The sequence below is a fragment of the Desulfobacter sp. genome, from assembly GCA_028768525.1.
Classification (GTDB): Bacteria; Desulfobacterota; Desulfobacteria; order Desulfobacterales; family Desulfobacteraceae; genus Desulfobacter.
This window is the reverse complement of the sequence record CP054837.1, coordinates 4,891,834-4,949,504: the sequence shown is the minus strand read 5'-3', so window position 1 is coordinate 4,949,504 and position 57,671 is coordinate 4,891,834. Positions and strand designations below refer to the sequence as shown.

Sequence of the window (57,671 nt, the reverse complement as noted above, 5' to 3'; positions counted from 1 at the left end):
CTCAAGGTAAAGGAAATCATTGGCATGATCCCCATTACCCCGGTGCCCCGAACTCCTGAATTTGTCAAAGGGGTGATCAACCTGAGGGGCAAGGTGCTGCCGGTGGTGGACCTGAGACTGAAATTCAGCATGGGAGAAATCCCATATACGGAACGGACCTGCATCATCGTAGTGGAAATAGACAACAACGACGAAACGGTCCTCATCGGCATCGTGGTGGACGCTGTTTCCGAAGTACTCAGCATCACCGCAGAATCCATTGAACCGCCACCGGCCTTCGGCGGCAGGCTGTCAACGGAATATATCCTGGGCATGGCCAAGACAGAGACCGGAGTTAAAATACTGCTGAACATCGACCAGGTACTCAACCAGGCGGATATTTCCGCCCTGAAACAGGAAGCCAGCCTATAATAAACCCAAGGAGGCAACATGAACTGGAAAGAGATGACCATCGGCAAAAAAATCGGGCTTGGATTCGGCATCGTCCTGGTCCTTCTGATCATTGTGGGCATCATGTCCTATACCGGCACCAGAGGGATCGTAGGCAATGCAGAAGAAGTCATCGCAGGCAACAAGCTGGACGGCAACCTGGCCCAGAAGGAAGTGGACCACCTGAACTGGGCGAACAAGCTTAACGCCCTGCTCACCGACGACAAGATCACCACCCTCCAGGTGGAAACCGACCATACCAAATGCGCCTTCGGCAAATGGCTATACGGAGAAGGCCGCAAGGATGCCGAACATCTGGTCCCCTCCCTGGCCCCTCTGTTCAAGGATATTGAAGCTCCACACAAACAACTCCACGACACGGCCATCGCCATCGGCAAGGTATTTAAACAGGCCGACCCCAAACTGCCCGCCATGTTCATCCAGCGGGAGGTGGATCACCTGAAATGGGCCGCCAAAATCCGGGACGCCTTTATCGAAAATAAAGACACCCTTGGGGTGGAAACCGATGCCGCCCGCTGCGGCCTTGGAAAATGGCTGAATTCCCAAGGGGCCAGAACGGCATACCAGAATGGAGACGAGGATTTCAGGCGGATATGGGATGAGATGGTTGATGCCCACAAAGCCCTCCATAGTTCCGCTGTCGGTATAGAAAGTCTGCTCAAGGCCGGCAGCAGACAGGAAGCCGTTAACATGTTCCGAACCACAACGGTCCCTTTGCTGGAAACCACCATGGGCCACCTGGGTAAACTCAGGCAAGAGGCCGAGCATGAACTTGCCGGCATGCAGGAAGGCAACCGGATTTATGCAGAGGAGACCATGCCCTCCCTGGAAAGGGTCCAGTCCCTTCTATACGACCTGCGCAGGGAAGCCAAGGCCAATATCATGACCGATGAAATCATGCTCAATGCGGCCCAGAGGACTAAGCTTTCAGTAATTATCCTGGTTTCCGCGGCGGTGGTCATCGGGCTTTTCATGGCCTTTTTCATTTCCAGGGGGATTATCAAGGTGCTGACACGGATTTCCGCCGGCCTTGGGGAAGGGGCCAGCCAGGTGGCATCCGCCGCCGGACAGGTATCCTCATCCAGCCAGGCCATGGCCGAAGGGGCCTCCCAGCAGGCCGCCTCCATTGAGGAGACCTCCTCCTCCATGGAAGAGATGTCCTCCATGACCAAAAAGAATGCGGAAAACGCCACCCATGCCGACGGTCTCATGAAGGAGACCAACGGGGTGGTCGATACCGCCCGGAACACCATGTCAGACCTTACCACCTCCATGGAAGAGATCACCAAGGCCAGCGAGGAAACCTCCAAAATCATCAAAACCATCGACGAAATCGCCTTCCAGACCAACCTGTTGGCCCTGAACGCGGCCGTGGAGGCGGCCCGTGCCGGAGAAGCCGGTGCCGGCTTTGCCGTGGTTGCAGACGAGGTCCGGAACCTGGCCATGCGGGCAGCGGATGCGGCCCGGGATACCTCGGAACTCATTGAGGGTACGGTAAAAAAGGTGGAAAATGGTTCCCAGCTTGTCTCTTCAACCAACGACGCCTTCACCCAGGTGGCTGAAAGCGCGGCCAAGGTCGGTGAACTGGTGGCCGAGATATCAGAAGCCTCCCGGGAACAATCCGAGGGCATCGGCCAGGTGAATACAGCCATCTCAGAGATGGACCGGGTGGTCCAGCAGAATGCCGCCAATGCCGAAGAATCCGCCTCAGCCTCGGAAGAGATGAATGCCCAGGCAGAACAGCTCAGGGATTATGTGGGGGATCTGGTGATGATGGTCACCGGGAAAAGGGAACTGGACGGGAACCGGGGCGGCCGCACCAGGGCCAAAGCCCTCCCCCCCCAGCCTGCGGCCAAATCACGGTCTAAAAAACAGATCGCGACAGCCAAACAGGAAGTCAGGCCCGACCAGGTCATCCCCTTTGATGATGAGGAGGGTGATTTCAAAGATTTCTAAATGTGAACGGCGATGGGAGATCGTTTTAGGAAGATGTGCCGGCACCGGCTGATTTCAGCCGGTGCCGGACTTTTTTTTCAAGGGAATCAATGACCAGCGACAGGGCCCGGGTCTTTGTCACAGGACCGGACTCATTCCACCCCGCCTCAAGGGCGGCGGCCGTCTTTTCCCGGAAAAGGCCCAGGGAATCGCATAAGGATGCCCAGGCCATGAGCTTCTGGATAATATGTCGCTCTTCCGGGCTCAGCCGGGCAGTATCCACCTGCCCGGCCCCACCGCAGTCAATAATCATTTTTATACCTATAAAATTGCCTTTTGGCCCGGTTGGTTCGTTGCAGGAAAATTTTAATCCGATACATACTTATTGTATGCCTCCGGTCAACATTTTCCCAGGTCTGACCTTTAGGCTACGCCTTGAACTCGAACCAAAATACTAATTTTAAACCTCTGTCTTAATTAGTACTTGAATTCTTTTCTGAAGAATTCGGCCAGTTCGTCGATTTTCATCCGTTTCTGGTCCATGGTATCCCGCTCCCGCACGGTGACGGCACCGTCTTCCAGGGAATCAAAGTCAAAGGTCACACAATAGGGGGTGCCGGCCTCGTCCTGGCGGCGGTAACGCTTGCCGATGCTGCCCTGCACATCGAAATCAATGTTCAGGCCCAGCTCCTGCACCAATTCGGTGAATACCTTCTGGGCGCCTTCGCTCAGCTTCTTGGACAGAGGCATTACCGCAACCTTGACAGGTGCCAGCTGATTGTGAAGTCTCAGCACCACACGGATATCGCCTTCTTTGACCTCTTCTTCGTCATAGGCGTCACAGAGAAATACCAGGGCGGAACGCTGGACACCCAAGGAGGGTTCAATGACAAAGGGAATGTATTTTTCCTTGGCCGCCTCGTCAAAGTACTGGAGATCCTTGGAGGAATGCTCCATGTGCTGGGAAAGATCATAGTTGGTCCGGGAGGCAATGCCGCTCAATTCCCCCCAACCGAAGGGATAGCGGTATTCAATATCCGAGGTGGCATTGGAGTAATGGGAAAGTTCTGCGCTGTCATGGTCTCTCAGGCGCAGGTTCTCGGGATTGACCCCCAGCCCTTTATACCAATCCATGCAGAAATTTTTCCAGTATTCGTGATGCTCCAGTTCCGTGCCCGGCTTGCAGAAAAACTCAATTTCCATCTGCTCGAACTCACGGGTCCTGAAGACAAAGTTGCCGGGGGTAATCTCATTTCTAAAGGCCTTGCCGATCTGGGCAATACCGAAGGGAACCTTTTTCCGGGAGGTGGTCTGGACATTTTTGAAATTGACAAAAATCCCCTGGGCGGTTTCAGGCCTCAGGTAGATATCCTTGCCTTCCCCTTCCACAACCCCCTGCTGGGTCTTAAACATAAGGTTGAAGGCCTTGGGCAGGGTCCAGTCCAGGGCACCGCACTGGGGACAGGTGATATTCTTTTCGCCGATGAAATCCAGCATGTCCTGGGGCGGGGTCTTTTCGCCGGCCCAGTTGGCAGGTGCCTCTTCGGAGGCGTTGTCATGCTGCCAGCCTTCCACCAGCTTGTCCGCCCGTTCCCTGGACTTGCATTTTTTGCAGTCCATGAGGGGATCGGAAAAACTGCCCACATGGCCGGAGGCCACCCAGGTATCCGGATTCATGAGGATGGCGGCGTCCAGGCCCACCATATCGGTCCGCTCGGTGACGAATTTCTTCCACCAGGCCGCCTTGAGGTTGTTTAGAAGTTCCACGCCCAAAGGACCGAAATCCCAGGCATTGGCCAGCCCGCCGTAAATCTCGGATCCCGGGTAAACAAAACCCCTGCGTTTAGAAAGGGAGACAACCTTGTCCATCAATGTGGTTTCTTTTTTCTTCTTTGCCATTGTTTATACTCCATGGTTTGGAAAGCCCTGGGTGGTTTCCCAGGGTCAATCACTTGAGGTTGATTCAACTGCAATAATTGCAGCGCATGGTATAATATTCCGAATAAAAATGATAGCCCGGTTAAAAGAGAATTCGTATCCGAATCCGCCTCCCCTGTCAAGCCTCATATGGAAAACCGCAATTTAGCCACCACATTTTTTAACTTTTCACAAATCAAAAGGCGTTGACACCTGAAATACGGCCATTGGAAGAAATTTGTATTTTTTTTGCAATACCCGCCGGACTTGCAAAGACTTGAGAAAACGGTTAATCTCAAGAACTCTTAAACCCAGGAAGAAAGGACTTAACCGGTGTTTACGGAAACCATAACCTTCCCGGCCGCCTTTGCCGCCGGACTGCTGTCATTTTTATCCCCCTGCGTGCTGCCCCTGATCCCGGCCTATTTTTCCTTTATCACCGGCCTGTCCGTGGATGAACTCACCGCTGACAACAGGGAAATCCGGAAAAAGGTCATTCTCTCCACCCTGGCCTATGTGGCCGGTTTTTCAACCATCTTTATCCTGTTCGGGGCCTCGGCCTCCTTCATAGGGGGACTGGCATCGGAATACTCCTGGGCGGTGCGATATGTGGGCGGGGGCATCATCCTGGTCTTCGGGCTGCATTTACTGGGTATCATCAACATCAAAAGCTTCCAGTTTGAAAAGCGGTTTCATGTGAAGGAAACCCCTTTCCACCTCCTGGGGACCTTTGTCATCGGCATGGCCTTCGGCGCCGGCTGGAGCCCCTGCATCGGCCCCATGCTGGGCAGTATCCTCATTGTGGCCGGCAGCCGGGAAACCGTGATGGAGGGTGTCTGGCTCCTGGCGGTCTACTCCGGCGGCATGGCCCTGCCCTTTATCCTGATTTCGGTGTTCATCAACTCCATGCTCAATTTCATGAAGCGGGCCACCCGGCTAATGGGCATCATCAATAAATGCGCCGGCGGCCTGCTCATCATCATCGGCCTTCTGCTCATATTTGACAAGTTCCGGATCCTGGCCCCGGCCTCCTGAATCCCCGCCGCCATATGAAAAACAACCCAAGGGCCTTTTACGGCATCATCGGCATTGCCACCTTTACCAAGCTGCTCATGAACATGACCCGGCGTCTGGTCTATCCCTTTGCCCCGGAGTTTGCCCGGGGGCTGAACGTGGACCTGGCGGCCATTACTTCGCTGATCGCCCTGAACCAGGCCACCGCCATACTGGGGCCGGTGGGCGCCTCCTTTGCCGACCGGTACGGGTTCAAGCTGCTCATGCTCACCGCCGTTGCCCTGCTCACCATCGGCACCTTTGCCGCCGGTTTCATCCCCATTTACACAGTGATCCTGGTCAGCCTGTTTCTGGCCGGGATGACAAAAAGCCTGTTCGACCCCAGCCTCCAGGCCTATATCGGCAACTGGGTCCCCTTCCAGCACCGGGGCAAGGTCATCGGCATCACCGAAACGGCCTGGGCCGGCTCCACCCTCATCGGCATCCCTGCGGCCGGCCTGCTCATTGAGAAATACTCCTGGCAGACCCCTTTCTGGATTCTGGGCATCCTCTCCCTGGTCTGTTTTTTCCTGCTGCTGAAATTCATGCCCTCAGACCCTGAAAAGGCTGAAAAAAAGAAGGCCTCCGGCCAAAGCATCCTTAAAAACTGGAAAACCATTGCCGGAGACCGTCAGGTGGCGGGTATCCTGGGATATGCATTTTTCGTGGCCCTGGCCAATGATAATCTATTTGTGGTCTACGGGGCATGGCTGGAACAGTCCTATGGCCTCTCCCTGGCTGCCATCGGATTTGGCACCGTCTTCATCGGGCTGTCGGAAATCTTAGGAGAAGGGGGCACGGCCCTGTTCGCGGACCGCATCGGCCTGAAACGGGCCGTGGTCGCCGGCACAGCCCTCACGGCATGCGCCTACCTCTCGCTGCCCGTTCTGGATATGGGCCTGTACTATGTCCTGGCCGGCCTGTTCATGGTATTTTTCTGTTTTGAGTTCACCTATGTTACGTCCATGAGCCTTGGGACGGAACTGGTACCGGAACTGCGGGCCTCCACCATGTCGGCCTTTTACGCCGTTGCCGGCATGGGCCGGGTCATCGGCGCCTTTGCCGGGGGGCTGCTCTGGACCGGATTCGGCATCCAGGGCGTCAGCCTGGTGTCGGGTATCTGCACCTTCTTGGGCCTGGCGGCCCTCCTTCTGGGATTTTCAGCCGGGAACCCCCATGGAGCAAACCAAGGCCCTCAGGTGTGAACCAGGGTCCGGCAGACCAGATAGAAAGCTGAAACAAAAACCAAAGATAATTTAAAAATGCTTTGCATTTATAATCTGATGGAACCCTGTTGTTGATAGGTTGATAAAGGCGGATTATGACTCTGATTCCAGGGGGAGCCGGATGATAAATGAGGTCCCCTTTCCCGGAGTTGATGCCACTTCCATTGTTCCGCCGTGGTCATCCACAATAATGAAATAGGAAACAGAGAGTCCCAGCCCGGTTCCTTTGCCCAGCCCCTTGGTGGTGAAAAAAGGCTCGAACACCTTTTTCCGGATCTTCTCATCCATGCCTGGACCATTGTCCCGTATCTGGATCCTGGCCATGTTTTTCTCCATTGACAGGCTGAGGATAATCTTTAATTTTTCAGGCATGTTTTCCATGGAGAACATAGCCTGGGAGGCATTTTTCAGGATATTGAATATCACCTGCTGTATCTTGGATTTTTCGCAGGAAACCCATGGCATATCCGGGGTATATTCCCTTATGATCTCAATATTCTTAAAGTCATATTTTTTTTTAAGGTCATAGTCGTTTCGGGCAAGCTCAATGGAGGTATCAAGAATTTCATCCAGGGAATAGCTCTGCTTGACAGAGTTGCTTTTCCTTGCAAACCCCAGCATATTTTCTATGATCTTTGCCGCCCGCTGACCTGCCTGGCTGATATTGTCCAGGTGGGACAAAAGACCCCGTTTTTTGATAAATCCGGTGATGACATCCATGGAAACGCCCATCTCATCGAGTACTTTTTTATTGGCCGGCATGGGTTTGGTCAGACGATTCTTTATAACCTGACTGCTCTGGATTATTCCGGAGAGGGGGTTGTTGATCTCATGGGCCATTCCGGCTGCCATCCCGGCCACGGACATCATTTTCTCGGTCTGGATCATCAGGGCTTCGGTTTTTTTTCTTTCGGTCATATCCACCAATACCCCCCGCCACCCCACGGATCTGCTCCCCGAAAGGATCATGTTGCTGTATAGCAGCACCGGGGCAAGTGAGCCGTCCTTTTTTCTGAGCATAAATTCTGCCTGCCCCACCTTCTTTTCGGAGAGGGGCAGGGCCATGCCCTCCCTGATCCGATCACGATCTTCCGGATCCACCAGTTCAGAGAAATGTATACCCTGCTCAAATTCATCCATTGAATACCCGGTAATTTTAAGTCCATGCCTGTTTGTATAGGTGAACCGGCCGTCCATATCCAGTTCAAACACTGTCTGGGGAAGGAGTTCGGTCATCTCCCGGAACCGCTTTTCACTCATTTCAAAGGCAGCACAGCTTTTTCTTAATTCTTCGGTTCTTTTCCGGACTTTTTCTTCGAGCTCTTGTTGATGCTGTAAAATTATATTTTGGGACCGCTTTCGATCAATGGCCAGGGCCACCTGATCAGAAACAGATACAAAAAGATCCATGTCTTCAGGGATGAAATAACTGGAATCGGTGTAATGCTGGACCACCATTACGCCGATGACTTTTCCACGGATGATCAGGGGAACCCCCATCCAGACGGCCGGAGCATGGCCAAGCATTCTTTTTGTTCTATGTCTCTCATTGAGTTCGGCCTGGTTTAAAAATAATGGTTTTTTTTGTTTGATAACATCAAGGGTCATGGAGGGGCTGTTTTCATCATAGGGAATCTCCCTTTGAAGAGGGACTTTGTCAGATTCATCGATAAACAGGGGGAAGCTTACGGTTCCCCTATTTTCATGGACAATGGAAATAATAAAGTTTGGCAGGGGTTTAAGCTGATTCAGGGTGCGGTGGATGGCCTGATACAGTTCATCAAGGTTCTCAGTGGTGTTCACGGCATTGGAAATTTTAAAAAGAGCCCGGGTGAGGGCTTCGTTTTTCAGGGCACTTTCCTGGGCCTTTTTCCGGTCGATTGCCATGGCGATCTGGTCAGATATGGACAATAGAATGTCTGCATCCTTTTGCTGATATCGCTCAGGGTCTTCATAGCTTTGGACGAAAATTACACCGATCACTTCATCCTTTATTTTCAGGGGCACTCCCAGCCATTGCTCAGGATTCCGGGCAGCCAGTTTCTTGTCTTTTTTGCCAGCCCGTTTTTTTATTCCCTCCTTTGTGATAAAAATGGGGGCCTTTTGTGTGATGACCGCCCCAGCCAGAATGCTGGATTTTCGGACATCTTTGATCTCATGATACACATCCCCGGTTTCATCTATATAATAGGGGTAGGACATAAGATCCCTGTCTTTGTCATAGATACCAATGGCAAAATTGGTGACATCCATTACCTCCTTTAGGGCCTGATGGATGGACTTGTAAAGGGCTTTTAAGTCGTGGGTTGTATTCACGGCATTTGAAATGGTAAGCAGGGAATGGGTGAGTTTTTCACTCTGTTTCAGTTCTTCATGGGACTTTTTCCTGTCTATGGCCAGGGCCACCTGATCGGAAACTGCAATCAATAGATCCATATCCTTTTGGTGATAGATATCAGGATCATTATAGCTTTGGACAACAATGGCCCCAATGATATCTCCCTTTGTTTTCAGGGGAACCCCAAGCCATAATTCAGCCGGTGTTCCAACCGCATCCAGATTGGAGTGGTGGATCTGGGCGAGCACATCCTCCTTCTTGAAAAAATGGGGTCTGCCTGTCTGAATGACTTTACTGGTCAATGAGCCTGAACTGCTGGCAGAATTGATATCTTCCAGAAAGCCGTCGGCTAAGTCCACGCAATAGGGAAATGAAATTAGGTCCTGCTGCCTGTCATAGAGGGCAATATAAAAATTACTCGCATCAATGATAGCGTTCAGTGAATCATGAATGGATGCGAAAAGGTCATTAAGATTTTCAGTGGTGTTGACGGCATTGGCGATTTTGTAAAGTGTCAGGGCCAGCTTTTCATAGCCTTGCATTCATGGCCTCCTCATAATTGTTTTTTAGGGGCGAAAAAACATATGGGTTCGGTCTTATTTTTAAGGATTAAGGACCAAAATACCATTCTCATAAATGTTTGTACACCCAATTTCAAAGGGATCCTTCAACGAGTGTTAGTGGTAAACAATAGTGTTCTGCCCAATCAACTTTCCAGAAAGGTGAAATTTTAATGCGCCGTATCTCTCTCTGCTGTTTGTTATAATAAAGCCTATTAAAATAAAGATTTGTTCCCTATATTTGCCTGTGGGTTCCGGGCCATATGGTAACAGGGCAGTGCACATTGTCCCATCGGCAATGGCGGGCCATGATATTGGAGAAAAACAGGCTGCAATGCTGAACACAAGGCCGTTTTTTAGCGGCCTTAACAGGAGATGCGCAAATGAGTTTGCTTTATGAGGAATTGGATTATCGGAAGCCCCCTTTGGGGGATCTGATGTTACGGCGGCGGCAATCTGTGCAGCTGCAGGGCCTTGATATTTATGAGGTAAAACTCGGGGATTCTTTTCTCATGTCGAATTTATTCCATGAGTCGGAGGTTCAGCTGGCGGGTATCCTGGGATATGCATTTTTCGTGGCCCTGGCCAATGATAATCTATTTGTGGTCTAGGGGGCATGGCTGGAACAGTCCTATGGCCTCTCCCTGGCTGCCATCGGATTTGGCACCGTCTTCATCGGGTTGTCGGAAATCTTAGGAGAAGGGGGCACGGCCCTGTTCGCGGACCGCATCGGCCTGAAACGGGCCGTGGTCGCCGGCACAGCTCTCACGGCATGCGCCTACCTCTCGCTGCCCGTTCTGGATATGGGCCTGTCTTTTGTTCTGGCCGGCCTGTTCATGGTATTTTTCTGTTTTGAGTTCACCTATGTCACCGCCATGAGCCTTGGGACGGAGCTGGTTCCGGAACTTCGGGCGTCCACCATGTCGGCGTTCTATGCCGTTGCCGGCATGGGGCGGGTCATCGGCGCCTTTGCCGGCGGCCTGCTCTGGACCGGATTCGGCATACAGGGGGGCAGCCTGGTGTCAGGCATTTTTACCCTCATGGGCCTGGCCGCCCTCCTTGCAGGGTTCTCAGCCGGGAAACCCCATACAGGTGACTGATCCCCTTTGCCCGGTCTGAACAAGGGGGCGGCAGTGTGGCAAAAATTAAAAATTAAATTTGTTAAAGATTTAAGTTTATTTCCCAGGGCCGGCACACGCCTTCCAATTTCCGGGAATTATCAGGTAACAGACGCGTTTTTCCTTGCCGGCCCTTGCCGGCGATTCTCAAGTTAACCACCTTAGTCTGCCAAAGGCGTTAATTTCCCCTTGGCAAGATCCTCCTTGCTGACAGGCCGTTCACTCCCGCCATTCCCCTTGCAGGCAAGGCCAATCATGTTCGCCCACATTTTGCTGCCGCTTTCATCTTTCACCAGCACAAAGACACTGTTGCCCTGTTCCTTGTACTTAACATACTCCACCCGGTTATCATATTTTTGACTATCGATGATAATAACCCTAGAATCCCGCACCAGCTGTTCAGCCATGGCTGTATCCCCTTTTTCCAGGTATGTGGTCTCCTTTTGAATATCCTCGAACTCTCTGGCCACTGGCGTCCCGTCCACAATCAGAATATTCGGCTCAAACGAAAACCACCCTCCCCATGCAGTTCCCCCAATTGCCATCAGTACCGCAGAAACGAAAACCGACTTTTTGATCATTCCAATCATACTTACTGTCCTCCTCATTCCCCCTAAGGTTAAAATCATTTCCGATTTAAAGCATGTATGTATATAAAAATCAATGAATATAATTCATTAAATTACGATAATTCATATGGACCGTTGGTTTTATACGCGCCTGGCCCAAAGCGCCTTCATTGCTTCTTCTGACACAAGGTAAAAATGATAAATTTAATCTGAAACCTTAAAAATATTTGTCGGGATATTGACTTAACCGAGGAGGGATATATATTCTTTTATACCCTACGGGGGTATTGTATAACCAAGGAGGATGAATGATAAACGAACAGGTCAAAAAAGAGGCTTCGGCAAGGCTGAAACGGATTGAAGGCCAGGTCAGGGGCATTGCCAAGATGGTGGATAATGAAAAGTACTGCATTGATATCATCAACCAGATCACGGCGGCGGAAAAGGCCCTGAACGGCGTGGCAAAAATCATCATGAAGCGCCATGTGGAATCCTGTGTCACCACGGCAATACAACAGGGCCAGGGCCAGGAAAAAATCAACGAACTCATAGAAACGGTGTACAAGTACAGCAAAAAATAAAGGAGAGATACCATGGAGAAAAAACTGAACATTGAAGGCATGTCATGCATGCATTGTGTGGGCCGGGTCAAAAAATACCTGGAAACCATTGCCACCAATGTAGATGTGGATCTGGACGCCAAAGAGGCCAGGTTCACCCCGGGCGATCGGTTTGACATGGACACGGCCATAAAAGCAATCAAGGATTTCGGCTTTACGGCCACTGAAAAATAATTCCCCGCAGGATTTTTTGGAGAAAAGCAAATGAGCACCCCCTATGAATTAAAGGTGTACGGAATGATGTGCCCCCACTGCGAACGCGCCGTATCCACGGCCCTGGAAAAACTTCCAGGGGTATCCGGTGTTAACGCCTCCTTTGAACAGGAACAGGTGTCAATGACTCTGGATGCAGGGGAAACCGGTACCGAAGAAATCAATGCCGTTATACTTGAGGAAGGATATTTTCTGACGCCCCAGACAGCGGAAGGTGAGGCGGAAGATGAAGAACCCGTAGAATCGACGCCCAAAATCGACGGAAAAAAACACTGTGACATCTCCTTCAGCATCCAGGGCATGAGCTGCGCCAATTGCTCGCTGGCCATTGAAAAGGCATTCAAAAAAGCCGACGGGGTGACAGCCACCACCATCAATCTGCCCCTTGAAAAAGGGTTTGTCACCTATGACCCGGATGTCCTGGATGAGGAGGGGGTTCTTGATATTGTCCGCCGGGCAGGCTATTCGGCCACCCTGGGGCAGGACAACGGGACCGCAACGGCGGCAAAGGAAAAATTCAGATTTTTCTTTGCCCTGGGGCTTACCCTGCCCATGATGGGGATCATGCACCTTAAACTCTTTGATATGGCGACCACCCATTATATCATGTTCGCCATGGCTTCCCTGGTCCAGTTTGTCTCGGGCCTGGCCTTTTATGAAGGGGCCTGGTATTCGTTGAAAAACCGCACGGCCAACATGGATGTCCTGATCTCCCTGGGGATATCGGCCGCCTATTTCTACAGCCTATTTTCCCTGTTTTTCATTGACCCGGACAGGCCGGTGTTCTTTGACAGCTCTGCCATGCTCATCACCTTTATCATGGTGGGAAAAATGCTGGAGGCCAACGCCAAAGGGAGGACCGGCCAGGCTCTAAAAGAACTGCTGGCCCTGAATGCGGATACAGCCCGGGTGATTAAAAACAATAAAGAACACATCCTGCCTTCCTCCATGGTGGAGGTCGGCGATACCGTCAGGGTGCTGGCAGGAGAGAAAATTCCGGTGGACGGGGAAATCCTTGAAGGGGAAACCCAGGTGGATGAATCCATGCTCACCGGAGAATCCTTTCCCGTCCATAAATCCCCCGGACAGTCCGTTACCGGTGCCACCATCAACCAGTCGGGCACCATTTTGGTAAAAACCGCCAAGACCGGGAATGATACGGTACTGGCCGGTATCATTAAAATGGTTGAAGATGCCCAGGCGGACAAGGCCCCGATCCAGCGCCTGGCAGACGCCGCCTCAAACGTCTTTGTCCCGGTGGTGGTGGCTGTGGCCCTGGCCACTTTCGGGTATTGGTATCTCATGGCCGGCCTGCCCGGCGGCGGGGACACCTCCCCCTTTCTCTTTGCCTTTGAACGGATGATCGCCGTACTGGTCATTGCCTGCCCCTGCGCCCTGGGCCTGGCCACCCCCACGGCCATTATGGTGGGCTCCGGCGTGGGCCTGACCCGGGGGATTCTGTTCAAAAAGGGATCGGTGCTGGAACATATTTCCACACTGGACATGGTTCTCTTTGATAAAACCGGGACCCTCACCCAGGGCAAGCCCGAGGTCACGGATATTTTCCCGGCTGAAGGGGTGTCCCGCTCCGACCTCCTGGCCATGGCCGCCGGTGCTGAAACCCATTCCACCCACCCCCTTGCCCTTCCGGTCATTCATCTTGCCCAGAAGGAAGAAACGCCCATCCGGCCGGTCACAGAGGCCAAAGAGATATCCGGCCACGGTGTCCAGGGCATATTAGACGGCGCCCTTCTGAAAGCCGGCAACATTAAGCTGATGGACGGAGATCGCATGTCCGCCCCCCTGAAAGCAAAGGGCAAAGAACTGTCCCAGGAGGGTAAGACCACCATTTATATCTCCCTGGACCGGGAGGTGAAGGGCATCATCGGCCTGGCCGATGTGGTCAAGCCGGACTCAAGGCAGGCCATTGAGCGGCTCCACCGGTCCGGCATCAAAACCGGGCTCATTTCAGGGGACAACCGTGCTGCGGCCCTGGCCACGGCAAAGGCCGTGGGCATTGAGCGGGTGGCCGCCGAAGTCCTGCCCGAGGACAAAATAAACACCGTGAAAGAATGGCAACAAAAAGGCCTTAAAGTTGCCATGGTGGGGGACGGGATCAACGATGCCCCGGCCCTGGCCTGCGCGGACATCGGCATTGCCATCGGATCGGGCACGGACGTGGCCAAGGAAACCGGAGATGTGGTACTGGTGAAAAACAGCCTTCTGGATGTGGAACGGGCCATCCGCCTGGGCCGGCAGACCCTGAAAACCATCAAGCGCAATTTTTTCTGGGCCTTTTTCTATAATCTGGCCATGATTCCGGTGGCGGCCGGCGCCTTTTATTTCAGCGTCGGGCTGACCCTGAAGCCGGAACTTGCAGGGATCGCCATGTGGATGTCCTCCCTGTCCGTGGTGGGCAACTCTTTGCTGCTCAAACGGTTTGAAAAAAAGCTGATGGACTGAATCCCATCCCCCCAGCATCCTCCCCCAGCGCCCCTCCCGGCGCTGGGGATGCCGGGAGGGCCGACCTCGGCCAACTCCGGACTTGCTTTTGACAATGGTATGGGGATATACTGTTGTTAAATATTTTCAAATCATTAGACAATTATTGTTTAGGACGGTCTCACATGAAACTTGTCAAGATTTCAGTGACAATGACATGGGGCATCCTGCTGCTACTGAATCTGTCAGGTTTCGCCACCTGCCTGGCAGACGAATTCGTCATCGGGACGGATGGGTGGCCCCCGTTTAGAATTATCCAGAACGGCGAATTTTCAGGCATTGACGTGGATCTGTGCAAAGAGATAGAAAAACGGCTCCCCATAAAATTCAAATTCAAAAAAGTGCCATGGATAAGGGCCCTTCGCTTAATGAAGGAAGGTGAAATTGACATTATCACCGGAGTGGCCAAAAGAGAGGAACGGGAGGTTTATATTCTGTACACCGACCCGCCCTATTACTCAGGGTGCTCATCAGTATTTTACGCCCAAAAAGGGAAGGGCCACCTGGTCCGGACCTATGATGATCTTTACAATTTTAAAATTGGCTACGTGGTTGATTCTGCCTATTTTCTTCCATTTGATACAGATGAAAGACTGGATAAGCACAAAGTCACCCGTGAACTCCAGCTGCTCAAAATGCTGGACAGCGGCCGCCTGGATCTGATCATCGGAACCGATTGCCAGGTGGACTACCATATCAAGACCGCAGGGATTCAAAATAAATTTGAAAAGGCGATTTACAGGCCCTCAAATGCCGTGGACCTTTATATCGGCCTGTCGAAGCGGTCTCCCGCCACCCGGATCAAGCCTGATCTGGACCGGGTGATCCGCCAGATTAAAGAAGAAGGGGTTATCCAGAGAATACTCTTCAAATATTTCCATTAGCGGATGATATCCGAATAGACCATTGTTGCGTTCCGCCCGGCATCTTTAGCCGCATACAGAGCGCGGTCCGCCCGCCGGTAAACGTCTGCAAACCTTTCACCGGCGTTGTAAACGGCTACGCCCGTGCTCACCGTAAACCGGATGTCCTTTCCCTTGAACACTTTGCAGGTCCGGCTCACCGCCTGCCTGAACCGTTCCGCAGCCTTAAAGGCCTCCTTCTCGTCGGTAGCCGGCAGCAGGGCGGTAAACTCCTCCCCCCCGACCCTGGCAATGGTATCAATCTCCCGGAACGATTCTGTCAGCAGCGCCCCGATTGTTTCCAACACCATATCTCCGGCGTCATGGCCGTAGGTATCGTTCACCGATTTAAAATAATCTATATCCATTAACAGCATGGCAAGGGGCTGTTGAAACCGTTGCGCCCGCTTTATTTCAATTTCAAAGGCCGTTTCAAATCCCGCACGGTTGAACAGCCCGGTCAGGTAATCGGTAACGGACAAGCGCTTCAAGTCTGTTTCATAGGCTTTTTGCTTTGAAATATCATCTATGATCCATATCACCCCCCGGGCCAGATCCGCAGGCCGATGCCTGTCCACGGCCTTGCCCGAAATCATGCACCAGACCGGTTCTCCATTTTTCCGGGCCAGTTGGTATTCTATATGGATCTGGATCCCATGGGCCAGGGCATTGAAATACTTTTCCCCGAACTCCCTGAAGGTCTCCTCGGATGTATGGAGCTTTCTCATACTGATCCCGGCCATCTCCGCCGGATTCTGCCATCCCAGAATGTCTGCCAGGCGCTGGTTCCCCTTTGCCAGATACCGTCCCCCCTGCAGGTACATAATCCCCACCTGGCTGTTCTCAAATATGGTGGCCAGTTCATCAACGGTATTTTCCAATTCCCCCTCAATGCGTTTCTGCCTGGCATAGGAGGCATCCACAAGTGCTTTGCTCTCTTGGAGCACCAGCTTATCGTGCATCAGGGCCATGACGGATTCTGTGATGGGCTTGATCCGCCGAATCTCGCAATCCAGGGCCTCCCGGGTCATCACCGGGATCTTGGCCCCCGTTTTTTGCAGCGGATGGCCCAAGGCGTCGGCAATATAAATGGGGCCGATGACAATCCAGGCGATCACGGTTTCGTTAACCTCCAGGGGAAAAGGAACGATCTTCAAATTCTGGCTGCAGGTGTGGATATTTACCCCATGTTCACGCCGGGCGTCCCGGATGCATCTCTCTATTTCCTCTCTTGCCCCGGGCGCCCTCCCCTCTCCCCCGCCGCTTTGGGAGGCTTCATAAAGGATATCCCCGGCCGCTTCGCCCACAAGAAAAACAGAGGTTTTCAAGGAAAAGGCAATATAGTCCAGCACCGGCTTCAGCCGATCGAAATCCATTTGGTTTAAAAACGCCGCCACATTCATTGGTGCATCCACCTGGGTCATATTTATTTTCTCTTTAATTCCGGGCAGATAAATATCATTTAAACCATTATAATACAATCATTTTGCAACGCATTCTTCCACAGCCGCTTTCAATCGCAAATAATCGGCCTTCCGAACACCGCAGACCCCGGGAGGCCGTTGCGATGCATCATGGCAGTCCGAACCGCCTGTCACCAGGAGATCATACTTCCGGGCCCAGGCGGTGAGCAGAGCCTGGTGTTCCAGGGTGTGGCCGGGATAATAGACCTCCAGCCCCTGGACGCCGGCCGCCAGAAATTCGGGCAGCAGCCGTTCCACGGTTTCCACCGGGGGCAGTACCTCTTTGTAGTGGCCGTCCCCGGGAAAGGACCCGGCCGCCGGATGGGCAAGAACCGCCACCACCGGTTCGCTTTTGATGAAATCCCCCACGGCTTCCAGTTCCACCCCGGAAGGCAGGTAGGCCGGACTGTCGTTGCCGATGATCCGGTTGACAGCCGCCCTGTCCCGGATCCCGAAACGCTCTGACAACGCCAGGGCAAAATGCCGGCGGGAGGCATTGGAAGCATATGCGGCAATGTCGTCGAACACCAGGTTTCGGCCAAGGACCGGGGAGCGCCCCCCCGGTCCGAAGATTTCGTTTATCCTCTGGATTCTGGCCCGGACCAGCCCTTCCCCCCGGCCTCCGGCCAACAGGGTGCGAAACCGCCGGCAAAAGGCCGTATCAGCAAGCCAGTGACGTGCAAAATAGGCGAGCACATGGAGGGTGCCCGTAAAAAAACGCCGTTTAAACCGAACGGAAATTTCCACCCCGGGCATCACCTCCATGCCGGCCCTCTCTGCGGCAGCGCCCCCTGCCCCGAGGCCATCCAGGGTATCATGGTCCGTAATCCCCAGTGCGCTCAGTCCTTTTTCCTTTGCCCGTTCCACCAGGTCTTCCGGAGAGAAATCCCCGTCCGAGGCCGTGGTATGATTGTGCAAATCCGCAAATATAGTTTTATCCATTGTTTCTTTTCCTTTTTTAGGCCGTAATTTTCGCCATTTCTCATCTTAGAATAAAAAAAAGCGCCATTATAGAATAGTCAGGCGCTTTTTAGGCAAATCAAGGTTTTTTCACTTTTTTCCAAGATTCCATTTGATTTTTACAGATTAAATGTTAGAAGAAAATTTTATAATTAATCGTGTTAATAATCAACAATATTAAGGTAAACCCAATATAAATCTTGGAAAATAAAATGGACGTATTGAACACCCTCGGAAAAATCGATTCTCCAGCCCAAGCCCTTGACCTGTTCAAAGAGAAACTGGACGAACCCCATTTAGAAAGGATCGCCCAGATCAAAAACCCGGATATCCTGGTACGGATTGCCAACGCCGTTTCACTCTGCGGCCCGGACAGGGTCTATATCAACACCGGGTCGGCCGAGGACAAAGCCTTTATTAAACGCCTGGCCCTGGAAAAGGGAGAAGAGCGCTCCCTTGCCATGGACAACCATACCATCCATTTTGACCTGGCCGACGAGCAGGGCCGGATCGTTGACCGGACCTTTTATATTGCCAACCCCGAAGACCATGTATCCTCCCTTGCCAACCGCATGGACAGGGAAACGGCCCTGGAAGATATCCGGTCCAGCATGGCCGGAATCATGGAAGGGATGACCATGATCGTGGGCTTTTACATGAGGGGCCCTGTGGGGGCACCGGTATCAAACCCTGCCCTGGAGATCACCTCCTCAGCCTATGTGGCCCACAGCGCAGAACTGCTTTACAGAAACGCCTTTGCCGATTTCAACGCCGAGGTGGAAGCCAAGGGGCATTTTTTCACCAATGTCCATTCCGAAGGCCTGAACCGCACCGAAGACCTGCCCGATGCCCGGGTGTTCATGGACCGGCAGTACCAGACCACCTATTCCTATAAATGCACCTATGCCGGGAACACCCTGCTGTTGAAAAAGGGCAACCACCGCTTTGCAGTGGACAAGGCCGTATACACCGGCCGGGGAACCGAACTTTCCGAACACATGTTTATCACCGGCATCCACGGCCCGGGCGGCCGGACCACATGGTGCGCAGGTGCCGCTCCCTCGGGCTGCGGCAAAACCACCACGGCCATGGCCGGCAACGTATTCGTTGGCGACGACCTGGCCCAGATGTGGATCGCAGAAGACGGCAGCATCCGGTCCGTTAATCCTGAAAACGGCATTTTCGGCATTGTGGAGGACGTCAACCAGGAAGGGGATCCCCTGCTCATGAAGGTGCTGCGCCGGCCCGGCCACGAAGTGATCTGGTCCAATGTGCTTGTGGATGAAGACCTGACCCCCCACTGGGTGGGCAACATGGAACCCCACCCCCCAAAGGGTGTCAACTTCCAGGGTGACTGGTTTGAAGGCAAAAAAGATGGTAATGGCAAAGCCGTACCCATGTCCCATCCCAATTCAAGATGCACCCTGGTCTCCTCCTCCCTGGACAACTATTCCCCGGAAGCGGAAAATCCCGACGGGGTGCTGACCCGTGTATTTACCTATTCCGGCCGGGACGCCGACACCATGCCGCCCGTCTGGGTGGCCAAAACCTCAGACGCCGGCGTGGTCATCGGCGCCTGCATCGTGTCTGCCGCCACGGCCACTGAAGTCGGCGTCTCAGGCGTCAAGCGCGCCCCCTGGGCCAATGCCCCCTTTATCCCCGGCGCCCTTGGGGACTACATGGACGCCCAGTTCAAATTTTTCGGCAACCCCGCCATTGCCGGGGAACACAAACCGGTGATGGCCGGTCTCAACTATTTCCTCACCGACCGGGCCCGGGGCGGGGACACGGACAAACTTCTGGGAGAGAAAAAAGATGTTAAGGTCTGGCTGGCCTGGCTGGAAAGATACGCCCACGGAGAAATGAAATCCCTGTGCACCCCCATCGGCAACCTGCCCAGATTCGAGGACCTCAAGCTGCTTTTCAAGCAAATCATTGACAAGGAATACCCCAGAAGCCTTTACGACAAGCAGTTTGCCCTGTACACGGAAAATATCATCAGCCGTATCGAACTCCAGGAAAAGGCCTATGCCAAAGAAGAGGGGATCCCGGGAACCATCTTCGATATCCTGGCCGGGCAGAAGCAGGACCTTATGGGGCTCAAGGAAACAGAGGGCGCCGTGGTAGCGCCGGCGTATTTTGAAAAATAATCCATAAAAGAAAAGCGCAGAGAGGACGGGGCCATGAGCATCATATCCCAGGTTGAATTATTCCATGTGAGAATCCCTTTGGACCATACCTTTTACCCCAGCTGGATTCCGGGGTATCCGGCAACGGACAACAGGTTTGACCTCATACGGATCACCACCAAAGACGGGATCCAGGGATATTCCGCCGGCCCGGCCATTGCATCGGAACGGCAGGGTTTAGGGAACCTGCTCGCCCCCTACCTCATCGGCCACGACGCCACGGACATTGATCTCATGCTCCAGCGCATCCGGGAGGTTTCCTATCTGGGGGTGCGGGCAGGCTGGATTGAGCCGGCCTTCTGGGACATCAAGGGAAAAAAGGAAAACCAGCCCGTATACAAGCTGCTGGGGGGCTGGAGTCAGCCCGTGGCGCTTTACGCCTCCACCGGTGAAATAAAGGATCCGGAAGCCCGGGTGGCCGAGGCCAGAAACCGTCTGGCAGAAGGATTTAAAACCATTAAACTCCGGGTCCATGATTTTGACGTGAAGACAGATATCGACCATGTCAAGGCCGTGGTGGACGCCGTGGGCGACAAAATGACCATTGGCGTGGATGCCAACCAGGGGTGGCGGGTCACCATTGTCAACGACGCCCCCCTCTGGGACCTGGACCGGGCCAAATACTTTGCCGACGCCTGTGCGGACATGGGGGTGGCCTGGCTGGAAGAGCCGCTGCCCATGGATGATTATGATGCCCTGGCCGCCCTGAGGAAGTACAGCAAGGTCCCCATTTCAGGAGGGGAGATCCACACCAACGGAAAGGCCGAGCTAAAGTACATGATCGAAAAGGGGTGCTACGACATTTTCCAACCCGATGTCACCATGACCGGCGGCATTGCCCATGCCATGGAGGTGGCTGCCCACTGCCGGAAATACAACCTGAAATTCACCCCGCACACCTGGACCAACGGCATCGGTTTTGCCGCCAACCTCCACGCCTACCTGGGCTCGGAGTTTGCCGGGACCAAGCCCCTGGAATACCCGTTCAACCCGCCCTCATGGACCGTTGAAAAACGGGACGGCATCCTGCGCCACCCCTTTCACCATGAAAACGGGGTCTACCAGCCCACCCACGATCCTGGCCTGGGCTTTGAGATTGATGAGGATGCGCTCAAAAAATACGGAGAGCAGACCTTTTCCATGACCAAGCGGCAGCTCACCTTTTATACCATCAGGGACAAGGGCCTGTTCACCGCCATGAAAATCAATTCCAACCGGAAAAAATTCGGGGTGGATGCCAAAAAGAAGAAAAAGGCTTAGGGTTCAAGAATTCCCAGCAGTTCCACTTCAAACACCAGGGTCTGGCCGGGCTGGATCTTCTCCCCGGCCCCCTCATCCCCGTAGGCCAGTTCCGGCGGGATGAACAACTCCCATTTTGATCCCACGGGCATCCGGATCAGGGCCTGGGTCCAGCCCTGTATCACCTTGGACACCTGGAACACCGCCGGCCGCCCCCGGGAATAGGAAGAATCGAATTCAGTGCCGTCCAGCAACCGGCCGCGGTAATGGCACTCCACACTGTCGTCGCTGCCGGGGACCTTTCCCTTCCCCTCCCTGAGAACCCGGTACTGAAGTCCCGATGAGAGCACCACCACCCCCTCTTTCAGCTTATTGCCCTCCAGAAAAACATTGCCCCGGGCCAGGTTCTGCTGCCGCATTGCCTCAAATTTTTCTGCCGCTGCCTTCCGGGCCAGGCGCTGGTAGGCGGCCAGCATCTGGCTCATCTGCTCTGCATCCATTTTGGGCTGCGCCTTTTGCGCGTCAGCCACGCCCTTGATAAAGGCCTCCATATCCAGGCTGACCTGGCCGCTGATATGGGAAAACACATCATACCCCAGGGCATAGGACATTTTATCCTTAAAATCGGATTGTTTTTCCACCCGGACCGTTTTCGCCCTTTTTTCCGTTGCCGGTTCATTGGTTTGACCAGCAAAGGCCGCCCCGGCCAGCGCAGTCCAGACAAGGATACCTGCAAGTATTTTGATTCTCATTTTCACCCCTAGCTCATCTGTTATCTGGTGACGGAGACTACCAGAATCCACCTTTATTTACAATTTCCAAATAGATATGGGCCGGCAGCCAGGAAAGCCCGCCCGGTGCATTCCTTAAAATTGTGTATTCCCGCAACAAAAGAACCTTGATTTTATAAGAAGATCTGAATATTATCGATGTTTTGGAATATGGATTAAAAGGACGGCTATCCTTGATTTAATAATGAACAGGAGGAAGGAATGGCAAAACTAATACGTCGTGAGGAAATGGCCCAGGGGACCATTATCCTCAACGAGATAGAAGCACCGCGCATCGCAAAAAAAGCCAAACCCGGCCAGTTTGTAATTCTCCAGGCCGATGAAACAGGCGAACGGATTCCGCTGACCATGGCGAATACCGACCCTGAAAAGGGCACAATCACCATCATTTACATGGTCATCGGCAAATCCACGGCCCGGTTCAGGGACCTTAAGGTCGGTGAAGAATACTATGCACTCATCGGCCCCCTGGGCGCCCCCACCCACATTGAAAAAGTAGGCAAAGTGGTCTGCGTGGGCGGCGGCACAGGGATCGCCGTACTCCATCCCATCACCCGGGCTTTGAAAGCCGCCGGCAACGAGGTTACCACCATCCTGGGTTCAAGAAGCTACGACCTGCTCATCATGGAAGAAGAGATGCGGGCCGCCTCCACTAATTTTCATATCTGCACCGATGACGGTTCCAAAGGCCACCACGGATTTGTCACAGACGTCCTCAAAGACGTTCTGGAAAAAGACGACATCGACCTGGTGGTTGCCATCGGCCCCATCCCCATGATGAAGTTCTGCAGCCTCATCACCAAGGAAAAAGACGTCAAGACCCTGGTCAGTCTCAACCCCATCATGGTGGACGGCACGGGCATGTGCGGCTGCTGCCGCGTTTCCGTGGGCGGAGACACCAAGTTCGCCTGCGTGGACGGCCCGGAATTCGACGGCCACAAGGTGGATTTCGACGAGCTGGCCAAACGGCTGGCATCCTATCTTGATGATGAAAAAGCTTCCATGGAAGCCTACGAAAACTGCAAAGCAAAATAGACCGCTTACGGCGTCTATATATGGAGGAATAAATGTCTGGTAAAAAAGTAAAAGCAGACCGCGTGGTCATGCCGGAGCAGGATCCTGATGTTAGACGGAGAAACTTTGAAGAAGTGCCCCTGGGACTGACCGAAGAAATGGCAATTGCTGAAGCCAAACGCTGCCTTCAGTGCAAAAAACCCGCCTGCATGGAGGGGTGCCCGGTGTCCGTTCTCATCCCCGATTTCATCAAATGCATTGCCGAGGGTGATTTTTCCGGCGCTGCCAACAAGCTGTGGGAAAGGAATGCGCTTCCCGCCGTATGCGGACGGGTTTGCCCCCAGGAAGAGCAGTGCGAAGGCAAATGTATCCTGGGTAAAAAAGGAAAGCCCGTTGCCATCGGCTACCTTGAAAGATTTGCCGCGGACTGGGAAAGAAAGAACGGCGCCGGAGAAGTGCCTGAAGTAGCTGAAAAAACCGGCAAAAAAGTGGCGGTTATCGGTTCCGGCCCCTCGGGCCTCACCGTTGCCGGCGACCTGCTGCTCAAGGGCCACGATGTGACCATCTTTGAAGCCTTCCATAAACCCGGCGGGGTTCTCGTATACGGCATCCCCGAATTCCGTCTGCCCAAGGAAATCGTGGCCTCGGAAGTGGCCACCCTTGAAAAAATGGGGGCCAACATCGAGTGCAACACCGTTGTGGGCGCGTCGGTCACCATTGACGAACTCTTTGAAGAAGAAGGATACGACGCCGCATATATCGGCGTGGGCGCTGGGCTCCCAAGGTTCATGAACCTGCCCGGCGAAAATGCCATCGGCATTTACTCCGCCAACGAATACCTCACCCGGACCAACCTCATGAAGGGCTACCTTTTCCCCGAATACGACACCCCCATTGCCAGGGGTAAAAACGTGGTGGTCCTGGGGGCCGGAAATGTGGCCATGGATTCGGCCCGTACCGCCATGCGCCTGGGTGCGGACTCCGTAAAAGTGGTCTACCGCCGTTCCCGGGATGAGATGCCGGCCAGGGAGGAAGAACTCCACCATGCCGAGCAGGAAGGCATTGAGTTTGTCCTGCTGACCAACCCCACCCAGTTCTTCGCCGATGATGACGGACGGCTTACCGGTATGGAATGCCTGAAAATGGAGCTGGGCGAGCCCGATGCCTCGGGCCGCCGCCGCCCCGTGCCCGTTGAAGGCAGCGAATTCAAGATTGACACGGACCTGGTGGTGGTCTCCGTGGGCTCCAACGCCAACCCCCTGCTCACCAACACCACTCCGGACCTTGCGCTGAACCGCTGGGGCAATATCGAAGCCCATGAGGCCACCGGCAAGACCTCCAAACGGGGCGTATGGGCCGGCGGCGACATCGTCACCGGTGCCGCCACCGTAATCCTGGCCATGGGTGCCGGCCGAGCGGCCGCCGACTCCATGCATGATTTCCTGACCCTGGGATGGTAATCCGTTTCAGGATCCAGGATTAGATCCCCAAAGGCCGGCTGAAAATTCAGCCGGCCTTTTGCATTTTCCGGAGAAGGCCGGCAATCTGGCACCGGTCGGCTCAAACCCCTTTACTACCGCCTCCAATACTGGTAAATTTTCTCTCATACCGTTCAGCCTGCATACATCTTTTGTAAAATACGGTCCTGCTTCTCAGCCTGAATGTGCACCCAAAGCAATAAGAAATGGACCAAACCATGGCAGACATTTTCATCAGCTACGCCAGCCAGGACCGGAAGATTGCCAACGCCCTGGCCGATATCCTGAGCCAACAGGGCTGGTCGGTCTGGTGGGACCGCAAAATCCCTGCCGGGAAACGATTTGCCCAGACCATTGAAAAAGCCATTGCCGATGCCCGGTGCCTCATCGTCCTATGGTCCCTGTCATCGGTGGGATCGGACTGGGTGGGAGACGAGGCTGATGAGGGGCGCTCCCGGGGCATACTCATCCCGGTATTGATAGAGGACATCAGGCCCCCCATGGGTTTTCGCAGAATCCACACGGCAGATCTTTCGGGATGGAAGGGCGGCGCCCATGACCATGAATTAAAAAAACTGCTGGCAGACATCGCCGCCATGACCGGTTCTCCAGGGGACGGGAACAAAACCCCCGGGACAAAACCGGTCACCCCGCCTGCACTCCAGGGCATTCTGGGCTTAGTTAAACCCCTCCCGTCACCAGGCCAGACAACAGCGACGCTTCGGCCGGCGGTCCCGGCAACCCTCCAGCCCACCGGTGAGTATGTTGCCCTTTGCATCCGGGCGTATTTAATAGGGGAGTTCCGCAAAGAAGAGGGCATCGACCTCAACAATGATTCCTTTGCCCTTTACCGCCTAAATGAAGCAGCGGACAAAGCCCAAAAAGAGCTGTCCCGCTTAAAACAAACCCGGCTCTATCGGCCCTTTATCACGGCAGAAACCTCAGGGCCGAAGCATTTGGATATGGTGCTCACCCGGTCCAAACTGTGGCCCCTGGTCATTGTTTCACTTCATTTAACAGAAGAATTCCGGAAAGACAGCGGCATTGATCTCCAAAAAGATGCCATGGCAGTCATGCGCCTGGTTGAAGCGGCCGGCAAAGCCTTGGATGCATTATCGGCCTCAAAAACAACAACCGTGGTGTTGCCCTTTGTCACGGCGGATGCCTCTGGCCCCCTGCATCTGAAGGTTGAGCTGACCCGCTCACAAATAAGGCAGTTGACCTCCCGCATCAATTGGCCAAAGGATTAAAAAAGCCGGTAATGAACGGCCGGCCGACGATTCAGCCGGCCCGTTCAACATTCTTTTTCCATGGCGGTTTTCATTTATCCTGGACCAATGCCTTTGGGGCCATGGGATGATGGATGGGTTCATCTTCAACGGGCACCGTATGGCAGGCAGAACAGCGCTGGTATCCCATGGGGAACCGGTTCTTCTGGTACTGAAGGGGCTGGATATTGTCAAGGTCCGCGCCCAGTTTGTTCTTTGCCGGATACACGGCATGGGTGGCGCCGTGGCAGGCCATACACATGATGCTGTAGGTCTCGTCGTGGCGCATCCTGAAAAGTGCATCCGGCCCTTCAGTCCATTTGTTAAAGGCATCTGCGGTTTTCGGGTCGGGGCGGGTAAATTCCACATGGCATCCCAGGCAGTCCGGTTCATTGATCCACGGAGTCCTGGCATTAATCTCATCCAGGGCGGCAACCTTCCTGGGCTCAAGGTGGGCCATGAGACGTTGGGCGCCGGCCTTGTTCGCCTGGTCCTCTTTTTTGAGCAAGCTCAGGGCATGGTCCTCCAGATACCCATGGCAGGCCGTGCAGTCCAGTTTCCCGGCGTGAACGCCCCTCAGGCACTGGGTGGGTCCCTCGGGCCTGGCAGGGTGGCATTTGTAGCAGGCATCCGCCCCCCGTTTTGACAGGTAATTGGCATGCCAGCCGTGGATGGCCGCCGGAAAATTGAGCAGCCCGGGTTTGCCTTCGGTGCCCAGCACGGGATCCCCGTGGCAGGACTGGCAAAGCTGCGGGTTGCCCTGTTCTGCCCGTTCAAGCAGATTGGTGCCTGAACGCCTGTCATGGACCGCCAGGATATTGGCCGCGGTTTCATCGGTGAACCCGGCCTTGCCATCCACCCGCCACTGGCCGCCGTGGCAATTTTTGCACCCCATCTCCGTGGAAGTCGGTGCCACGGTACGGGTCACGGCCAGGGTGTTGCCGGTGGCTTTATCCACGGCCTTCACCGTGAACAAGGGATAGGGGTCGTAACGGCCCTCTTTCCTATAGGGCACCACCGGAATCAGGGTGGCCTCATAGGCATTCCGCTCTTCTGAAAAATGCATTTTCCCGCTAAGTCCGTTGCCTGAAAGACCGATATTCTTCTCAAGTTTTTTTCCGAAAACCGATTGGGCATGATCCCAGAATTTCACATGGGCGGAAGGGTCTTTAAACGCCTCATCGGCCTCATAGGTGATCTCAATATCCTCGGTCACGATTTCAGGGGTTTCCCCCCGCCGCACGAGCAGGGCAAACAGATCGTTGGCCGGGGGCAGAAGCACCCAGAAAGGATCGCTGTCCGAGATGCAGTGCATGCCCAGGTTATTCCAGGCCAGGAGCACATATTCGTCATTGTCCGGGTCAAAGGGGGGAATCTTCACTTCCCTGTCTTGTGCCGGAAAAACCTGGACGGGTTCCTGCTTTCGGGCATGGAGCCCCTCCAGGATATATGCGGCAAGGGCCCTGCGTTCTTCAGGGGTTCCCATGAAGGGGGGCATATAGGCCGAGAGCTTACCGTTGCCGTCCAGCCGTGATTCAATGCCGGTTATTTCCAGGCCCTTTGTCAATTCAAGGATATCCTTCATGGGACCGCCCACGGAATGGCAGGCCGCGCACTGGTGGCGCCACAGCTCACGCCCGGCGGCCAGTTTGGTTTCCGGGGTGATTTTTTTGTTGAATATCCATGTGGCCGATGCCAGGAACCCGTCCCGGTTAATCTTTTCAACCTGGGCTTTTTGGACGGCATTGGCGTAGGTATGGCCGTAAATGGCCCAGGGACGCCGCCCCCCTTCCCTGATGAATTCAAACCCGCCCATATAGACCAGCCCCATGGCCAGGATCAAAAATGCCAGGACCTTTTTCACCGGCAGGGGCAGGGAGAGCGCAAGGAGAACCGCTCCGGTAAAAAGCAGTCCGGTGCCCAGGAAAAATGCCTGAAAATAGGGGGCAAACTCAGGAGAAATTTTTAGTACCATGGCCTGCACCTGCAGGGGCAGGCTGTTAAAATACCAGTACCCGGACACCAGCATCAGCGCCATGGGAATAATCATCCACAGGGCACAGCTTTGGTTCATGGATGTCCGGGCCTTGTCATCCGTGATAAACATGCTGGTCAGAAATCCGAAAATTCCGGCAAACATAAAGGCAATAAAGGTTCTGAAACATAGGGCCGGCCACATGGTCGGATTGAAAAAACCGGACCAGAAACTGCCGTTTTCCGCCCATTGGCCCGGGGTGAGCATGAAATCGATAATCCCGTTGATCAGAAACAGGGAAAGCCAGGCAAAAATGAAATAAAGCCATCCGATTTTAAGGTGGGCCTTTTCTGAAATGGTGCCAAAGGTATAAAAATAGATGAAAAGGGCGATGATCTCCCCCAGAAAACAGACCCACTCAGTGGCCCAGCCAAAGACAAAGGTGTGAATCAAGGTGGAGGTGGCAGAGGGATTCAGCAGCGCTATCGTAAACCAGATGCCCACCCCGGTGATCCCGCCGAAGACCATGGTCAGCAAAAGGAAAAACTTGGCATGGGCCTTTACATAGTCCAGAAGCAGGGGGGAGCTTTCCCTGTACGCTTTCATTTCCGCCCATACCAGAAAGAGCCCCCCGCCCACGGCAAAATGGGCCACATAGACATGGACCACGGCCATGCACGCGATTAAAAGGCCGCCGCCCGCCGTATGGAGTTCCCACACCGGATAATTCATATCAGGCCTCCTTTCCCGCCGACGCGGCAATCTTGAGCATATAGGCGATCAGGGCCAGCCCGAGGGCAAACGACACCAGAAAGAGTACCATGGGGGAGTATTCCGGCACCACTGTCAAATCCTCCGGCGAAAAGTACGGCGCCAGAAAGGCCCGGCGCAACAGGTCCCTGACCAGCACCATGTCCAGGACCAGGGCAAGGGTGAGCCCCGCCGCCCCCCAAACATTGCCCCGCACCGCCGCAAAAAGGGCTGCGCCAGCCATAAGGATGCCGCAGCCAAGCAGCGCCGTATGCAGGAGGCTGCCGCCCAGAAACAGCATCATCTTTCCATGGGGCAGTGAAAGAAGAAACCAGATTCCTATAGCAAACTGGAGGCAGGTGGCCCAGGCAAACCATTTCAGCCCTGAGCGGACCGCCCCGTCATCCTTGTTTTTCATCTTCCATACAATGGCCTGGAACAAACCTGCAACCGCCACAGAGGCCGCCACAAAATGCAGGTAGCGCGGCACCAGCATGGGGTCGGACAGGCTCAGCACCGTGCCGAAAGGATTGCGGAAATAGGCCTGCCAGGCCTCCGGCCGGATCATCATCACCATATTGTTGGAAAAGACAAACGCGATCCAGAGGAGAAGAATCACGCCGATGGCGATAAAAATTTTCCTGGCCTGCCCCATGGCTTCAAATTTGAAATCGTAGATATAGGCCGCATAATAGGCGATGATCAGCAGCAGAATAACCGAAATCCAGTACACCGCCATCAATATGGAGCTGGTATAGATAAAATGGCCGTAGAGCACCTGTAAAAACAACAGGGGCGCCACCCCCATATTTACGGTCAGGGCAATGGTGTAGGGCCATTTTTCAGCCATTTCATGATTGAGCCGGTCCCCTCTGGCGTCCATTTTAAACTCCCGTACCAGGGCGATGATGCCGCTGCCCAGCATGGCGTTCATGAAAAGCAGATGCAGCAAAAAGGTGACCGTCAGCAGCAATTGGAACCATCCCCAGTGCACCGGAATGGTATCCGGCAAAGGAATAAGAATCTGCGGAGTCATGTTTCACTCCTTATCTTTTTTAGGGTATCGTCAAATTTAAAAAGGCGGGTAACGGGCATCGAAAGCCCCCTACCCGCCTTTTTCCGTCATTTGGCTGATCTTTTATTCGGTTCTGATATAAACCTTGTGGTCCACCAGGGAGAGGGAATGTATTTTTCCCTTGACGAATTTCTGGTCTCCGAAAATAGAAATCAGGCGGATACCGTTTTCATCGGGCTCCACCTTGTCCACCGCTTCCATGAGCAGGGTTTCCTCACCGTTTTCTTCCATGAGATATGCATTGGCTTCACACATAATCAAAGCTCCTGGATTTAATATGGGTTTAGGGGCTCAGCAGCCCCAAATGGGTATCAATGAGTTCGTCCACCAGCTGGGGAAGGGGGAATCCCGTCACGCCAACGATGGAAATATTTTCCTGGGTCAGGGGCAGCAGCACCTTTTTGGCATCGGACTGGCAGACCGCCTCGGCCATGGCCGGGGTAACCTCTCCCATCATGGCATGGGGCATGATAATGCCCACGGGGCCGATCACCACATCCGCCTTTTTCACGGTCTGGACAATGGCATTATCCCCGGAAGCCCCCTTATTTGCCCTGGCTTTAAGCATTTGGGCCGTGGCAATGGCATTGGTGCCCAGGGCAATCACTTCCACCCGCTCCTCAAAACGATCCTTGAGCCGCTTGATCACGGTGGAACCGATGCCCCCGCCCTGGCCGTCAATCACACAGATTCTTTTCATTCAACTCCTTTTGGCATTAATCCGGGGGTTCGATGAACCGCCGGACCTCTTTCCAGACGGCTGCCGCTACATTTTCAGGGGTATCGTTGCCGTCGATGACGATAACTCTTTCCTCATCCTTCAACCGGTCGAAGGCCTTAAAATAATTGGACCGGACCTGCCTCATAATATCTATTTTTTCGTAGATATCAAGCTTTTCCCTTGCCGCTTTGATCCGTTCCAGGCAGACCTCGGGTTCCACGTCGATAAAAAGGGTGGCATGGGGGCGCAGAATATCCGCATTCAGGCTGTTGGCCCGGATCACCCAGTCCATGTCGATGTACTGGGCATGGTAGGCGTAGGACGAAAAATAATACCGGTCGCAAACCACGATTTTGCCCTCATCCACCCAATGCGTCACCCCGGCCCCTGGGGTTACCAGGTGATCGGTGCGGTCGGCGGCAAAAAGCGAGGCAATGGTCCGCTGGTCCACGGGGACCTCCCCTGACAGCATTTTCCGGATCAGCCGTCCCACGGGCCCGTCCGAGGGTTCAAAGGTGGATACCGCATCTTTGCCCATATCCGCCAGCCGCTGAAACAGGCGCTTGGCCTGGGTGCTCTTTCCGGAGCCGTCTATACCTTCAAAAACCAGAAACCGCCCTTTTGCTCTATTTCCCACACTGCTATCCTTAAATTATCTAAATCTCAAAACTGAACTTATACCAATACGCAACAAACCTGGCAAGCCCGCAGCAATGCGGGCCTGCCAGGTTTATAAATCCCGGGTGGCTGATGATCAGGAATGGCAGGCGTTGCAGCCCACAGGGCCGGCCTTGGGAAGCGCCTCGTCTTTAAGGGTCTTGCCTTCCTTGGCAGCGGCCTTGATCACGGCCTTTCGTTCTTTTGTGGTATCCCTGTGGCAGTCCAGGCAGACATTGTGGTAGGCCGCCAGATAATACATGATATTGTCCGGATTCTTTATGTTCCGGCCGGTGGTGGGTTCAAGCTCTTCATGGCAGCTCATGCAGGATTCCACTTCGCTCTCCCCGTCCCAGTCATGGTGGCAGGACTGGCAGGCAAATTCAAAATGCTGGCCATGGGGAAAATTCACCGGGCCCTTTTTGGCATCCACCTCTTCGGGCGGATTGATCATCAAACTGCCCAGGGGTACGGAAATGCTTTCTTCGGAATTTTCAATGTCGGAATGGGGGTCGGGATGGCATCCGTCGCAGGCGATGGGCCCGGTGACAACATCTTTTATCCCCTGGTCCTTCTGGAGTTTGACTTCCTTGCGGTGGCAGTCCCGGCAGACCTGATGGTAGGCACCGGTCAGGGATTTGACCTTTGGTTCGTCATCGGATGTGGTTCCGGGAATGGAGGCCCAGAGATTTTCATGGCAGCCAGCCGTGGCGCAGCTCTGCACGGGGCTGGATCCGTCCCACTTATGGTGGCAGTCTTTACAGGAATAACCAAAATGAAGAGAGTGGGGAAAGAGAACCGGTGAGCGTTTGGCCTCCCGCTCGGACCCTTCAGGGGCCACAAGCGTCATGGTGCCCGTGGGCAGATCAAGGGTCTGCTGGGGTTCCTGGGCAAAGGCATCGCTGGTGATGAGAAAAATAACAAGGCAAGATACTGCAATGAAAGTACGTTTCATGGTCTCTTCTCTCCAAATATTGGCTGTTATTCTATTTACCGGATGTGACGGTGGTTTGTAGGAATCAACCGTCTATGTCACATATACTACCCCTTTTGCTGATCTAAAATTCTAATTGCCCCTTCTATATTAATTGTTGCTTATAAAATCAACATGTAATCGCTTCAGAAAGGAAAAAAACCGCACTTTTAGGCCCGCAACCACAAAATCCGGAATGCATATGCATACAGTCCGGCCGCAGTCAGGATACTTAAGGGGTGATGAATCAGTGCAACCATGGTAAAGCCGGTAATCACACTGAGCATGGGAAAGAAGTGGTATAAAGGCGCGGGAATCCGTATTTTCATATCGTCCTGCCTTTTATCCGTCGGGTTAATAATGATTAAGATTACCACTTCCCCCAAAGGCCGGCAAGGAGAATTCCCCCAAGAATGGATGCCGGTCGCCCCAGGGTTGCCGGGGCCGGACATCAGATTGTCACCCGCATGGGCCGGGGTTAATGATCGTTGCTGTCCATGGTAACATCGCCCCCCAGTAGCGCTTCCCGGTCCATGACAGCGTTCATCCCCCCATCATTTTCGCGGGAGGATGATTCCGGGAATTCCACGGCCGGGCCGCGATGATTTTTCAACGGTTTTTCGCCATGGATTTTCCCCCGTATCAGGACAAACAGGAATCCGATGAACATGAGCCCCAGAAAAATGGCCAGCCCGAGCAGGGAGTCTGAAATCCCCATGTTCAGAAATCCTCCCATTTTCCGGTTTTCTCGTTCCAGATCTTGAGTTCTCCGGAATCACTGACCACGGCATCCCCCCTTGTCCGCCACTCTTTCGCCTTCTTGGCCCCCACCTTGGCGGTTTTGCCGGCAGCCTTGCCCATCTCTTTCGCACCCGGGGCCGGCATGACCTTGTCTACAAGTTTCCCGATCTTCTGGCTGAGTTTATCCAGGACGCCTGCGGCCTTTTCACCTTTTTTGAGACTCGGCGCCACCTTGTCCAGGCCCTCCTGCTTCTTCCTGTCCGATTTTTTCTTATCTTTCATCGTGTATTGGGTATCGGAACCGATTTTCTTTTTTTTATCCTTTTGATCCCCGGCAGCCAGTGCGGCCGTACATAGAAATACACCGCAGAACAGAATAAGACATATCCATTTGATTCTCTTGTCCATGAAAGCCTCCCCCCTATTCTTTATTCCTGCTGGATTCCTGCAGCGCCTTTTCAAGCCCTTCCAGGTTCGGCCTGGCTGGCCCCGGTTTTATCTGGTATGTCCATTCGGGTTTGACAAGGGCGTGAACCATGACCCAGCCGGTGCTGTCCCACAGGTTGGCCCGCATGCCAAAAGGCCCCTGGTACCGCAGGGTACCGATGGCGGTTTCAAGGGTTTCCCCCTTTTTCCCATTCACCGGTTTGCCGTTTTTCAGCAGAATGCCGTGGCTTCCCTGGGAGCGGCTCCCCTTCTGGGTAATAAAAACGTTGAGGCGCCACCCATCCTTTTCATAAACCACGTCCGCCTTGCCGGTAAAATGCCCGGCCTGTTGTTTTCCCATCCTCTGATGCTGAATCCTGTCCTCTTTTGACACGGGCTCCCCGCCGGCAAAGGCAACAGATACCATCATCGTGCAAAACAAAATGATACCGATACCGGCGTACCGCCCCAGGTTTAGACCTTTCATATTCCCTCTCCTTTCCTTACGCAGCGTCAGTTTGCATCCGCTTTCCCTTGTACATCCAGCGGTTTAGGGCAGAAAATATAACTTTAATTACATAAATAATCAAGTTTTTTGGATCACGGGTACCAGGGCATTCCATAGTAACGCTGGAGGCGCCGACATCTGGACGGTCAGGATCGGTATTCCCCCAATCGGCAGGTCCCCAATTCCTTCCTCGGCCGGAACTCAATAATTCCAGCCGCCGCAACCGTTGCCGGGCCAGGGACAAAGGCCTGCGCACAGATCCGGATGGTCTCAATGCTTTCATCCAGCGCCATTTCCTTTGAAACGGTGCAATGGGGCAGCCAGTTGTCCGGCTGATAAAACGCCCTGGGCGAATATCCCCTTTCAATAAGGTGATCATACAGATCATTCTGGATATCAATCAACCGGCCATTGGGTGATGGAGAAAGGACCACAGCCCCATGCCCGCCCGGAATCAGGGAAATCGCCGGGAAAAGGATCTCAAATGGGTGATGCCGTTTTTCAAGGAACCGGAGAATCCCGGGGATGTCCGCCTTATTAATTGAATCCAGAATAGATATGGCAACATGGGGACGGCTGCCTATTTTCTGCATAATCGAAGGCAGCCCAGATTCTGAAAGAAGCTCCCATAATTTTAAAATTTTTCTTTCAAACCCGGTATCGAAATACAATTCAATTGAATAGGCCATGATTAAGGTCTGCCCTGCTATAATTCGATAACCGTCTTAAAAATCTCCACCGCCTCGCCGGCAATTTTTACCAGCACCGGCGTTTGATTCTCAATGGACACCTGCACCTCTACGGCCCCCTCCCTTCCAATGGCTTCACCCTGCGAGCCAATAAAGGAGAAAGAATCATTTAAAGATCCGGCCAGTCCATTGTGAACCAGGTAGGCGCCCAGGGGACCGTTTGCATTTCCTGTGACGGGATCTTCGCTGATCCCGATGGCCGGGGCGAACATTCTGCCATGACTCTGGACATGTGGATTGTCCAGGGCCAGGACAAAGACGAAATAGCCGCTGCAATCAATCCGCTTGCTCAGTTCTTTCAGCCCATTTAAATCCGGCTTAAGCCCATTAAGCCGTTCCCTGCTTTTTATGCCGATCATTACCTTGGAATGGCCGGTGGATGCAATTTGAATGGGACACCTCACATCCAGATCCCCATCGGACAACCCAAGGGATGAGATGATTTTTTCTTGAATATCCCGGGGCAGCGGCTGGCCGATCTCAATTTCCCCCTGGGTCATCCATATTTTTACCATGTCCCCTGATCGCCGGATTTCAAAGGGAAGCACCCCTATTCTCGTTTTGATGCTCAACACACATGGGGCAAGGTCCTCTTCAATGGCCTTGGCATACATGGCGGCAATGGTTGCATGGCCGCAGGTCGGCACCTCAGTTGTTGGCGTAAAATACCGTATTCGGCCGTCACAGTCATTGCCATCCGGCTGGAACAAAAATGCGGTCTCCGAATTATTCAATTCCCTTGCAATTGTCTGCATCTGGTTGTCAGAGAGCCCGTCCGCATTGACCACGACACCGGCTGGATTGCCCTTGAATTTTGTTCTTGTGAATGCATCTATCTGGTAGACAATATATTTTTCCATTACGAATCCTTTAACGCCATAAGGTCCCACCCCGGATCGCAGGCGTTCGCCTGTAACTTCATTTAGCCCCTATCCGGTAATGCCACCTTTACGTTTGAGGGCCATCATTATCATTTTTTTCCGTTATCCGGCATCGCTTACCATTCTTTTGCAGTTCCCGCACCGTTTAGCGCCCCGAAACAGATTGCTGCTGCAATGGGGGCAGGTATATCGCAGCCTTTCTGCTTCAGCCCATTTTGCATCCCCCAGTTTTTTCCTCTCCGGAACAGAACGTAAAATTTCCGCCTTGCCGGCAGGAATCGGGAAATCGTGAATCTGTCTGCATGGGAATTCATCACAGGAATGGCAGCCATCAATACCTTTTTCTGTGCTACAGGCCCTGATTCCACAGACCCGGCAGTAAACGAACTTCTCATCGGACAGGCAGCCCTTGCATTCAATTTCTTCCGGTTTTACCTTGTAGGCCCCAGCGAGTTTATCCTTCAGTTTCCGGTTCTTGTCCCAGCTTGCGACATATACCCCGCAAACACCGCAATACAGGCCACAGGGCGCATTCAATTCTCTTTTCATTTTCGGTTCCTTGCCACGATTTTATTCGATGCATGAAAATGCGTTTCCACACCGGGATGTTCATCCTCAAAAATATATGATTTCGTTTCGATGATTTCCCAATCCTCATATAATTTGAACAGCTCACCTTCATTTGCAAGTCCTTTGACAAAAGGCTCAATATCCGGTGAAGCGGGAATTCTATTGGTGAAGATCTGCATGATGTGAATACCGCGGCTTTTTGTCTTTTCCTTGGCCTCTAAAATGAATTTTTTCCAGTCTTGTGCGGCGACAAAATGAAGCGTTCCATGGGAGGTGATCACATCATAGTCTTTATTAAAAGAATAATCCCGTAAATCCTGAACCCAGGCAGATACGTTAACACGGTTTTTCACTGCCAGACGATTCAGCTTTTCTATCCCTGCCCCGGAAATATCAAAGGCATCGACAACAAACCCTTTTGAAGCTAAAAATATTGCGTTTTTCCCTTCTCCGCACCCCACATCAAGGACAGCCCCGTTTTTCTCAAACATGGGCCATCTTTCCTGAATGGTCGGATTAGGCGAGATCCCAAATGTCGCCACATCATCAAGCTTGTATGAATCTTCCCAAAACGGTTTATCCATAATTTAACGTCGCTTTGCATCTTAAACAGCATGGCCTGCAAGAAGGGGCCACCTCCCCGTGGGAAATCCCAACAATAAGAATAACAATAATAGACATAATAAGGATCATGAGTATGCCTTATACGGCTGAGCCGGGATTGGTTCAAAGCCGCCTGAAAAAAAAATCCCCGATAACGAGGTTCAGATTAAACATCGCCTGGGGGGAAATTGCAACGATATTCTTTTTCTATTCTCCAATTGCGAAGCAGCGCACTGAAACAAGAGCTGTTCAAATAATTGGGTGCGTATCCGATGATCAGTGGAAAGTAATACCGGTAGAGGAATAGGGTGCCCCCTGCTGCGCTACCGGTACCCGGCTTAATCGGCCTGAACGGTTTCAACAGCGTTCCGGCCGCTGTCTTTGGCCATATACACCCCCTGGTCCGCCGCCTTGATCATTTCGTCCGTCCGCTTTAACTCGGGATGGTTCCAGGCGACGCCGATGCTGACAGAGCCGCGCCACTGGCCGTCCCCGGCGGCCACCCTGAGGGCGGCCACATTGGCCCTGATCGCCTCGGCCAGGTGCATTGCCCCCTTCAGGGATGTATCGGCGCAGATAATAAAAAATTCGTCGCCCCCCAGCCGGCAGACCAAATCATCATTCCGGACGGAATACTCCAATTCCTTGGCCAGCCGGGCCAGGACAATGTCTCCGGCATCGTGGCCGAATCTATCGTTTATGGGCTTGAATTCATCTGCATCAATCATCATGCAGCTCAAGGGGCGGCCCTTTTCCCGGGCAGATTCCCACAGCCGCTGCAGCTGATCCATGGCGAAGCGCCTGTTGCCCAGCCCGGTCAATGTATCTGTCAGGGCCAGGGTCTCAAGATGCCGGTTGGCCTCAACCAGTTCTCTGGTCCGGTCCGCAATTTTTTCCTCAAGGGAGAGATTAAACTCTATGAGCTGCCTATTCCTGCGGGCGACCTGGGTATAGAGATTATTCAGTGCCGTCAGCAGGGCTTCGGTGGGGGCCCGTTCCCTTTTTTCCTCCAGCAGAAAAGCCTCCCGGGGGGTCTTTCCCTTTTTGATCTGCGCAATCTGCCGGGCCGTTTTCTGGTCTGACCCCAGAATATGGTATGCCACCCATTGGATCAGAAATGCAAGCAGGGCCTGGGTGGTTTCAGGGTTTCCCGGTGTGATTTCCCGAATCAGCGCCTGGACGTCCCCCACAAAATTACTGTGCTCGGCACTGTGCTGCACGATGTGCCGGGAATCCATCTTCATCTCAGCCATCAGCCGTTCTTCAGCCTTGAAATGATATAAGGCATAGTCTGCCAGCTCGTCAAAAATGCGTTTAACATGCCCGTCCAGAACTTTATTTTCAGCCAGGGCGGTGCCGAAACGATTTAAAACATCAATCAAATGCCGGTGCTGCTTGTCGACCTCCCCAAGCCCGGTGATAAAATGTTCCCCCCAGACGAAAGATTCCATTTCATCGTCCCCCCTTAATTCTCACCGCCAATTAAATACGCATCGTAATACCTTAGCACGGTGTTTAAATTTTCCCCGGCATATGTCTGGGACAGTGCATCACGAAACGCTTTTGTCGGCCTTAACTGCTTCAGTGCCTCATTAATTTTTATTATAACGGTATTGCCCCACTCATTTTTGGGACACGCCACATAGGCGTAATAATAGGGTGAAATCTCATTGATGGGAATGTTCACAAGCTGGCCTTTTAATTGGGGGAACTCCCGGTTAATCGTTTTTGTAACCACAAAGGGGTATTCCAGGATATAATCCATCCGCTTTTTGGCCAGCATTTTCAAAACGGTCTGTTCGTCAATATACTCCCTTGTGATATTGGATTGGGTTTCATACTGTTTCAGCAGTTGATCAATCTCCATGGAATAAGACCGCTTTGCGATCAACCGGCCTGTGAACTGCCTATTCTTCATGAGTTCAACCAGGGACAATGATTTGGGGAATCCAAGCTTCCGGGCCGTCTCTCTTCTCATGATAATCTGATTGGGCAAGGCGATGCTGATGGGGATGGAAAAGGCGGCGAACATTTCACGCTCCCGGGTTTTAAGGGACATGCAATTGCATACCTTTTCTTCTTTCTCCACCAGGTACCAGAACCTGTTCCAAGGCATTTCCACATTGATATGTCCATAATCCACAAGGGCCTGCTGAAGCAGTTTTAATTGGATACCCCTCTGTCCGCCGGTTATGACCTGCCGGGTGTCGTCCAGCACCATAAAAGGAGGCCAGTGCTTGATTAACCAGGTGATCTTGTCCTTCCCCCACCCGTTAAAAGGGCAACAGAGGCAAAGGACGACCATCCCGACCAATAATTTTGTAATTTTCATGGCACCTCCCAGGACAGCAGCCTGCTTTCCGGCATTTCGCCCATAACCGAATTTTTTAAAAAAATATACCCTATACCGATTTGTGAACTGTTTCTCAAAGAATAACGCCACCATGCCAGGGAATGCAACAAAAATAAACCGCCCCCGTCCCCTTGAAAAAAACCAAAACAGGATATTGACTTTTCCAGGCAAATCTTATAAAAATGGAAGGTTTGTGTAAAATTTGACCAAATATTCAATATTATTTTTACCAAGGTGAATTATGACGTATGATGTGATTATCGTGGGCGGCGGGCCCGCAGGGCTGTTTGCGGCCTACCATTTAAAAGAGCATTCCAACCTCAAGGTGCTGCTCATCGAAAAGGGCAAGGACTCTTTAAAGCGCAAATGCCCCAACAACCGGCTCCAGAAATGCATCCAATGCGACCCATGCAACATTCTTTCCGGTATCGGCGGCGCCGGGCTGTACTCCGACGGCAAGCTTAATTTCATCCCCAGGCTGGGCAAAACAGACCTCACCCAGTTCATGCCCATGGGACAGGCCCAGGCCCTCATCGACGAGACTGAAGAAATCTTCACCCGGTTCGGCATGGATGCCAAGGTTTTCCCCACAAACATGCAGGAAGCCAAACTCGTCCGCAAAGAAGCCAAGCGCTTCGGTATCGACCTGCTCCTGATCAAGCAAAAGCACCTGGGCTCAGATAATCTGCCCAGATATATCGCCGGCATGGCGGAACATATCAAATCCAAGGGTCTTGAAATCCGCACCAAGGAAAACGTAACGGATATCATCGAAAAGGACGGCCGGATCCAGGGCGTGGTCACGGAAAAAGACACCTACAAAGCCGACAACGTCATCCTGGCTCCGGGACGGATCGGTGCCAACTGGGTCTCTACACTGGCCCAGAAATACGGCATTCCTCTAAGCCAGCGGGGCATTGAAGTCGGCGTCCGGGTGGAAGTGCACAATGACATCATGGATGATTTGTGCAATGTGATTTACGACCCCACATTTTTCATCCAGACCCAGACCTATGACGACCAGACCCGGACCTTCTGCACCAACCAGGGCGGATTTGTTGCCCTGGAAAACTATAAGGATTTTGTCTGCGTAAACGGCCACGCCTATTCGGACAAGAAATCCTCAAACACCAACTTTGCATTCCTCTCCAAGGTGGTGCTCACGGAACCGGTCACCGACAATCAGGCCTACGGGGAATCCATAGGGCGCCTTGCCACCATCATCGGCGGGGGCAAACCCATCCTCCAGCGGTTCGGCGACCTGAAACGGGGACGGCGCTCCACCTGGAACCGTATCAATAAGGGCTATATCGAACCCACCATGACCAACGTGGTTCCCGGGGACATTGCCATGGCCCTGCCCGAACGGATCCTGTCCAACCTCATCGAAGGCCTGGAAGGACTGAACCTGGTGGTACCCGGGGTTTCCAACGATGAAACCCTGCTTTATGCCCCGGAAATCAAATTCTTCGCCACCCAGGTGGAAACGGACAACTTCCTGGAAACCCCCATTCAGGGGATGTATGTGGCAGGGGACGGTCCGGGCGTGGCCGGCAACATTGTATCCGCCGCTGCCACCGGGCTGATTCCGGCCAAACGGATTATCGAAAACCAGTAACCGCCGGTACCCAACAATAAAAAAAGCCGTTAAAGTCAGAACTTTAACGGCTTTTTTTGCGTCTGGTCTCTGCTGTTGGCGCTAGTCTTCGGGATAATAAACGGCGCAGGCGTCGTCGGACTCCCAGGCCATCACCCGTGAGACAATGACTTTCTCTTCCAATTCCTTATCCAGGATGGACTGAACCCGCTGGGCAATATAAACGGCAATGCGCTCGGAGGTGGGCTGCCCCCCGTTGAAAGCGGGCAGTTCGTTAAGATATTTATGGTCAAGCTCCCCGTCCACAACGGCCCGGACCGCCCGTTTAATATCACCGAAATCCGCCAGTACCCCTGCGGAATTCAGCGCGTCTCCCCGCACATGCACCTCAACGTACCAATTGTGGCCGTGGAGGTTTTCACATTTCTGCCCCACCATGGCAAGCTGGTGGGCGCCGGCAAACCGGGTTTTAACCTTTAATTCAAACATATATCCGCCTGACCCTGTTCTCTTTACAGGATAAAGTTACAGGTTCTTAAATAGATTTTTCAGTTTGTTGGAAATCTTGTTGGAATCCAGCCGGTCAAACTCTTCCAGCAGTTCTTTCTGCTTGGAGCTGAGCTTGGTGGGGGTTTTGATTATCACCTTGATGATCTGGTCCCCCCGCCTGCCGGACCGCAAAGAGGCGATCCCCTCTCCCCTGAGCCGGAAAGAATCGCCGTACTGGGTGCCTTTGGGAATGGCAAATTTTTCTTCGCCCACCAGGGTGGGCACGGTGATTTCATCCCCCAGGGCCGCCTGGATAAAAGAGATATCTATGGCACAGATGATATCGGTGCCGTCCCGCTGGAAAAACTTATGGGGTTTAACGTTGATAACCACGTACAGATCCCCGGGAGGGCCGTTGGGCGAAGGAGAGGCCTCGCCCTCACCATTGAGGCGGAGTTTGGAGCCCACATCCACGCCGGCCGGAATTTTGACCTGGACCTTGCGGGTGATTTCCATTCGGCCGTTGCCCCGGCATTTGGGACAGGGATTGGGAATGATGGTCCCCCTGCCCTTGCAGTAGGGACAGGTGGTTTTGACCTTAAAAAAGCCCTGGCTCTGGATGAATTGGCCCGTACCCTGGCAGTGGGAACAGGTTTCCGCAGAAGAACCGGGGGCAGCCCCCGACCCGTCGCAGTCGTCGCAGGTGGCCAGCTTTGGAATGGAAATGGTTTTTTCAGTGCCAAAGGCCGCTTCCATGAAGTCGATGGTCATATTGTACCGCAGGTCCGAGCCCCGCTGCACCCGGTTGCCTCCCCGGCCGCCCCGGCCCCCGCCAAAACCGAAAAAATCCTCAAAAATATCCCCGAAGCTTGAAAAGATATCCTCGAACCCGCTGGGTCCGGAATGGCCGGCCCCTTCCAGGCCCTGGTGGCCGAATTGGTCATAAATCTGCCGCTTGTTTTCATCGGTCAGGACCTCGTAGGCCTCTGAAGCCTCCTTGAATTTATCCTCAGCTTCCTTGTTGTCCGGATTTTTATCGGGATGGTACTTGATGGCCAGCTTCCGGTAGGCTTTTTTCAGTACGGCTTTATCCGCATCCCGGTCAACCCCCAGCACCTCGTAATAATCGCGTTTGTCACTCATTTCTTTTCCGCTTGTATTCCAGCTCGTTTATAATTGTGTTTATGCCTGTTGTATGATAGTTTTTCACCCTGCTTTTAACAGAGGTGTTATAAAGTAACATAAAATAACTCAGATTCTCAGGTTGTCAACGATGAATGAAGAACTGGATTTTGTCAAAGAAATGTTTGACAAAATTGCCCCTAAATACGATTTTCTAAACCGGCTGCTGAGCATGCGGCAGGATGTGATGTGGCGCAGGGAAATGGCAAGGGCGGCGAAGCTTGAAAAAGGTGCCAGGGCCCTGGATGTGGCCTGCGGCACCTGTGATGTGGGGCTGGAAATATCCAGACAATTGAAGGACAAAGCGGGCATTATCGGTCTGGATTTTTCCTTGGGCATGCTGGAACTGGGCCGGGAAAAGCTGGCCGCCCAAAACAATGGCACCATAAAACTGATTAACGGGGACGGACTGAACCTTCCCCTGAAAGACAGCCTTTTTGATGCTGGTTTTATTGCCTTCGGCATCCGGAACATCATGGACCGGAAACGGGCCCTTAAAGAATTTTACAGGACGCTGAAACCCGGGGGCCGCCTGGTGGTACTGGAGTTGACCACGCCTGAGCGGGGAATCTTCAGAAAAATCTACCTGGGATATTTCCAAAAAGTCCTCCCCCTGGTCGGCTCCATGTTTTCAAAGCATAACAATGCCTATACCTATCTGCCGGCATCGGTACTGAAATTCCCAGACGCCCCCACATTCTGCAGCATCATGAAATCCGCCGGTTTTTCAGGCATCCGGTTCAAGCCAATGACCCTGGGCATTGTCACCCTCTTTGTGGGGACCAAACCCCGATGAATTTGTAATAAAAAAGTAAATATCCACCATCCCCCTCGCGCCCCCTGCTGCGGAAAACCACCAGGTGCCGGGGGACAAGATAATTTTGATACTTTTGGCCCAAGGGGACTGTCTTGACAAGCAGGCCGGCTTACCCTATAACCTCCTTGCCAAAAATAAACAATGAATACAATGACTAAGATATGAAACATACGCTTTTTCATACGGTGGAGGGCAGACTCCTGATACTCGGGCTTTTCCTTGCTGCCGTTTTTATTCTGCTCACAGGGATTTATGCGGTGGTGGACATCGACACTGCAAAAGTCTTTGTCCTGGTACTGCTGGCCCATTTCGTGGGCAGCCGGGCCGGGGGCATCGGCCTGTGCATCCTTAACGGATTCAGCCCGGCCGCGACCATCGGCTATAATTTCTTTGTGGAAATCCTGATCGTCTGTTTCACCTACAGCGGATTTGTCCTGAGTACCACCAACTACCTGAGGGTGGAATGGATAAACCGGTTCATGGGACGGCTGGCGGGCAAGGCCCTGGAGAAAAAGGATAAGATTGAACGCTGGGGCTGGATCGGTATTTTCAGCTTTGTCATGGCCCCCCTGCCGGTTACCGGCCCGGTCATCGGCTCCATCATCGGATACATGCTCAGGATGCGGCTGGTCAGCAATTTCACAGCCACCGCCCTGGGGACACTCTCGGCCACGGTGATCTGGTGCTACGGATTTGAATTTCTGGAGCAGCGCTTCCAGATGGTCCAGTATATTTTTGCCGTCATCTGTGTGCTGATCATCATCCCCTATCTCAAACCCATCAAACGGTTCATAGAATCCCTGACAAAGGAACACCCGGACCAATAACCCCACAGTCCCCCAAGGCATAAAAAAACAAAAGGCTTCCCCCGCCCCAGCGGTCAGGAAGCCTTTTTTTGTTTTAACGAAAACTTAAAACTGCTTTTGGAGAATGGTCTGCTGCAGACAGTTTACATCATCCCGTTCCGGATACCAGAGGTTGTAGTGCAGCCCCCGGCTTTCCTTGCGCATGAGGGCGGATTTAATGATCAGTTCCGCCACCGTGGCCAGGTTGCGCAGTTCAATGAGGTCGGAGGTGATTTTAAAGTCCCAGTAATACGCATCAATTTCCTGCTGGATATTTTCAATGCGGCGCTGGGCCCGGATCAGCCGCTTGTCCGACCGCACAATGCCCACGTAGTTCCACATGAGCCGCCGGATCTCATCCCAGTTGTGGGTCACCACAATGGCTTCGTCGCTGTCCAGGGTATTGGTCTCGTCCCAGGGATCCAGGGTAACGGTAACCTTGTTGCCGATATTCCTGAATTCCTCCACCGAGGCCCGGCTGGCATTATGGGCGTAGACCAGGGCTTCCAGCAGGGAATTGGAAGCCAGGCGGTTGGCCCCGTGAAGTCCGGTACAGGCGGTTTCACCCACGGCATAGAGGCGCTGGACGTCGGTACGGCCGTTGAGGTCCGTGGCCACCCCTCCGCACATATAGTGGGCCGCCGGCACCACCGGAATGGGCTGTTTGGTGATATCGATGCCGAACTCCAGGCATTTGCCGTGGATATTGGGGAAGCGTTTCCGGATAAAATCCGCATCCTTGTGGGTGATGTCCAGGTATACGGAATCGGCACCTGTTTTCTTCAGTTCATTGTCAATGGCCCGGGCCACCACGTCTCTGCAGGCAAGCTCCTTGTCCGGGGAATAGTCTTCCATGAAACGCCGGCCCTTCTCGTCAATGAGATAGGCCCCTTCCCCCCGGACCGCCTCGGAAACCAGAAAGTTCTTGGCCTCGGGATGGTAGAGGCAGGTGGGATGAAACTGGACAAATTCCATATTGGCGACTGAGGCGCCGGCCCTGTAGGCCATGGCAATGCCGTCCCCGGTGGCGATATCCGGATTTGAGGTATACAGGTAAACCTTGGATGCCCCGCCCGTGGCCAAAAGGGTGATGCCGGCGTAAAAGGTTTCGACTTTCCCGGTATCGTTGTCCAGCACATAGGCCCCGCAGCAGATATTTTCATGCTGGGTCCTGACCAGCCCGCTTCTGATGCTGGTTGAAAAGGTGATCAGGTTCACCGCAATATGGTTTTCCAGGATGGTGATATTTTCATGGGCCTCGACTTGTGCAATAAGGGCGTCCTCAATCTCTTTGCCGGTAAGGTCATGGGCATGGATGATCCGTTTTTGGGAGTGCCCCCCTTCCCGGCCCAGGGAAAATTCATATTTTCCCTTGCCCTCCATATTGAACCGGGCCCCCAGATCCACCAGTTCCCGCATCCGGTCCGGCCCGTTTTCAACCACCATGCGCACCACCTCTTCGGTGCACAAACCGTCCCCGGCCTTGAGGGTATCCTCCACATGGAGGTCAAAGGAATCGGTCTTGCCGAATACCGAGGCCACCCCGCCCTGGGCCAGGGCCGTATTGGTCTTTTGGATTTTTTTCTTGGTTACAATGCTGACACTGCCGTGTTCGGCAACCTTGAGGGCATAGCTTAAACCGGCAATACCGCTGCCGATCACCAAAAAGTCGGTTTTAATCATATTTCGGCGTCTCTCAAAAAAATAAACGGATTAGGACAAAAGGGAACTGTTCTTTTTCTTCCGGGTGCTCAGCCCCAGAATCAGCCCCACGATGAACACCCCGGCCCCGGAAAGAAACCAGAGTTTTTCCTCATCGTTAAGGCTTTGCTGCAGGTCCTGGATCTGGGTTTTCTGGGCTTCCGATGTTTTAAGCAGTTCTTTATGCTCGGCATCCAGTTTCAGATAATCCGCAGAAGCCTTCTGAAGTGCCCTGTATTTTTTTTCGATGCCAGTGAGGGTCTGATTTTTTGTTTCCAGATCCCGGCCCGTTTCACGGGCCTCTTCAAGGGCGGTCTCAAGGCGCTGGTTCTCCGCTTTCAGTTGTTTGACCACAAGGGCCCTGGGCACCTCTTCGGTGAGGAACCGGGTGAGCACCCATCCGGTTTTGCCGTCATCGGTCACCACCTGTGACCAGTCCTTCTGGTATTCAATGATCTCAAGCTTGGTCCCTGACAGCAGCATGGCCACAATTTTATTGCTCGTGCCCGGGCCTGTGCGCATGGTGATTTTGGTCACCCCCCGGACATAAATGGTTTTCGCCTGCAGCGGCATTGCCAGTCCCAATACAATCAACCCGATCAGAATCAAATATTTCAGTCTCATCCTAATTTCCCGATTAACTTCCCTTTATTCATCTTTAAAATTACTATCCATTATCACCGGAGAGGTCCAATATCAAGATGAAACAGGCAAAAGCGTCCGTAAAAAAAACACTTCCAAACAATAGAAATCCGAGATATAGACTATTAAACGGCGTTTCGTATTTCTGAAGTTTATCCCGACAACCTGAAGAAAAGGAGGCCCCATGAATCAATCGGATCAAGTGAATCAACCCCAAACCGCCTGGGAAACCGACCAATGGCCGGACGGTGTATCCCCCACCATGACTGAGGATTACAATTTCCCCATCTTTAAACTGCTGGACGATTCGGCAACGGATTACCCGGACAAGGTGTTCACCGTATTTAACGGGGCCTCCAAAACCTATGCCCAGGTAAAGGACACCGCCGACCGCATTGCCTACTTCCTCTCCCAAAGGGGGATTGCCAAAGGGGACAAGGTGGCCATTTTTCTGCCCAACCTGCCCCATTTCCCGGAAATTCTTTTCGGCATCCTCAAGGCCGGGGCCGTGGCCGTGAACTGCAACCCCATTTACACACCCACCGAACTCAACCACCAATTGAAGGACTCCCAGTCAAAAATCGTTTTCTGCATGGACCACCCTCAATTTTATCCCAACACGGTCAAGGCCATCGAGGGGACAGGGGTGAAAGAGGTGGTGATCTGCAATATCAAAAGCTACCTGCCAAAATTCAAAGCCTTTCTCGGCGGGATTCTGGGCAAAATCCCCAAGGCCGCCGCCCACCAGCCCGGCCATATCATGTACGATGATATGGTGGCCGGATCACGGCCGGAACCGCCACAGGTGGAGATCAACCCCGTGGAGGATACCGCCATCATGCTCTACACCGGGGGCACCACCGGGGTTCCCAAGGGGGCCGAACTCACCCACACCAATTTCAGCTACGATGTCACAGCCCTGCTGGAGTATCTCAGGGCACGCCACGGCGAAGGCAAGCCACTGGAAAAAGCATATAAAGGCGGATTCCACACATTTCTGGGGGTTCTGCCCTGGTACCACAGTTTCGGTATTACCACGGCCCTGCTTTCGGCGGTGGGCACGGGCAGCCGCCTGGTGTGCGTCCCCGATCCCAGGGCCGGCAATCCTCCGTTTACAGAAGTACTCAAGGCCGTCCAGAACTACAAGCCCACCCTGATGCCGGCGGTGCCCACCATTTTCGTGGCCTTTACCAACCATCCCCTGGTGGATGATTACGATTTATCTTCCCTGATGGCCTGTTTTTCAGGGGGCGCCCCCCTGCCGCCGGAAGTCTGCCGGCAGTTTGAAGAAAAAACAGGAGCGGTTATTTTCGAGGGCTACGGCCTGACGGAAACCTCCCCGGTGGTCACGGCCAATCCCACCAATAAAGAACAACGGAAAATCGGGTCCATCGGTTTCCCCATTCCCGGCACCCATGTAAAAATACTGGACATTGAAGACCCGACAAAAGAACTGCCCCGGGGAGAGGACGGGGAAGTGGCGGCCTGCGGTCCCCAGATCATGAAAGGCTACTGGCAGCGGCCCGATGCCAATGAAGAGGTTTTCGTCACCCATGACGGAAAACGTTACTTTTTAACCGGCGACATCGGCCACATTGACGAAGATGGATACATCCTCATCACGGACCGGAAAAAGGATATGATCATCGTGGGCGGGTTTAATGTTTATCCCAGGGACGTTGAAGATATCCTCTACACCCACCCCAAGGTGGAACTCTGCGCCGTTGTGGGCGTTCCCCATCCCAAAAGCGGCGAAACCGTCAAGGCCTTCATCAAACTCAAAGAGGGTGAAACCGCCACGGAAGAAGAAATTTCAGCTTTTTGTAAAGAAAACATGGCCGGGTACAAACGCCCCAGAACCATTGAGTTCAGGGAGGAAATCCCGGTATCCAACATCGGCAAGGTACTTCGCCGGGTACTCCGGGACGAAGAAACCGCAAATTAGACACCCGATTTTCGTCAACGCCGCCCTGCCCGCTCCGGGCAGGGCGGCTCCCCATTGTTAATCCCGATACATTTCCGCAATTTGCATTGATTTTTTTTATCCTCTACTTTAAAAATATAGATAAGATTCTGTATTATTAAACCATAATTTTTTTCTTTTACCCCGATGCATCCTGATGGGTATCTCTAATAATCAGGATTTTGGTTTGAGTTCAAGGCGCAAAAAGAATTTTAACCGGAGGAATATATTGAATATTTCGAGGGTTGAAATTTTCCTGCAACGAAGAAATCGAAACAAAAGACGATTATTAGAGGTGGCCCTGATGTAATCGCAACGGAGAATATCGGTTCCACCACTAACCCAAAGGAGGACCTATGGCTGAAGAAGTTGATGCTGGGTGCACCCGGCCCACAGGCGGCCCTGTGGAAGAAAAAAGCCAAGAAGAAACACCTCAAATCGACCGTCAGGAAAAGGAGAAAACATCCATGATCAGAGTCGGAAAAAAAGCACCGGATTTCACGGCAGCCGGATATCAGAAAGGAAATTTTATCAATGTGACTCTTTCAGACTACCTGGGGAAATGGGTACTGCTCTGCTTTTATCCCGGCGATTTCACCTTTGTCTGAGCCACTGAAATTTCAGCAGTTGCTGAAAAAAACCCTGAGTTCGAAAAATTAGGCGTCCAATTGCTTTCCATGAGCATTGATTCCATGTTCGTCCATAAGATGTGGGACGACAAAGAGCTGTCCAAGATGGTGGACGGCGGCGTCCCCTTCCCCATGCTCTCCGATGCCGGCGGCCGCATCGGTGAAATATACGGGGTTTACGACGAGGACGCCGGCGTGGAGACCCGGGGGCGTTTTATTATCGACCCCGACGGTATCGTCCAGGGCTATGAGGTCCTGACCCCGCCCGTGGGCCGGAATGTCAATGAAACCCTGCGCCAGGTCCAGGCCTTCCAGCTGGTCCGTGAGTCAAAGGGGGCACAGGCCACACCATCAGGCTGGAAACCGGGCAAAAAGACATTAAAACCCGGCCCCGATCTGGTGGGCAATGTCTGGAAAGAATGGACCGTTGACATGGCTTTTGACTGATAGATATCAATAACACCGCCTTGCTGAAACGGAACCGGGAATTCCCGGTTCCGTTTTTTGCCAGAATAACAAAAAACGTCTATTGATTTTATCCGGCCATAAGTTTAATATTGCCGATTTTATAAATCGTACAGCGTTTTGACTGTTGTAACTATTTAATTATCGGAGGATAAAATGAAACTGGGATTACGAGGAAAACTGCTGCTCTCCGTTTGCAGCCTGCTTTTCATCTCCCTGGCGATCTCCATTTCTGTGATCACCATCAATACCTTTAAGGCAACCAAGGCACAGGCCCTGGAAAAAACCTTTATCATGACGGAAAAATTCAGGAACCAGATCCAGATTCAAATGGATACGGCCCTGGATACGGCCCGCAATACCGCCCTGGCCCTGGCCGGCTTCAAACACCACGGCAATATGCCCGGAAGAGCGGAACTCAACCAGATGCTGAAAAACGTTCTTGAGGGCAACCCCGAACTCATGGGGCTGTGGACGGTCTGGGAACCCAATGCCCTGGACGGCAGGGACGAGGAATTCAAAGGCACCCAGGCCCACGACGACACCGGCCGTTACATTGCCTATTGGAACCGGGTGGGCGGACTTCACATCGAAGCCTGTGTGGAATATGAAGACGGCACCACCACCGGCTACTACACCTACCCCAGGGCCACTGGAAAAGAACTGGTCACCGAGCCCACCACCTACGAAATCGGCGGTAAGCCGGTCACTGTGGTCTCCGCCTGTGCTCCCGTCATGGTCAACGGAAAATTTCTGGGGCTTGTCGGCGCCGATTTTTCCATGGAAAAAATGCAGGAACTGATTTCCGAAATCAAGGCCTATGAGACCGGTTACGGAGCGTTGATCACGGATACCGGGAAATTTGCCGCCCATCCCAATAAAGATGTAACGGGGAAAAATATAAAAGATTATCTCTCCCCGGCCACCGTCTCCGCCCTGTCAAGGGGAGAGGAAATTACGGAAACCTTTACCAGCAAGGTCAGCCACCAAAAGCTTCAGACCATATTTCTGCCCATCGAACTGGGCAGGACCGGGAAATCCTGGCATATGTCCGTGGGCGTCCCCATAGACGAGGTCATGGCCCAGGCCCGCTCCCTTCGGAATATCTCCATCATCATCGGCCTGATTACCATGGTTGTGCTTTTCGGGGCCATTTATTACATTGCCGGCGCCGTTATCGTCCGGCCGGTGAACCAGGTGGTGGACGGTCTCAACGACATTGCCCAGGGCGAAGGGGATACCACCAAACGCCTGGAGGCCCAATCAAAGGATGAAATCGGGGACCTGGCAAGGGCATTCAACCTTTTCATGGATAAACTCCAATCCCTGCTCACCACCATCTCAGGCAATGCACAGGATGTAGACCAGTCCTCCAACGACCTGGCCGGGCTGGCCCAGGGGCTGGCAAGCGGCGCCGGGGACACCTCGGAAAAATCCCAGTCCGTTGCCGCGGCCACCGAGCAGATGAACACCAATATCACCTCTGTGGCGGCAGCCATGGAGGAAGCATCGGCCAACATCACCATGGTGGCGTCGGCCACAGAGGAGATGACCTCCACCATCAATGAAATCGCCGGGAACTCGGAACGGGCGAGATCCATTGCCGGGGATGCCGTATCCAAGACCCAGACCGCGTCCAGCCGTATGACCGAACTGGGCCAGGCCGCCCAGGAAATCGGCAAGGTCACGGACACCATCAATGATATTTCAGAGCAGACCAATTTGCTGGCCCTGAACGCCACCATTGAAGCGGCACGGGCCGGGGAAGCGGGCAAGGGCTTTGCCGTTGTTGCCTCTGAAATCAAGGATCTGGCCCGCCAGACCGCAGAAGCCACCAATGACATCAAGGCTAAAATCGACGGGATTCAGACCTCTGCCAAAGGGTCGGTATCTGAAATCACCGAGGTTGCCCGGGTCATTGAAGATGTCAACGACATTGTGACCACCATCGCCTCGGCCGTGGAAGAGCAGTCCATTGCCACCCAGGAAATCTCCGGCAATATCGGCAACGCCTCCACCGGCGTGGCCGAAGTCGGGGAAAACATGGCCCAGATTTCATCGGCCTCCACTGAAATCGCCGCTGACATCGCCCAGGTCAATACCCTGGCAGGGAGAATTTCCACGGACAGCACCAAGGTCAACGACAATGCCGGCGGCCTCTCAAAGCTTTCCGGCAGGCTGAAGGAGCTTCTCTCAACCTTTAAAATCTAATCCCCGCCCTATCAACACCGGGCCGCGGCAACTGCATTGGCGGCCCGGTGTTTTTTCTCCCCTTGACAAACAATTGATCAACTGTAGAATACGGCTGGGAAACCGGCCTGACGGCCAATATTATGTTCTGTTTTATGTTCCGGGAGGAATAAATGCTTCGAAAATCATCAATTCTGATAGTCTCACTCTTTTTCATCTTTAATCACGCCCCCTTATTCGCGGGCATTCGCTGCGGCAATGACATTATTTCGACGGGCAACACAAAATCCGTGGTTGCGGCCAAAATTCAATCCTGCGGCCAGATTCTGGATAAAGACGCCTATTTAAAGACAGTTGAAGACGCAGAGGACAACACAATCAAAACAGAAAAAAAAATTGATCTCTGGTCCGTCCGCATCAAAGAAAGGGGCAACAATTATTGCTACCCGCTGACCTTTGAAGATGGTGTTCTGACGGATATAGGCGCCTGGAGCAGGTGCAACTAAATCCCTCTGCCAGCAGCCATTTCACCGGAAAGGGGATGGGCCCGGCAATGCCCCGTGACGGGGGACTACCCATCCCGGGTTAACATGCGGACCGCCATACCGGCAAGGGCCAGGCCGAATGAGCCGGGCACCCAGGCAACGGTGCCGATGGGCGGCCGGGGTCGGCCGTGGCCGTCCAGGGCGTCCACAGCATCTTCTTCATTATAAGGCTGCTTGTTCAGGGGAGGTTCAATGGAATATACGCAGGGAACCCCGCTTTCCACCCCCCGGCGGCGCAGGCGGCGGCGGACCATTCTGGCCAAGGGGCAGATGGAGGTTTCAAAAAGGTCACCGGTGCGGATCATGGTAATGTCTGTACGGCCGGCAGCCCCCATGGAAGATACGATGCCCAGGCCCATTTCCCTGGCTCCCACAATGAGGTTGACCTTGGAATTAAGCCCGTCAATGGCGTCCACCACCAGGTCCAGGTCATCGCTCAGCAGCCCGGCCAGGCTGTCCGCATTAACAAAAGAGGAATGGATTTCAACACAGGATGCCGGATTGATGTCTTTTACCCGTTCCTTTGCAAGCAGGGCCTTTTCCTGGCCCACGGTTGAATTGAGGGCATAGAGCTGGCGGTTGATGTTGGTGGGATCCACCCGGTCGAAATCCACCAGGCGCATATACCCCACCCCCGACCGTGCCAGGGCCTCGACGGTAAAGGACCCGACCGCCCCCAGTCCGAATACGGCCACCCGTGCCCCTTTTATTTTTTTCAGGGCATCCCTGCCCAGCAATTGTTCTATCCGGGAAAACTGATCCACGACTTTCCATCCTCATTGCATAATGGGGTTAAACAGATTAAGGGCGTTACTATACCCCCAATCGGCCAGTTCTTCAAACCCCAATTTCCGCCTTTGGGCAGCTATTTCCACGATGCCGGGCAGATTGGCGGGCTGGTTCAGGTGGGCTGAGGGCTGTTCAACCCCTTCAAAGCTTGGATAGATATCCGGGGTGTCCGTTTCAAAGAGAATACGATCCAAGGAAACACCCTTGAGCGCCGCTATGGTCTTTTTTGCATTGGGCCGGGTCACGGCGCCGGAAAAAGAGATGTAAAGGTTGTATTTTTCCAGGACCCGTGCCAGCTCGCAGGAGCCGGAAAAGGAATGGATGAGGCCTCCGGCGCCAAAGGGGCCGTCCTTTTTAAGGATATGTATCAGGGGATCCCAGGCTTTCCGGATATGTATGTTGACGGGGCGGTTCAAGTCCCGTGCCAGGGCGAGATGGGCGTTGAAAACCGCCAGTTGCAAATCCCTATCCGCCCCCCGGCCCATGAAATCCAGGCCGGTCTCCCCAACTGCCGAAGGCATGGCCTCAAGGCGGGTGCCCAGGTTCTGGGCCCACCCCTTGGAGAGTGTGTCCAGAAACCAGGGGTGGACACCGAAACAAGGAAGCACAGATTCATTTTCCCTGGCCAGCCTGGCGGTCTCCTCAAAATTCTCCTCCATGGTGGCACAGGTGGCCATCAGTCCAACGCCGGCCGCCTTTGCCCGGTTGATAATCCCGGAGACATCCGCCCTGATCCTGGGATCGTGGAGATGGGTATGTACATCCATGAATCTCATATTCCGTCCAATACCCTGCGGACGGCCTGTGCCAGCTCCGACCCGATGACCGGTTTCATGAGGTAGGCTTTCACGCCCATCTTTTCTGCGGCATCCCGGCTCAGTTTTTCACTGAACCCGGTACAGATGATCACCGGCATTCCCGTACGGATCTCCATGACGGACCGTGCCAGCCGCCCCCCGGTCAATCCCGGCATGGTCATGTCCGTGATCAGCAGGTCATAGCCCTGGGGATCTTTTTCAAAAGCGGCCAGGGCGGCCCTGCTGTCCGTTTCCGCCGCTACCCGGTACCCCAGCCGCTCCAGGACCTGGGCCTCGAGGGCGGCGATGGAAGGTTCGTCGTCAACCAGCAGAATCCGTTCCATTCCCCCTCCGGGCCGGGGGCCTGTTTGCCGTCCCTCCCGGATGCCGTTTTCACCGGCCAGGGGAAGATAAACCGTAAATTCAGAGCCCTTTTCCACTTGGCTGCGGACCTTTATATCACCGTTCAGATCCCTGACGATACCGTAGACCACTGAAAGGCCAAGCCCGGTGCCCCGTCCCCTTTCCCTGGTGGAAAAATAGGGGTCAAATATCTTGTCCATCATATCCGGGGGGATGCCCCTGCCGTTGTCTGATACCCTGAAGGCCACAACCTCCCCCTGGATCCTCCCCGTTTCCGGAACCAGCCCGGGGGCCGGCCGGCCCAGTGCCACCTTGATAAGCCCCCCGTCCTTGTCAATGGCATGAATGGCGTTGGTCACCAGGTTCATGGCCACCTGGTGCAGGCGTGAGGGGTCGGAAGCCACCCTGAAGGCACCGGAAGAGATATCTTCCCGCAGATCAATATCGGCCGGGAGGGTGGACCGGACAAGGGAAAGCACCTCTTCCAGCACAAGCCTGAAATCAATCACTTTCACCCGAAAGTCGTCCTGGCGGCTGAAGGAGAGGATCCGCCGGACAAGATCCCGGGCCCGCATGCCTGCGGACAGGATCTCCCTGGCGGATTCACGTTCCTGACTGCCGGCCGGCAGATCGTCCATGAGCATTTCCGCGCGCCCCACAATGGGGAAAAGCAGATTATTAAAATCATGGGCAATGCCCCCGGCCAGGCTGCCTATGGATTCCATTTTCCTGGACTGGCGGATCCGGGCCTCCATTTCCCTGATCTCGGCCTCTGCTGTCTTTCTGGCCGTGATATCCCTGGCTATCCCCATGACAAAAGGGCCGCCCGGGATATCAAGCATATTAATGGTAATCTCCACAGGAAAAACAGAACCGTCCTTGCGGACATGTTCAGATTCAAGAATAACCATCTTCCCCAATTCGATTCCGGAGACAAATTCCCTGAGCCTATCCGGGTGATTGTGGTTGAAATCCACCTGTGTGACATTCATGGCCAGCAGTTCACTTTCACTATAGCCTGTGGCCCTGCAGGCCTGTTCATTAACCTGAATCAGCCGCCCGTCCATGCGGCTGACAAAGATGGCATCCGCCGCCTTTTGAAACAGGGGGATCATGCGGGCGTCACTCTCCTTGAGCCGTTTGGCCATGCGCTGCCGGTCACTAACATCATGGATAATGGAAAACAGGACCCGGCGCCCGTCCACTTCGATGGGGCCGCTGTGGACCTCCACATCCCGGACACTGCCGTTTTTCAACCGGTGCCTGAAAGAAAAAAAGTTCCGTTCCTGGGCCTTTGCCTCGTACATGGTCCGGCGTATTTCCTCCCTGTCCAGGGTGTTGATGCGATTGATATTCATCTTCCGCAGTTCTTCACGGGTCCAGCCGTAAAATTGGGCGGCAGCAGGATTGGCATCAATGATATCGCCGCTTCCCCATTCAATGATCAGCATCACCGAATGGGGATTTTCAAAAATATTCCTGAACCGCCGTTGGCTGCTTTTTAACCGGGCCTCGGTATTTTTCTGTTTAGTAATAATAGACCTCAGGCGGCTGTTGACCCTGGCCATGGTTATGAACCGCCAGGCCGTCATGGCAAGAATCATCAGCAGGGCGGACCCGCCGATTGTTCCCAGGACCCGGGGGGTGGTCCAGAAGGGATTGACCGCACCGAACCAGCGGTCGTTGAACCGGGTGAACAATGAGACGGGCTGTTCTCGCAACTGCCTGACATGGCGGTCTATCTTATCCAGCAGCCCGGGATCCCCCCCGTTCCTGGGTGCTGCGAAATAGGCGGAAAAGGGATCAAAGACAATGCCGGTTTTATGAAATTGGGTTTTACCTTCAATCTGGGTAAAGGTATAGGAATTGTTGGCAGCCACCGCATCAAGGCTGTTTTTTTTCAGTGCCGTGAACGCTTCCTCATAATTGTCGAATTCCACAAATACCACCGGGATTTTAAACTTTTCGGTCAAGTCCTTCAGCCCGGCTGTTATCCTGTTTTTCCTCCGTCCCCCCACGATTTTTCCCTTGAGGTCGAAAATGGTATTGATCCCTTGGTCATTGGCATATACCGTCCCCCAGAATGTCCAGACGGGTTCCCTGGAATAAATAAACGATTTCATTCGCCCGGGCCCGTGGCCCAGGGAGGGCATCAGATCCAGCTCTCCTGACTTGAGCATGGCCAGGCATTGCTTGAACTCGCAGGTAACATAGGTAATGTCCAGCCCCTCCTTTTGGGCCGCATAATCCATGACCTCCACAAAGAGCCCTTTAGGTGACGTATCGTAATAGACAATGGGTTTATTCTGGAACACCCCGACCTTCAAAGGGGAAAATTTGGCCCAAAGCGCCCCGGGGGATGACACCCAGAAAAAAACCGGCAGCAATAGCGTCAGCAGCGAAATCCTGGGTTGATTGGGCATTCTGATATCCTTAAAAGAGCGTCGATGTTAAGAAATTGTAATCACAATGGACACCAGGATACATGAAAACAAAGCCCAATGCAAAGGCAATCAGGCCCCACCCGAATGATAAATCAGAAGAGAGGAGAAACCGGCGGGCCCGGTTTTCTTATTGCTGTCTTTTTGAATAATCCGGCAACACGGGGAGGGGCGTTTTCCGAGCCCGCGCTATTTGGGAAGAAGGCTGTGGCAGATACCGGCCAGCAGGCTGACCATGGGGGTGATGCTCTCCAATTCCACATACTCGTCTTCCCTATGGGAGTTGGCCCCCACCAGCCCCATGCCGTCCACGGTAGGGGTGCCTCCGGCTGCGGTGAAATTGCCGTCGGAACAGCCGCCCGTTGAAATGCCGCCGGGGGTAATTCCGAGTTTCTCAGCACATGCCCGGATTTCATCAAAAAGCGCATCGGCACCTGGGCCGGTCTCCATGGGGGGGCGGTCAATGCCGCCGGAGATCTCTATAATGGCACCGGGAAGGTGGGGGGTTGCACTCAATTCCTTAAAAAAGTTTTCAACCGTCTCGCGCGCTTCAATTTTTGATATCCGGACATCCACCGACGCCCGGGCCTCATCCGGGATGATATTAACCTTATCTCCTCCCCGGACGACGGTCACCTGGGCGGATGTCCCTTTTACCGGGTCGTTCAGGGTATTGATCCGTGTGATCTGATGGGCCAGTTCCACCACGGCATTGACCCCCTTTTCCGGATCGGCGCCGGCATGGGCGGAACAGCCCCTGGCCGTCACATGGAACCATCCCCCTCCCTTGCGGCGGCGGACCATGTTGTATCCGGGGCGGCAGGGCTCAAAAACCATGACCCGGCGGCTTTGGGCCGCATTGGCCTCAATCCAGGGCCGGGAGTTGTCTGAACCGGTTTCCTCGTCACCGTTAAAGGCCACGCAGACCGAAAGTTTGTCCAGCAGCCCCTGGTGGTGGAGGGCTTCCATGGCATGGAGGACCACCAGCAGCCCGCCTTTCATATCGCAGACCCCCGGGCCGTACCCCCGCTTCCCGTCCTGGGTAAAGGGCCGGATGGCAGCCTCCCCTTCCGGGAATACCGTATCCATATGGCCCAGGCACATGAGATCGTAGGGGGTTTTGCCAGGAAGGGACTCGGCCTTGAAGCAGGGGACTTTTCCCTCCCCTTCAAAACTGATTTCACAGGCCATGCCCAGTTTGGAAAACCGGGCTTCAAAAAACCGGGCCACCTGGGCAATGCCCTCGGAATTTCCGGAACTGGAGTCCTGGTTTACAATGGTTTTCAGGTCATTAACAAAGGTGTCGCAACGGGAAGCAATATAATCTTTCATAACAAATTTCTTATTTAGTTTTGCCGGGCCAGTTTGGGATTCATTTCATCCCTGAGCCAGTCTGAAAAAAGGTTGATAGCCACCACCAGAAGTATCA

At 53.5% G+C, this 57,671-nt stretch carries 51 protein-coding genes and 1 pseudogene (2 of these 52 only partly in view); 21 read left to right on the top strand and 31 right to left on the bottom strand.

Annotation, left to right across the window (positions count from 1 at the left end; all coding sequences use genetic code 11):
* Positions 1–411, top strand: partial view of a purine-binding chemotaxis protein CheW gene (locus tag HUN04_21805; GenBank protein ID WDP92211.1) — the 3' portion only. It extends 108 nt beyond the left edge of the window; the window shows 411 of its 519 coding nt (coding positions 109–519); the start codon falls outside the window, past its left edge; the stop codon is at positions 409–411.
* A gap of 18 nt (positions 412–429) precedes the next feature.
* Positions 430–2,406: a CZB domain-containing protein gene (locus tag HUN04_21800; GenBank protein ID WDP92210.1), complete on the top strand. Its 1,977-nt coding sequence runs from the start codon at positions 430–432 to the stop codon at positions 2,404–2,406.
* 25 nt (positions 2,407–2,431) lie between these two features.
* Here HUN04_21800 and HUN04_21795 read toward each other — a convergent pair whose 3' ends face one another.
* Positions 2,432–2,698, bottom strand: a complete 267-nt coding sequence (locus HUN04_21795) for a hypothetical protein (protein ID WDP92209.1) — start codon at positions 2,696–2,698, stop codon at positions 2,432–2,434.
* 164 nt (positions 2,699–2,862) lie between these two features.
* The gene (locus HUN04_21790) at positions 2,863–4,284 is read right to left on the bottom strand and encodes a glycine--tRNA ligase (GenBank protein WDP92208.1); all 1,422 of its coding nucleotides are present in this window, start codon (positions 4,282–4,284) and stop codon (positions 2,863–2,865) included.
* A 351-nt stretch (positions 4,285–4,635) separates the two neighbouring features.
* Here HUN04_21790 and HUN04_21785 point away from each other — a divergent pair, with 351 nt between their 5' ends.
* Together HUN04_21785 and HUN04_21780 are read left to right on the top strand one after the other, a co-directional pair.
* Positions 4,636–5,337: a cytochrome c biogenesis protein CcdA gene (locus HUN04_21785; GenBank protein WDP92207.1), complete on the top strand. Its 702-nt coding sequence runs from the start codon at positions 4,636–4,638 to the stop codon at positions 5,335–5,337.
* 14 nt (positions 5,338–5,351) lie between these two features.
* Positions 5,352–6,560 carry an MFS transporter gene (locus tag HUN04_21780; GenBank protein ID WDP92206.1) on the top strand — a complete coding sequence of 403 codons (1,209 nt, stop codon included), beginning with the start codon at positions 5,352–5,354 and terminating at the stop codon, positions 6,558–6,560.
* A gap of 114 nt (positions 6,561–6,674) precedes the next feature.
* Here the strand turns inward: HUN04_21780 and HUN04_21775 are convergent, their stop codons facing one another.
* Positions 6,675–9,461, bottom strand: coding sequence for a GAF domain-containing protein (locus tag HUN04_21775; protein ID WDP92205.1), 2,787 nt, complete (start codon positions 9,459–9,461; stop codon positions 6,675–6,677).
* Positions 9,462–9,862: 401 nt separating this feature from the next.
* Here HUN04_21775 and HUN04_21770 point away from each other — a divergent pair, with 401 nt between their 5' ends.
* Both HUN04_21770 and HUN04_21765 read left to right on the top strand, forming a co-directional pair.
* Positions 9,863–10,090, top strand: a complete 228-nt coding sequence (locus HUN04_21770; protein WDP92204.1) for a hypothetical protein — start codon at positions 9,863–9,865, stop codon at positions 10,088–10,090.
* 69 nt (positions 10,091–10,159) lie between these two features.
* Positions 10,160–10,579, top strand: a complete 420-nt coding sequence (locus HUN04_21765) for a hypothetical protein (protein ID WDP92203.1) — start codon at positions 10,160–10,162, stop codon at positions 10,577–10,579.
* Between the two features lie 179 nt (positions 10,580–10,758).
* Here the strand turns inward: HUN04_21765 and HUN04_21760 are convergent, their stop codons facing one another.
* A complete protein-coding gene (locus HUN04_21760) occupies positions 10,759–11,187 on the bottom strand; it encodes a hypothetical protein (GenBank protein ID WDP92202.1) in 429 nt (142 codons plus the stop codon).
* A gap of 287 nt (positions 11,188–11,474) precedes the next feature.
* Between HUN04_21760 and HUN04_21755 the strand changes: the two genes are divergently transcribed.
* The 3 genes and pseudogenes from HUN04_21755 to HUN04_21745 all read left to right on the top strand — a co-directional run bounded on the left by HUN04_21755 (position 11,475) and on the right by HUN04_21745 (position 15,385).
* A complete protein-coding gene (locus HUN04_21755; protein WDP92201.1) occupies positions 11,475–11,747 on the top strand; it encodes a metal-sensitive transcriptional regulator in 273 nt (90 codons plus the stop codon).
* Positions 11,748–11,759: 12 nt separating this feature from the next.
* A pseudogene (locus HUN04_21750) lies at positions 11,760–14,462 on the top strand (heavy metal translocating P-type ATPase).
* A 164-nt stretch (positions 14,463–14,626) separates the two neighbouring features.
* Complete coding sequence (locus HUN04_21745; GenBank protein ID WDP92200.1) at positions 14,627–15,385, top strand: amino acid ABC transporter substrate-binding protein; 759 nt, start codon at positions 14,627–14,629, stop codon at positions 15,383–15,385.
* Here HUN04_21745 and HUN04_21740 read toward each other — a convergent pair.
* Together HUN04_21740 and HUN04_21735 are read right to left on the bottom strand one after the other, a co-directional pair.
* The gene (locus tag HUN04_21740) at positions 15,382–16,827 is read right to left on the bottom strand and encodes a GGDEF domain-containing protein (protein ID WDP92199.1); all 1,446 of its coding nucleotides are present in this window, start codon (positions 16,825–16,827) and stop codon (positions 15,382–15,384) included. The genes HUN04_21745 and HUN04_21740 overlap by 4 nt on opposite strands.
* A 57-nt stretch (positions 16,828–16,884) precedes the next feature.
* Positions 16,885–17,808: a PHP domain-containing protein gene (locus tag HUN04_21735; protein ID WDP92198.1), complete on the bottom strand. Its 924-nt coding sequence runs from the start codon at positions 17,806–17,808 to the stop codon at positions 16,885–16,887.
* Positions 17,809–18,038: 230 nt separating this feature from the next.
* Here HUN04_21735 and HUN04_21730 point away from each other — a divergent pair, with 230 nt between their 5' ends.
* Both HUN04_21730 and HUN04_21725 read left to right on the top strand, forming a co-directional pair.
* Complete coding sequence (locus HUN04_21730) at positions 18,039–19,976, top strand: phosphoenolpyruvate carboxykinase (GTP) (protein WDP92197.1); 1,938 nt, start codon at positions 18,039–18,041, stop codon at positions 19,974–19,976.
* Between the two features lie 33 nt (positions 19,977–20,009).
* Entirely contained in the window at positions 20,010–21,275 is a 1,266-nt protein-coding gene (locus tag HUN04_21725; GenBank protein ID WDP92196.1) for a mandelate racemase/muconate lactonizing enzyme family protein, read from the top strand.
* On the opposite strand, the gene HUN04_21720 is transcribed toward HUN04_21725, so the two are convergent.
* Positions 21,272–21,865 (bottom strand): FKBP-type peptidyl-prolyl cis-trans isomerase, encoded by a 594-nt coding sequence (locus HUN04_21720; protein ID WDP93367.1) that lies wholly within the window; start codon positions 21,863–21,865, stop codon positions 21,272–21,274. The two genes, HUN04_21725 and HUN04_21720, sit on opposite strands and share 4 nt — an antisense overlap.
* A 381-nt stretch (positions 21,866–22,246) precedes the next feature.
* Between HUN04_21720 and HUN04_21715 the strand changes: the two genes are divergently transcribed.
* The 3 genes from HUN04_21715 to HUN04_21705 all read left to right on the top strand — a co-directional run bounded on the left by HUN04_21715 (position 22,247) and on the right by HUN04_21705 (position 25,787).
* Positions 22,247–23,080 carry a sulfide/dihydroorotate dehydrogenase-like FAD/NAD-binding protein gene (locus tag HUN04_21715; protein ID WDP92195.1) on the top strand — a complete coding sequence of 278 codons (834 nt, stop codon included), beginning with the start codon at positions 22,247–22,249 and terminating at the stop codon, positions 23,078–23,080.
* Positions 23,081–23,112: 32 nt separating this feature from the next.
* Positions 23,113–24,519: an NADPH-dependent glutamate synthase gene (gltA, locus tag HUN04_21710; protein WDP92194.1), complete on the top strand. Its 1,407-nt coding sequence runs from the start codon at positions 23,113–23,115 to the stop codon at positions 24,517–24,519.
* Between the two features lie 236 nt (positions 24,520–24,755).
* A complete protein-coding gene (locus HUN04_21705) occupies positions 24,756–25,787 on the top strand; it encodes an Hsp70 family protein (protein ID WDP92193.1) in 1,032 nt (343 codons plus the stop codon).
* Between the two features lie 70 nt (positions 25,788–25,857).
* On the opposite strand, the gene HUN04_21700 is transcribed toward HUN04_21705, so the two are convergent.
* From HUN04_21700 to HUN04_21630, 15 genes are all read right to left on the bottom strand, one after another.
* Positions 25,858–28,512 carry a cytochrome ubiquinol oxidase subunit I gene (locus HUN04_21700; GenBank protein WDP92192.1) on the bottom strand — a complete coding sequence of 885 codons (2,655 nt, stop codon included), beginning with the start codon at positions 28,510–28,512 and terminating at the stop codon, positions 25,858–25,860.
* Between the two features lies 1 nt (position 28,513).
* Positions 28,514–29,566, bottom strand: a complete 1,053-nt coding sequence (locus tag HUN04_21695) for a hypothetical protein (GenBank protein WDP92191.1) — start codon at positions 29,564–29,566, stop codon at positions 28,514–28,516.
* Between the two features lie 102 nt (positions 29,567–29,668).
* Entirely contained in the window at positions 29,669–29,860 is a 192-nt protein-coding gene (locus HUN04_21690) for a CooT family nickel-binding protein (protein ID WDP92190.1), read from the bottom strand.
* 28 nt (positions 29,861–29,888) lie between these two features.
* Positions 29,889–30,305 (bottom strand): DUF3842 family protein, encoded by a 417-nt coding sequence (locus tag HUN04_21685; protein WDP92189.1) that lies wholly within the window; start codon positions 30,303–30,305, stop codon positions 29,889–29,891.
* 16 nt (positions 30,306–30,321) lie between these two features.
* On the bottom strand, positions 30,322–30,963 hold the full coding sequence (gene tmk / locus HUN04_21680; GenBank protein ID WDP92188.1) for a dTMP kinase: 642 nt from the start codon (positions 30,961–30,963) through the stop codon (positions 30,322–30,324).
* A gap of 117 nt (positions 30,964–31,080) precedes the next feature.
* Entirely contained in the window at positions 31,081–31,938 is an 858-nt protein-coding gene (locus HUN04_21675) for a class III cytochrome C family protein (GenBank protein ID WDP92187.1), read from the bottom strand.
* Between the two features lie 496 nt (positions 31,939–32,434).
* Complete coding sequence (locus HUN04_21670) at positions 32,435–32,674, bottom strand: hypothetical protein (GenBank protein ID WDP92186.1); 240 nt, start codon at positions 32,672–32,674, stop codon at positions 32,435–32,437.
* Between the two features lie 2 nt (positions 32,675–32,676).
* Entirely contained in the window at positions 32,677–33,105 is a 429-nt protein-coding gene (locus tag HUN04_21665; protein ID WDP92185.1) for a hypothetical protein, read from the bottom strand.
* A gap of 13 nt (positions 33,106–33,118) precedes the next feature.
* Positions 33,119–33,610 carry a hypothetical protein gene (locus HUN04_21660; GenBank protein ID WDP92184.1) on the bottom strand — a complete coding sequence of 164 codons (492 nt, stop codon included), beginning with the start codon at positions 33,608–33,610 and terminating at the stop codon, positions 33,119–33,121.
* 167 nt (positions 33,611–33,777) lie between these two features.
* The gene (locus HUN04_21655) at positions 33,778–34,320 is read right to left on the bottom strand and encodes a hypothetical protein (GenBank protein WDP92183.1); all 543 of its coding nucleotides are present in this window, start codon (positions 34,318–34,320) and stop codon (positions 33,778–33,780) included.
* A 17-nt stretch (positions 34,321–34,337) separates the two neighbouring features.
* Positions 34,338–35,240 carry a PhzF family isomerase gene (locus HUN04_21650; GenBank protein WDP92182.1) on the bottom strand — a complete coding sequence of 301 codons (903 nt, stop codon included), beginning with the start codon at positions 35,238–35,240 and terminating at the stop codon, positions 34,338–34,340.
* 123 nt (positions 35,241–35,363) lie between these two features.
* Positions 35,364–35,810, bottom strand: a complete 447-nt coding sequence (locus tag HUN04_21645; protein ID WDP92181.1) for a DUF3795 domain-containing protein — start codon at positions 35,808–35,810, stop codon at positions 35,364–35,366.
* Positions 35,807–36,415, bottom strand: coding sequence for a methyltransferase domain-containing protein (locus tag HUN04_21640; protein ID WDP92180.1), 609 nt, complete (start codon positions 36,413–36,415; stop codon positions 35,807–35,809). Before HUN04_21640 ends, HUN04_21645 begins: the two co-directional genes overlap by 4 nt.
* 357 nt (positions 36,416–36,772) lie before the next feature.
* The gene (locus tag HUN04_21635) at positions 36,773–37,885 is read right to left on the bottom strand and encodes a bacteriohemerythrin (GenBank protein WDP92179.1); all 1,113 of its coding nucleotides are present in this window, start codon (positions 37,883–37,885) and stop codon (positions 36,773–36,775) included.
* 14 nt (positions 37,886–37,899) lie between these two features.
* Entirely contained in the window at positions 37,900–38,766 is an 867-nt protein-coding gene (locus tag HUN04_21630) for a TIGR02285 family protein (GenBank protein ID WDP92178.1), read from the bottom strand.
* Between the two features lie 262 nt (positions 38,767–39,028).
* Between HUN04_21630 and HUN04_21625 the strand changes: the two genes are divergently transcribed.
* Positions 39,029–40,405, top strand: a complete 1,377-nt coding sequence (locus HUN04_21625; protein WDP92177.1) for an FAD-dependent oxidoreductase — start codon at positions 39,029–39,031, stop codon at positions 40,403–40,405.
* A gap of 81 nt (positions 40,406–40,486) precedes the next feature.
* Here HUN04_21625 and queD read toward each other — a convergent pair whose 3' ends face one another.
* Both queD and dnaJ read right to left on the bottom strand, forming a co-directional pair.
* Positions 40,487–40,873: a 6-carboxytetrahydropterin synthase QueD gene (gene queD, locus HUN04_21620; GenBank protein ID WDP92176.1), complete on the bottom strand. Its 387-nt coding sequence runs from the start codon at positions 40,871–40,873 to the stop codon at positions 40,487–40,489.
* A gap of 36 nt (positions 40,874–40,909) precedes the next feature.
* Positions 40,910–42,016, bottom strand: coding sequence for a molecular chaperone DnaJ (dnaJ, locus tag HUN04_21615; protein ID WDP92175.1), 1,107 nt, complete (start codon positions 42,014–42,016; stop codon positions 40,910–40,912).
* A 130-nt stretch (positions 42,017–42,146) separates the two neighbouring features.
* Here dnaJ and ubiE point away from each other — a divergent pair, with 130 nt between their 5' ends.
* Complete coding sequence (gene ubiE, locus HUN04_21610; protein ID WDP92174.1) at positions 42,147–42,851, top strand: bifunctional demethylmenaquinone methyltransferase/2-methoxy-6-polyprenyl-1,4-benzoquinol methylase UbiE; 705 nt, start codon at positions 42,147–42,149, stop codon at positions 42,849–42,851.
* 182 nt (positions 42,852–43,033) lie between these two features.
* The gene (locus tag HUN04_21605; protein ID WDP92173.1) at positions 43,034–43,699 is read left to right on the top strand and encodes a small multi-drug export protein; all 666 of its coding nucleotides are present in this window, start codon (positions 43,034–43,036) and stop codon (positions 43,697–43,699) included.
* 84 nt (positions 43,700–43,783) lie between these two features.
* On the opposite strand, the gene nadB is transcribed toward HUN04_21605, so the two are convergent.
* Both nadB and HUN04_21595 read right to left on the bottom strand, forming a co-directional pair.
* Positions 43,784–45,400, bottom strand: coding sequence for an L-aspartate oxidase (nadB, locus tag HUN04_21600; GenBank protein WDP92172.1), 1,617 nt, complete (start codon positions 45,398–45,400; stop codon positions 43,784–43,786).
* Positions 45,401–45,430: 30 nt separating this feature from the next.
* Complete coding sequence (locus HUN04_21595; GenBank protein ID WDP92171.1) at positions 45,431–46,042, bottom strand: TIGR04211 family SH3 domain-containing protein; 612 nt, start codon at positions 46,040–46,042, stop codon at positions 45,431–45,433.
* 202 nt (positions 46,043–46,244) lie between these two features.
* Here HUN04_21595 and HUN04_21590 point away from each other — a divergent pair, with 202 nt between their 5' ends.
* From HUN04_21590 to HUN04_21575, 4 genes are all read left to right on the top strand, one after another.
* A complete protein-coding gene (locus HUN04_21590) occupies positions 46,245–48,005 on the top strand; it encodes a long-chain fatty acid--CoA ligase (protein ID WDP92170.1) in 1,761 nt (586 codons plus the stop codon).
* Between the two features lie 374 nt (positions 48,006–48,379).
* Positions 48,380–49,099: a peroxiredoxin gene (locus tag HUN04_21585; GenBank protein WDP92169.1), complete on the top strand. Its 720-nt coding sequence runs from the start codon at positions 48,380–48,382 to the stop codon at positions 49,097–49,099.
* 174 nt (positions 49,100–49,273) lie between these two features.
* Positions 49,274–51,328 carry a HAMP domain-containing protein gene (locus HUN04_21580; protein WDP92168.1) on the top strand — a complete coding sequence of 685 codons (2,055 nt, stop codon included), beginning with the start codon at positions 49,274–49,276 and terminating at the stop codon, positions 51,326–51,328.
* A gap of 152 nt (positions 51,329–51,480) precedes the next feature.
* Positions 51,481–51,813, top strand: coding sequence for a DUF2845 domain-containing protein (locus tag HUN04_21575; GenBank protein ID WDP92167.1), 333 nt, complete (start codon positions 51,481–51,483; stop codon positions 51,811–51,813).
* 65 nt (positions 51,814–51,878) lie between these two features.
* On the opposite strand, the gene HUN04_21570 is transcribed toward HUN04_21575, so the two are convergent.
* From HUN04_21570 to HUN04_21550, 5 genes are all read right to left on the bottom strand, one after another.
* On the bottom strand, positions 51,879–52,616 hold the full coding sequence (locus HUN04_21570) for a tRNA threonylcarbamoyladenosine dehydratase (protein ID WDP92166.1): 738 nt from the start codon (positions 52,614–52,616) through the stop codon (positions 51,879–51,881).
* Positions 52,617–52,628: 12 nt separating this feature from the next.
* On the bottom strand, positions 52,629–53,417 hold the full coding sequence (locus tag HUN04_21565; GenBank protein WDP92165.1) for a TatD family hydrolase: 789 nt from the start codon (positions 53,415–53,417) through the stop codon (positions 52,629–52,631).
* Positions 53,414–56,224: a PAS domain S-box protein gene (locus tag HUN04_21560; protein ID WDP92164.1), complete on the bottom strand. Its 2,811-nt coding sequence runs from the start codon at positions 56,222–56,224 to the stop codon at positions 53,414–53,416. The genes HUN04_21565 and HUN04_21560 overlap by 4 nt, the downstream gene beginning before the upstream one ends.
* Before the next feature lie 207 nt (positions 56,225–56,431).
* Complete coding sequence (locus HUN04_21555; protein WDP92163.1) at positions 56,432–57,574, bottom strand: M20 family metallopeptidase; 1,143 nt, start codon at positions 57,572–57,574, stop codon at positions 56,432–56,434.
* Positions 57,575–57,588: 14 nt separating this feature from the next.
* Positions 57,589–57,671: the 3' portion of an ABC transporter permease gene (locus HUN04_21550; protein WDP92162.1), read on the bottom strand. 805 nt of this gene lie beyond the right edge of the window; only the last 83 of its 888 coding nucleotides appear in the window; its start codon lies off the right edge, out of view; it ends in the stop codon at positions 57,589–57,591.

Bases quoted from the DNA above. Each gene is read 5' to 3' on its own strand.
- HUN04_21735 (WDP92198.1), bottom strand. From the start codon at position 17,808: ATGGATAAAACTATATTTGCGGATTTGCACAATCATACCACGGCCTCG.
- HUN04_21720 (WDP93367.1), bottom strand. From the start codon at position 21,865: ATGTCCTATGCCCTGGGGTATGATGTGTTTTCCCATATCAGCGGCCAG.
- HUN04_21605 (WDP92173.1), top strand. From the start codon at position 43,034: ATGAAACATACGCTTTTTCATACGGTGGAGGGCAGACTCCTGATACTC.
- HUN04_21670 (WDP92186.1), bottom strand. From the start codon at position 32,674: ATGGGGATTTCAGACTCCCTGCTCGGGCTGGCCATTTTTCTGGGGCTC.
- HUN04_21560 (WDP92164.1), bottom strand. From the start codon at position 56,224: ATGCCCAATCAACCCAGGATTTCGCTGCTGACGCTATTGCTGCCGGTT.
- HUN04_21775 (WDP92205.1), bottom strand. From the start codon at position 9,461: ATGCAAGGCTATGAAAAGCTGGCCCTGACACTTTACAAAATCGCCAAT.
- HUN04_21655 (WDP92183.1), bottom strand. From the start codon at position 34,320: ATGGCCTATTCAATTGAATTGTATTTCGATACCGGGTTTGAAAGAAAA.
- HUN04_21745 (WDP92200.1), top strand. From the start codon at position 14,627: ATGAAACTTGTCAAGATTTCAGTGACAATGACATGGGGCATCCTGCTG.
- nadB (WDP92172.1), bottom strand. From the start codon at position 45,400: ATGATTAAAACCGACTTTTTGGTGATCGGCAGCGGTATTGCCGGTTTA.
- HUN04_21685 (WDP92189.1), bottom strand. From the start codon at position 30,305: ATGAAAAGAATCTGTGTGATTGACGGCCAGGGCGGGGGCATCGGTTCC.
- HUN04_21625 (WDP92177.1), top strand. From the start codon at position 39,029: ATGACGTATGATGTGATTATCGTGGGCGGCGGGCCCGCAGGGCTGTTT.
- HUN04_21590 (WDP92170.1), top strand. From the start codon at position 46,245: ATGAATCAATCGGATCAAGTGAATCAACCCCAAACCGCCTGGGAAACC.
- HUN04_21800 (WDP92210.1), top strand. From the start codon at position 430: ATGAACTGGAAAGAGATGACCATCGGCAAAAAAATCGGGCTTGGATTC.
- HUN04_21665 (WDP92185.1), bottom strand. From the start codon at position 33,105: ATGGACAAGAGAATCAAATGGATATGTCTTATTCTGTTCTGCGGTGTA.
- HUN04_21770 (WDP92204.1), top strand. From the start codon at position 9,863: ATGAGTTTGCTTTATGAGGAATTGGATTATCGGAAGCCCCCTTTGGGG.
- queD (WDP92176.1), bottom strand. From the start codon at position 40,873: ATGTTTGAATTAAAGGTTAAAACCCGGTTTGCCGGCGCCCACCAGCTT.
- HUN04_21660 (WDP92184.1), bottom strand. From the start codon at position 33,610: ATGAAAGGTCTAAACCTGGGGCGGTACGCCGGTATCGGTATCATTTTG.
- HUN04_21725 (WDP92196.1), top strand. From the start codon at position 20,010: ATGAGCATCATATCCCAGGTTGAATTATTCCATGTGAGAATCCCTTTG.
- HUN04_21755 (WDP92201.1), top strand. From the start codon at position 11,475: ATGATAAACGAACAGGTCAAAAAAGAGGCTTCGGCAAGGCTGAAACGG.
- HUN04_21705 (WDP92193.1), top strand. From the start codon at position 24,756: ATGGCAGACATTTTCATCAGCTACGCCAGCCAGGACCGGAAGATTGCC.
- HUN04_21575 (WDP92167.1), top strand. From the start codon at position 51,481: ATGCTTCGAAAATCATCAATTCTGATAGTCTCACTCTTTTTCATCTTT.
- gltA (WDP92194.1), top strand. From the start codon at position 23,113: ATGTCTGGTAAAAAAGTAAAAGCAGACCGCGTGGTCATGCCGGAGCAG.
- HUN04_21760 (WDP92202.1), bottom strand. From the start codon at position 11,187: ATGATTGGAATGATCAAAAAGTCGGTTTTCGTTTCTGCGGTACTGATG.
- HUN04_21715 (WDP92195.1), top strand. From the start codon at position 22,247: ATGGCAAAACTAATACGTCGTGAGGAAATGGCCCAGGGGACCATTATC.
- HUN04_21565 (WDP92165.1), bottom strand. From the start codon at position 53,417: ATGAGATTCATGGATGTACATACCCATCTCCACGATCCCAGGATCAGG.
- HUN04_21690 (WDP92190.1), bottom strand. From the start codon at position 29,860: ATGTGTGAAGCCAATGCATATCTCATGGAAGAAAACGGTGAGGAAACC.
- HUN04_21635 (WDP92179.1), bottom strand. From the start codon at position 37,885: ATGGAATCTTTCGTCTGGGGGGAACATTTTATCACCGGGCTTGGGGAG.
- HUN04_21580 (WDP92168.1), top strand. From the start codon at position 49,274: ATGAAACTGGGATTACGAGGAAAACTGCTGCTCTCCGTTTGCAGCCTG.
- HUN04_21630 (WDP92178.1), bottom strand. From the start codon at position 38,766: ATGAAAATTACAAAATTATTGGTCGGGATGGTCGTCCTTTGCCTCTGT.
- HUN04_21675 (WDP92187.1), bottom strand. From the start codon at position 31,938: ATGAAACGTACTTTCATTGCAGTATCTTGCCTTGTTATTTTTCTCATC.
- HUN04_21695 (WDP92191.1), bottom strand. From the start codon at position 29,566: ATGACTCCGCAGATTCTTATTCCTTTGCCGGATACCATTCCGGTGCAC.
- HUN04_21700 (WDP92192.1), bottom strand. From the start codon at position 28,512: ATGAATTATCCGGTGTGGGAACTCCATACGGCGGGCGGCGGCCTTTTA.
- HUN04_21555 (WDP92163.1), bottom strand. From the start codon at position 57,574: ATGAAAGATTATATTGCTTCCCGTTGCGACACCTTTGTTAATGACCTG.
- HUN04_21790 (WDP92208.1), bottom strand. From the start codon at position 4,284: ATGGCAAAGAAGAAAAAAGAAACCACATTGATGGACAAGGTTGTCTCC.
- dnaJ (WDP92175.1), bottom strand. From the start codon at position 42,016: ATGAGTGACAAACGCGATTATTACGAGGTGCTGGGGGTTGACCGGGAT.
- HUN04_21595 (WDP92171.1), bottom strand. From the start codon at position 46,042: ATGAGACTGAAATATTTGATTCTGATCGGGTTGATTGTATTGGGACTG.
- ubiE (WDP92174.1), top strand. From the start codon at position 42,147: ATGAATGAAGAACTGGATTTTGTCAAAGAAATGTTTGACAAAATTGCC.
- HUN04_21730 (WDP92197.1), top strand. From the start codon at position 18,039: ATGGACGTATTGAACACCCTCGGAAAAATCGATTCTCCAGCCCAAGCC.
- HUN04_21740 (WDP92199.1), bottom strand. From the start codon at position 16,827: ATGACCCAGGTGGATGCACCAATGAATGTGGCGGCGTTTTTAAACCAA.
- HUN04_21645 (WDP92181.1), bottom strand. From the start codon at position 35,810: ATGAAAAGAGAATTGAATGCGCCCTGTGGCCTGTATTGCGGTGTTTGC.
- HUN04_21780 (WDP92206.1), top strand. From the start codon at position 5,352: ATGAAAAACAACCCAAGGGCCTTTTACGGCATCATCGGCATTGCCACC.
- HUN04_21640 (WDP92180.1), bottom strand. From the start codon at position 36,415: ATGGATAAACCGTTTTGGGAAGATTCATACAAGCTTGATGATGTGGCG.
- HUN04_21795 (WDP92209.1), bottom strand. From the start codon at position 2,698: ATGATTATTGACTGCGGTGGGGCCGGGCAGGTGGATACTGCCCGGCTG.
- HUN04_21650 (WDP92182.1), bottom strand. From the start codon at position 35,240: ATGGAAAAATATATTGTCTACCAGATAGATGCATTCACAAGAACAAAA.